The sequence below is a fragment of the Kitasatospora sp. NPDC056076 genome (genome assembly GCF_042266305.1).
Taxonomy (GTDB): Bacteria; Actinomycetota; Actinomycetes; order Streptomycetales; family Streptomycetaceae; genus Kitasatospora.
On the sequence record NZ_JBHJWG010000015.1, the window covers coordinates 84,289 to 141,006 of the forward strand.

A 56,718-nucleotide genomic window follows, 5' to 3' on the forward strand; every position below is an offset into this window, starting at 1 on the left:
CCGCCGGGCGGGGGGGGGGGGGCCCCCGGTGACATGGGCCCGCGGGCCCCCCGACGGTTCGCGGAGCGGTTTCGGCCCCGGCCGGCTCAGTGGATGATGCCGGTGCGCAGCGCGACCGCGACCATCCCGGCGCGGTCGCCGGTGCCGAGCTTGCGGGCGATCCGGGCCAGGTGGCTCTTCACGGTGAGCGCGGACAGGCCCATCGCGACGCCGATCGCCTTGTTCGACTGGCCCTCGGCGACCAGCCGCAGCACCTCGACCTCGCGGCCGGACAGCTCGCGGTAGGCGGTCTGCTGCGGGCCCGGCGCCCCGGGGGCGCCCGGTGCGCCCGGGGCACCGGCGGCACCCGGCATGCCCGGCATCCCGGGGCGGCGCATCCGGCCGGCCAGCCCGGCGGCGCCGAGCGGCAGGCCCGGGCGGCCGGGCATCGCGACGTTGGTGCGGGTGCCGGTGACCACGTAACCCTTGACGCCGCCCGCGAGCGCGCTGCGGACCGCGCCGATGTCGTCGGCGGCGGACAGGGCCAGGCCGTTGGGCCAGCCCGCGGCGCGGGTCTCGGCGAGGATGGTGAGTCCGGAGCCGTCCGGCAGGTGGACATCGGCGACGCAGATGTCGCGCGGGGTGGAGACCCGGGGGCGGGCCTCGGCGATCGAGGACACCTCGATCACGTCGCGGACGCCGAGCGCCCAGAGGTGGCGGGTGACGGTGTTTCGGACGCGGGGATCGGCGATGACCACCATGGCGGTGGGCTTGGTCGGGCGGTAGGCGACCACGTTTGCGGGGTGCTCAAGAAGGACCGACACCAGGCCTCCTGCGGGGAGTGGCGGACGGAACCCCGAGGGGGCGGTCGGAGTGTTCCGCGTTCGGAAAGGGTCACAGTCTGCTTCGGCAGCTACCGTGCCCGGCTTTAGCGAAAGATCACGATCTAGTGAGTAACAATACGGACAAATCGCGCATATGACTGATGCGACATGCCTGGAATTCGTACAAAATCGATCAGATCCATGACAGATCGATCGACTTTGAGCAGGTAATTGACGCAGAGCAGGGTCGAAGCCACACTCCGTCAGTCCTGGGGGTGGCATCGGGGCGGACGGTGCCGTCCGGCCCGGACGCCACCCTTCAGTGCGACCGGGGGCGTCGCCGGGCGGGCATCGGGACCACTCCACCGAGTGACGTGACCTCGGCCGGCGGCGGGGACGGGTTGGCCGGCGGCAGCCCGGCGCTGATGCAGAGCAGGTCGCCCCAGGCCGCCAGGTGCCGCTCGAACCGGCCGTCGGCCGGCGTCCAGGAGGCCCGGATCTCGATCTCGGTCGCCGCGGGGCGGTCCGCCAGGCCGCCGAAGTACTGCGAGGCGCAGCGGGTCACCGTGCCGGACGGCTCCGCGTACCCGGCGCCGTGCGCCTGCAGCGCGTCCAGCAGCCAGGCCCAGCCGACCTCGGAGAGCAGCGGGTCGCCGGCCATCTCCGGCTCCAGCTCCGCCCGGGTCATCGTGACCACCCGGAACTCCCCGTTCCAGGCCTCCTGCCCGGCCGGGTCGTACAGCAGGACCAGCCGGCCGTCGGCCAGCTCCTCGTCGTCCACCTCCACGGTGGCGGTCAGCGCGAAGGCGTACGGGGCCAGCCGGCGCGGGGCCGGCGCGGGGGAGAGCTGGAGCTCCGGCCGCAGCCGGGCCCCGTCGAGGGCCTCCACGGCGGCCCGGAACTCGCTCGGCGCCCCCTCCCGACCCGTTCCGCCACCTGTTCCGCCACCTTGCGCGGGGTGCCCGCCGACCGCTGCCATGACCCGAAGACTAGGTCGAAGACCGGGGTTATCGCCGCAACTTCCGTCCGAGCGGCGTGCCGGAACGGCAAACCCGGCCAGATCTTGGAGGAACCGACGAGACCACCCGGGAAGGGCGCCCCCGGGCGCGTGCGAAGATTTGACCCGTGAGCGAGACTACGGCAGACCCGACGGCGGCCACCCCCGACGGCCGAAGCACCCCCGCGCGCCGCGGCGCCGCGCACGACTCCGCGTTCCTGCGCGCCTGCCGGCACGAGCCGGTGCCGCACACGCCGGTGTGGTTCATGCGCCAGGCGGGCCGCTCGCTGCCCGAGTACCTGAAGGTCCGCGAGGGCATCCCCATGCTGGAGTCCTGCATGCGGCCCGAGCTGGTCAAGGAGATCACCCTCCAGCCGGTGCGCCGGCACAAGGTGGACGCGGCGATCTTCTTCAGCGACATCGTGGTGCCGCTCAAGGCCGTCGGCATCGACGTGGACATCAAGCCCGGCATCGGCCCGGTCATCGCCGACCCGATCCGCACCTTCGAGGACCTCAACCGGCTGCGCCCGCTGGAGCCCGACGACGTCCCCTACGTCACCGAGGCCGTCGGCCTGCTGGTCGACGAGCTCGGCGGGACCCCGCTGATCGGCTTCGCGGGCGCGCCGTACACGCTCGCCAGCTACCTGATCGAGGGCGGGCCCTCCAAGAACCACGAGAACACCAAGGCCATGATGTACGGGCAGCCCGAGCTCTGGGCCGCCCTGCTGGACCGCCTCGCCGACATCACCTCCGCCTTCCTCAAGGTGCAGATCGAGGCCGGCGCCTCCGCGGTCCAGCTGTTCGACTCCTGGGTCGGCGCGCTCGCCCCGGACGACTACCGCCGCTCGGTGATGCCCGCCAGCACCAAGGTCTTCGACGCCGTCGCCCACTACGGGGTGCCGCGGATCCACTTCGGCGTCGGCACCGGCGAGCTGCTCGGGCTGATGGGCCAGGCCGGCGCGGACATCGTCGGCGTCGACTGGCGGGTGCCGCTGAACGTCGCCGCCGAGCGGGTCGGCGCGGGCAAGGCCCTCCAGGGCAACCTCGACCCGGCGGTGCTGTACGCGCCCACCAAGGTCGTCGAGACCAAGGCCCGCGAGGTGCTGCACGCCGCCCAGGCGCTCGGCACCAGCGGCCACATCTTCAACCTCGGCCACGGCGTGATGCCGTCCATGGACCCGGACGCGCTCAGCCGCCTGGTCGCCTTCGTGCACGAGGCCAGCGCGCGCTGACGCCCCGCGGCGGCGGGCCCCCGGGAGTTCGGGGGGCCCGCCGCCGTGCGTCATTCCCCGGAAGCCTCGGGGTGCTCGGGCTCCTCGGGGTGCTCGGGCTCCTCGGGCCGGACGACCGGCCGTGCGCGGGTCCGGCGCCAGTACCGGTAGAGCAGCGCCCCCGGGACCCCGAGCACCAGCAGGAACGGCGCCACTGCGGCCAGCGCCACCACCAGCGCGGTCCCGATCGCGACCAGCACGTGCCAGCCGCCGCCCAGCGCCGAACCCACCGATTCGCCGAAGCCCTTCCCCCCGGCCGCCGTCGGCGTCGGGGTCGGCGCCGGGGCCACCGCCTCCCGGCGGACGTCCAGGGTGACGGTCGAGTACGAGGTCCGGGCGGCCAGCTCCTTCTGCTGCTTCTGCAAGGACTCCAGGTCCGCCTCCCGGCGGCTCAACTCGCCCTCCAGCGAGGTGATGTCGCTCAGCGTCTTGGCCTGGGCCATCAGCGCCCGGACCCGGTCCACGCTCGCCTGCTGGGTCTGCACCCGGCTCGCCACGTCCGCGACCTGCTGGGTCAGGTCGTCCGCCTGGCTCTTGCGCGAGACCACCCGGCCCAGGGCGGCCAGCTGGTCCAGGGTCTGCTGGTAGGCGGCGGACGGGATCCGCAGCGTCAACTGGCCGTACTCGTCCGCACCGCCGCCGTTGACCGACTCGCCGCCCACGTAACCGCCCGACGCGGTCGTCAACTCCCGCGCCCTGCCCAGGACCTGCCCGACGTCCTTGGTGGTCAGCGAGAGCTGCGCGGTGTACGAGATCAGCCGGGTGTCCGCGGCCGGAGTGACCCCGGCGGCCGCCGGCGCCCCGGAGGGTTGCCCGCCCGCCGGGGCGGGAGCGGCCGGCGCGGCCGCCCCACCGGCCGCCTTCGCCGGCGCTCCCGCCGAGTCGTTCCGCCCCGATTCCCCGCCGCCGCTCGCACTGCAACCCCCGGCCAGCAGCACCGCGGCGGCCACCGCCACCACCGGCACCCCGGCCCTCGTCCGTCGTCCCATTCCCCGGCCCCTCCCCAAGTCCGCTGGCATTTCCTGCCATTGGACGCAAGAGCCTGCCCGACGGACCCGCCCGGCAGATCGCAGGTCCATCACAGCTCGGCCCCGGGACGGACACGACCCACCGGAGCGCTCCACCCCACGGGTGCAACGTGGTCGGTTCCTTAGCACACGGCCAGCGCGGCCCGCCGGCAGCGCCGCCGGACTCGCTATCTTGGAGTTATGAGCGAGCTGCCGGACTGGATGTACGCGCCCAGGGACGAGGGCTGGTTTGCCGACGACCTCGACCACCTGCCGCAGGCGCCGCGGCACACCGAACTGATCGACGGAGCCCTGGTCTTCATGATGTCTCCCCAGCGTTGGTGGCACGGCGATGTCGTCACGGACCTCGTGTATTCGCTGCGTCGCCAGGTGCCGGAGGGACGCCGGGTGGGTCGGGAGATGTCGATCAAGCTCGACAAGCGGAACCGCCCCGAACCGGACGTGCTTGTTGTCAGGGCCGAGTTCGATGCCGATCGCACCCAGTTCGCTCCCGACGAGGTGGACCTCGTCGTTGAGGTGGTGTCCCCGGAGTCTGCGCACCGCGACCGCACGGTCAAGGTCCGCAAGTACGCGGAGGCGGGCATCCCGCACTACTGGATCGTGGAGGACGAGGGCGGCCTTCCGGTCGTGCACGCCTTCGAGCTGGAACCCGCGACCTCCACCTACAGTCCGGCCGGAATCTTCCGAGGGAAGCTCGTGCGGTCGGTGCCCTTTCCGATCGAGATCGACCTCGACGGGCTGGTGCCCGACAGCAGGCGTGCAGCGGATTGAGGCATCCGTGTAAAGACCTGCGAGACTGCGAGGCATGTCGGATGCACAGGTCGTCGTCGTCGGTGGTGGGATCGCGGGGCTGGCTGCGGCCGCCTTCCTGAGCGGGGCGGCCGGGGGGCCGGCGCGGGCGCGGGTGACACTGCTGGAGGCGTCGGGGCGGGTCGGCGGGAAGCTGTGGGGCGGCGAGGTCGGCGGGGTCCGGGTGGACCTCGGGGCCGAGTCGGTGCTGGCGCGGCGGCCGGAGGCCGTGGAACTGGCCCGGGCCGTCGGGCTGGGGGCGGAGCTGGAGCCGCCGACCGGCGCCAAGGCGGCGATCTGGACCAGGGGCGCGCTGCGGCCGCTGCCGGGCGGGCAGGTGATGGGCGTCCCGGGCGACCTGGAGGCGCTGGCCGCCTCCGGGGTGCTGAGCGCCGAGGGGCTGGAGCGGGCCCGGCACGAGCGGGCCGGCGAGGTCGGGGCGGACGTCGCGATCGGCCGCTACGTCGCCGACCGGCTCGGCCAGGAGGTGGTGGACCGGCTGGTGGAGCCGCTGCTGGGCGGCGTCTACGCCGGTCGCGCCGAGGAGATCTCGCTGCGCGCCGCCGTGCCGCAGCTGCTGCCGATCGCCCGGAGCGGCGGCTCGCTGGTCGAGGGGGTGCACGCGCTGGCGTCCCGGCCGCAGGTGGTCGGCACCCCGGTGTTCCAGGGGCTGCGCGGCGGCCTCGGCACCCTGCCGGGGGCGGTGGCCGCGGCCTGTGTGAAGGCGGGCGTGGACCTGCGCACCGACACCCCGGTGGAGGAGCTGCGCCGCACCCCCGAGGGCTGGCGGGTGGTGGCCGGCGGCGAGGTGCTGACCGCCGACGCCGTGGTGCTGGCCGTCCCGGCGCCGGCCGCGGCCCGGCTGCTGCGGGCGGACGCCCCGGCGGCGGCCGCCGAGCTGGACGCCGTCGAGTACGCGGGCATGGCCCTGGTGACCCTGGCGTTCCGCCGCGCCGACCTGCCCCAGCCGCCGGCCGGCAGCGGCTTCCTGGTACCGCCGGTGGACGGCCGCCGGATCAAGGCCTCGACCTTCTCCTCCAACAAGTGGGGCTGGCTGCAGCGTTCCGCCCCCGACGCCTTCCTGCTGCGCACCTCGCTGGGCCGCCACCGCGAGGACGAGGTGCTGGAGCTGCCGGACGAGGAGCTGGTGGCCCGCTCGCTGGCGGACCTGGCCGAGGCGGTCGGCCTGACCGCCCGGCCGTACGACACCTTCGTGTCGCGTTTCACGGCGGGCCTGCCGCAGTACCCGGTGGGCCACCCGGACCGGGTGGCCCGGGTGCGGGCGTCGGTGCGGGCGGTGGGCGGCCTGGCGCTGTGCGGCGCCGCGTACGACGGGGTGGGGATCCCGGCCTGCATCGGTTCGGCGGCCGCCGCCGCGGCGGCCGTCGGTGAGCACATCGACGAACGGTTGACCCCGACGACCGGGGACGGTTCCACGGAGAGGACAATGGGCGCATGACTGAGAGCGTTGAGCGGGAGCCCGAGCAGCGGCCCGAGAAGAAGAAGGCGCGCGACCTGAACCAGGTCATCCGCTACACCATGTGGTCGGTGTTCAAGCTCAAGGGCGCCCTGCCCGAGGACCGCACCGCCCTCGCCGCCGAGGTGGACGAGCTGTTCGCGCAGCTGGACGCCAAGGACGTGACGATCCGCGGCACCTACGACGTCTCCGGGCTGCGCGCGGACGCCGACCTGATGGTCTGGTGGCACGCCGAGGACTCGGACGACCTCCAGGAGGCGTACAACCGCTTCCGCCGCACCGGCCTGGGCCGCCAGCTGGAGCCGGTCTGGTCGAACATGGCCCTGCACCGCCCGGCCGAGTTCAACAAGTCGCACATCCCGGCCTTCCTGGCCGACGAGCGCCCGCGCGACTACGTCTGCGTGTACCCGTTCGTCCGCTCCTACGAGTGGTACCTGCTGCCGGACGCCGAGCGGCGCGCGATGCTCGCCGAGCACGGCCAGATGGCCCGCGGCTACCCGGACGTGCGGGCCAACACGGTGGCCTCGTTCGCGCTCGGCGACTACGAGTGGCTGCTCGCCTTCGAGGCGGACGAGCTGCACCGGATCGTCGACCTGATGCGCGACCTGCGCCCCTCCCGGGCCCGGCTGCACGTCCGCGAGGAGGTGCCGTTCTTCACCGGCCGCCGCAAGCCGGTGAGCGAGCTGCTGAACGGCCTGGCCTGACCCGCGTCGCACCGGAGGCCGGCTCCCCCCGCTGGGGTGGGAGCCGGCCTCCGGCCGTTCGTCAGGGGCGCGGCCCCGCGAACTCCCGCAGGACGGCGTTGTAGCGGGTGCCGAGGTTGACCCGGGTGACGTCGGAGAAGCGGAACTTCGTCGGCTCCGGGCGCCAGCGCGCCTCCGGGTCGACCTCGTGCAGCCGCAGCGAGGCGGGGCGCACGGCGGTGACGGCGCCGACCCAGCAGGAGTCCGGGGCGTTCCGCTCGGTGTGCAGCGCGATCAGGCCGTACTCCGCGCAGGCGGCGGCGAGCAGCCCCGGCAGGTCGTCCAGCGGCAGTTCGGCGCCCGGCGGCCGGACGGGCCACCGGCCCCGGCGGCGCAGCACCCGCACGGTCAGGGTGTCGGGGCCGCCGAGGTCGCGGACCTTGCGCAGGTCGGTGGTGCGCACGGCCGTCCAGCCGTCGAGGTGGTGGTCGGTGCACGCGGCGAGCAGCGTCCAGACCGGGCCGGTGCCGAGGACGAAGCCCTCCAGCTCGTCCGCGCCGGGGATCGAGCGGCGCAGCCGGACCGGCCGGCCTTCGCGGTGGGCGCGGTCGAGTGCGGCGCGGTGGTGGTCGTCCATGGGGCGGAGTCTGCCCTGGTCAGGGCCGTCGGCGCAGCCGGTTTTCAGCCGCGGTGCGGGCGCAGGGCGGCGCGCAGCCGGGCGTCGGGGAGCACGGCGGGGCCGTTCATGGCGACGGCGGTGAGCAGTTCGCGCTCCTCGTCGTCGGCGAGGCCGTGCTGGCGGGCCGGGCGGACCTCGCGCAGCACCTCCTGGCCGATCGGGGAGGCCCAGCGGGTGTACGGGTAGACGTCGACCCGGGCCATCAGCAGGGTGCCCGCGGTGAGCACCAGCGGCAGCGAGAACCAGGCGAGCGGGGCGAGGGTGTCACCGCCGGTGAAGCCGCTGAGCGAGACCGCGGCGGCGAGCAGCACCACCGTCAGCAGCATCGCGTGCCGGACCTGGCGCACCACCACCACGGTGTTGCGCTGGACCAGGGCCGGGGTGGCCAGGCCGGCCAGCGCCAGCCGGGCGCCGATCTCCAGCACGGTGGGGTGCTCGCCCATCGCCCGGCGCAGCTCGTCGGTGCGGCACTGGCCCTCGGGGCCGACGGTGGCGATGACCGCCCGTTCCAGCCGGCTGCGGCCCCTGGGGTCGACCACGGTGGTCCAGCCGGTGTGGGCGAGGTGCAGGCGGCCGCGGCCGGCCATCAGCACGAGGGCGAGCTCCACCACCCGGTCCGGGCCGCCGGCCAGGTAGGCCGTCTCGTACAGTCCGATGCCGACGGCTTCCGGCGGGCGCCGCCCGTCCTGGTCGGCGAGGGCATCGGCGGTGGCGGTCATCCGCACCAGCCGGAGGCAGGACAGCACCGCCGCGACACAGGCCGGTATCAGGAACAGCAACCACATGGGCTTGTTCTATGCCTGGGGCCCCGGCGCGGGGAACGGCTTCCCGGGGCGCGATACCGAACTGTGACGTCAGGAGCCGCCGCAGCTGCTCCCGCAACTGGACGAGGAGCCGCAGCTGGAGGACGAACCGCAGCTCGACGAGGAGCCGCAGCTGGAGTGCGAGGAGCCGCCGCACGAGGAGTGGTGCGAGGAGCTGCCGCACGAGGAGTGGTGGTGGGTGGAGCCGGAGTCGGAGGAGCCGCAGGAGGCGGTGGAGGAGGCGCCGCAGGAGGACCCGCCGCAGGAGGACCCGCCGGACGAGGAGGTACCGGACGAGGATCCGCCCGAGGAGAAGAAGGAGGAGGACGAGGCCGCCTGGGCCTGTCGTACCGCCTCGTCCTCGGCCGCCGCGGCCAGCATCGCGGCCTCCAGCTCCTGGTCGTCCAGCGCGGCCGCGGCCAGTCCGCCGAGGGCGACCGCGCCCAGCATCGCGCCGCCCGTCAGCCGGGGGGAGACGCCGGAGCCGGGCGTCCACGGGGTGCTGCCCTGCATCAGCGCGAGCTGGCGGTGCCCGGCCGGGGTGACCCGGCCGTCGGCGGGGAGGGTGGCGAGCAGGGCGACGGCGCCGAGGAGCAGCAGAAGGCCCGGGTACCAGAGGTTGGGGCGGTCGTAGAGGGCGTCGTTGTCGTCCAGCAGCAGGGCGAGCCCGGCGAAGACCACGACGTCGAGCATCGCCAGCCAGAGCAGCCGCCGTGCGACGCGGGCCCGGTGCAGCCGTTCCGGGCGGCGCATCAGGCCGCGGTCGGCGAGCCGGTCGCCGATCTCCTGGACGGCGGCGGAGCGCATCACCGTGCGGCGCACCGTGCCGAGTTGCCGGCTGCCGGTCGCGCCGACGGCGTCGTGCACGGCCTGGTCGACCGCGTCGTACGGGCGGGCGCCGGTGAGGGTGACCAGTCCGGCGCGGTTGATCACGACCTGTTCGCCGAGGTGCATCCGGACCAGCGCGGTGTCGAAGACCCGGCCCGGGCCGCCGGCCAGGAAGGCGGTGTCCAGCAGCGGCAGGCCGCGGCCGGGCAGGCCCTGCGGGTGGGGCACGTGGCGGACCCGCTGCCTGGCCTGGGAGGCGTACAGCGCGGCCGCGACCAGCAGGAGGGCCGGGATCAGGAAGTAGCTGTTGTGCCACATGGGCGGTTCCCCCGATTGAGACGTCGGATCAGTGGCCGCGCAGGGCCCGGCGCAGCCTGGCGAGCGGGCCGGGCGGTGGTTCGGGCGCCGGGTGGAGCCACTGCTCCAGGGCGCGGCGGTGGTCGGCGGCGGACGGGCCGCCGTCGGTGAGCACCCACGCGGCGAAGGCCCGGGAGTCGGCGTGGTAGCCGCCGGTCTGCGGGTGGGTGCGGGCGTAGGCGAGGAAGAGCGGCCCGTACCGTGCCCCGAGCAGGCGGGGTAGGTCGGGGGCGACCTTCGCGGTGGTGTCGCGCCGCTTGGCGGCGAGGCCGGTGGACTGGGCGCGGACCTGGTCCGGGTCGAAGCCGGGCGGGACGGGCCCGCCGGCCACCAGGGCGGCCAGCAGTCCCGTCTGGCGCCGGGCCAGGCGCTCCCGGGGGGTGCCGGTCGCGTCCTCGGCGCCCCCCTTCGGCTCGACGGGGTTCAGGTCGGGCGTCATCGGGTGCTCCCCTCCAGCACCCGACGGATGGCGTCCAGTTCACCGGCCAGTTCGGAGGGCGGCGGGAAGTCGGCGTCCCGTTCCAGCAGGACGCCGGGCGGTTCGACCCGCGCGCAGAGTTCGGCCAGGACCTCCAGCACCGGTTCGGTGACGGGGTGGGCGTGGGTGTCGTGCCACACGCCGTCGACCAGGGTGCCGCCGGCGACGTGCACGTAGGCGAGCGCCTCCAGCGGCAGGCGGTCGAGCTCGGCGGCCGGGTCGGTGCCGAGGTTGACCCGGTTGGTGTGCAGGTTGGCCACGTCGATCAGCAGTCGGACGCCGGTCCGCGCGACGAGTTCGGCGAGGAACTCGCCCTCGGTGAACTCGTCGTCGGGCCAGGCGAGTTGGGCGGCGATGTTCTCCAGGGCGAGCGGCACCGGCAGCTGGTCCTGGGCGATCCGGACGTTCTCGGCGATCACCCGCAGGGAGTCCCGGGTGCGCGGGACGGGCAGCAGGTGGCCGGCCTCCAGGCCGCCGGCCCGGACGAAGGCCAGGTGCTCGGTGACCAGGGGGGAGCCGAGCGCGAGGGCCGTTCCGGCGAGCCTGCCGAGCCGGCCGGGGTCGGGCCGGTCGGCGCCGCCGAGGCCGAGGCCGACGCCGTGCGGGACGACGGTGACGCCGCGTTCGCGCAGGACGGTGAGCGAGGTGGGCAGGTGGTCGGCGCAGACGTTCTCGGCGACCACCTCGACCCAGTCCAGGCCGGGCTGGCGCTCGACCACGGTGTCGATCTCGCTGCGCCAGCCGAGGCCGACGCCGAGCCTGGGCGCGGTGGTGGCCGTCGCGGTGGTGCCCGCCGCGGTGGTCTCCGTCGTGGCGGTGTCCGCCGTGGAGGCGGTGGAGCCGGGCAGGTCCAGGGCAGGGGAGGTCATCGGTTCGCCCCCTTCGGAGGGCTGGGTGGGGAGGCCGTCGGGCGGTGCGGGCGTCGTCGCCAGGACCGCGCGGCCGTGTTGCTGAGGATGTCCCCGGGCGGGGTGGCTGCCAAGCCTCACCCGGTCTTCTCAGAGCATTATTTGAGCCTTGCCGTTCAGGTGCGCGAGGATTCCGGCCCGGCGTCCGGGGCGAATCCGCGGACGGACGGCCCGGTGGCGGGGAAATTCGGAGGCGGCGGCCGGCGGGCGCGGATAGCGTGCGCATCGATGACTGAGACCGAACTGACGATCCGAGACTTCCGCCCCGCCGACGCCGAGGCGGTGACCGCCGCCCACCGGGCCGGCCGCGAACACCTGGTGATGAGCGCCGAGGCGCTGCTCTGGATGAACTCCCGGACGAATCCCGAGGAGCGCTTCCGCACCTTCGTCGCCGAACTGGACGGCCGGGTGGTCGGCGCGGTGCGCTGCGGACTGGTGCTCGGGACGACGACCACCGGCGTCGGCTACGCCAACGGCAGCGTGCTGCCCGGGTTCCGGCGGCGCGGCGCGGCCACCGCGCTGCTGGCCGCGGCCGAACGGCACCTGAGCGCCCACGGGGTGGCCGAACTGCACACCTGGCTGGACGACGAGCCCGCCGCCCTGGCCTTCGGTGCCGCCCGGGGCTACGAGCCGGGGCGCGAAGCCCACTTCGGCGGGCGGGACCTGGCCCTCCCGCTGCCGCAGGCACCGGTGCGGCCGGCCGGCGTCGAGCTGCGCCCGGCCACCGACTGGGCGGACGATCCGCGCCCGCTGTTCCTGGTGGAGGCGGACGCGATCCGGGACGAGCCCGGCGAGGTGGTGATGGACGCCCTGGACTACGAGGAGTGGCTGCGGGGCGACTGGGCCCGGCCGGACCTCGACCTCGGGCTGACGGTGGTCGCCGTGGTGGACGGCGAGCCGGCGGCCTTCACCATGGCGCAGACCGACGGGGTGGGTCGCTACTGGTCCGCGTTCACCGCCTGCCGCCGGGAGTTCCGCGGCCGCGGGCTGGCCAAGCTGGCCAAGCTGGAGTCGCTGCGGCTCGCCGCGGCGGCCGGTCACCGCCGCGCGTACACCAGCAACGACGCCACCAACGCGCCGATGCTGGCGGTCAACGCCTGGCTGGGGTACGAGCGCTGCGCGGGGGAGCGGAAGGGGATCAAGCGCCTGGGGTGACCGGGGCGCGGAGATCCGGCCACCCCGATTTGCCGCGAAGGGGGTATTTCCGGCCACGGACGGGGACATGACCAGGGCGCACAGTTCGTGGTCGAGTCTTCCTCCGGGGGATCATATGGAGATCCTGCTCCAGGTGCTGATCGCATCGGTGCCGGCCGTGATCGGCTTCCTCGCGGCCCGTTCCCTCGCCCGCACCAGGCTGTTCCTGCGCTACGGCTTCCTGCGGGCGCTGCTGGCGCCGTACGGGCGGGTGCAGATCGTCATCCCGAGCCTGGAGGTGGCGGAGTTCGCCTTCACCTCGGACGGCTGCCAGCTGACCAGCCGCGGGCCGAAGAACGTGCTGTTCGTGCCGATGGCCGAGGCCAGGGCGATAGCGGAACTGACCGACCTGCTGCGGAAGGTCAACCGCAAGGCGACGATCGAGCTGGTGGTGGCGGGGGCGCAGGACCCGCGGATGCCGACCTTCTCGATCGGCGGGCCGGGCGTCAACTCGTACTCCGGTGGCGTGCTGGACACGGTGTTCCCGGACTTCGCGGTCGAGTACCCGGACGAGGCCCGCGCCCGCTGGGGCGGGATGACCTTCGAGGCGCTGTACAACCCGGCCGGGGAGCTGATCCGCGACCACGGCTTCATCTTCGTCACCCGCACGCCCCGGCAGGCGCCCTGCGTCGTGCTCTGCGGGGTGTTCGCCTTCGGTTCGGCGATGGCGGTGGAGGCCCTGACCTCGGCGAACCGGGGGTCCCCGCTGGCGGCGCTGTTCCGCTCGGGGGAGAAAGGATTCGTCGCGGTGGAGGGGCGGGTGATCGGGCTGGACACGGTGGACGTCACGGTCGAGGTCTGCCGGGTGCTGCCCACCCAGCGGTCCGACGTCCCGTCGGGTTTCCGGGGCGAGGTGTCCACCAGTCGTCCCGAGCCGTGAGACGATTGGTCTCGACCACGTGGTGCGAATCCGGACAGGGCGGGAGGGAACGGGGCACTAACTCCAGCTGTTCGTACAGCTTTTGCCCCATCCCTGACACAACATGGGCATAATCGCGCGCATGACGATCAACCGTGCGAACGTGAGCGCGATTGCCGAGGACCTGTACGTGTGGCTCCCCCCGAAGCGGGGCTGGGGCCTGGCCAACTGCGGCCTGCTGGCCTCGGAGACCACCGCGCTCTGGATCGACACCCCCTACGACCCCTCACTGGCCGGGGAGTTCCTGGCCGCCAGCCGGCGCCTGCTGCCGACCGGGGTCGACATCGACCGGGTGGTCGTCACCCACGCCAACGGCGACCACCTGTGGGGCGCCGGAGTGCTCCCCGACGCCGAGGTGATCGCCACCCGCGAGGCGCTGGAGCACATCCACTGGGAGCCCACCCCCCAGCAGCAGCACGCCCTGCTCACCAACAGCGACCCGGACTCCCCGCTCGGCGGCTACCTCCGCGAGCACTTCGGGGGCTTCGACTGGTCCACCACCGAGCCGGTGCACCCGGACACCGTCTTCACCGGCGAGCTGGAACTCACGGTCGGCCGCTACCCGGTGCAGATCACCAGCCTGCCCGCCGCCCACACCGGCGGCGACCTGATGGTCCACCTGCCGCACCAGCGCGCCGTGTTCACCGGCGACGTGATCTTCTCCTCGACCCCCGAGCAACCGGGCGACCACCCCTCGCACTGGGCCGGCCCGCTGGAGAACGTCATCGGCGCCTGCGAACAGGCCCTGGAGACCGGCGCGGAGATCTTCGTCCCCGGCCACGGCCCGGTGCTCGACCGCGAGGGCGTCCAGGAGCACATCGGCTACCTGGCGTACGTCCGCGAGCGCGCCCACACCCTGCACGCCGCCGGGATACCCGCGCTGGACGCCGCCCGGCGGGTGATCGCCGAGCAGCGCCACCCCGAACTCGGCCTGCCCGAGCGGCTGGTGCTCACCGTCGCGGCCGAGTACCGGCACCTGGAGGGCTCCGAACTGCCCGGCATCCTGGACGCCATGGCCCAGGTCGCCGTGGTGGCCCGCGAACTGGCCGAGGACTCGGCCCGGATCCCGCGCCCGCGCCCCGCCCGGAACTGACCGCCCGGAACCGACTGCCGGGGCACCGACTGCCGGGGCACCGACCGCCGGGGCCCCGACTCCGGCCGGACCCCGCGCGCACCCGGCACCCGCACCCCGGCACCCGCACCACCGCACCCGCGCGCACCCCGCTCCCGAGCTCCGCCCGGAACCGCACCCCGGGCGCCGGCCCGGGCCGAGCAGCAAGGACACCCGAGGACCCCGATGACGCAGATCGCGCTGATCGCGCTGATCGTCCTGGCGCTGGCCACCACCGCGGCCGCGGTCGTGCTCGCCCGCGGCCGGGCCGCGGCCGTCCGCCGGGCGGTGGCCGCCGAGGCCGCGCTCGGCCAGGGCGCGCAGCAGGCCCGCGCCGCCGAGGCCAAACTCGCCCGCGCGGAACGCCAGCGGGACGAGGCCCAGGAGGCCGTACGGAACGCCGCCGAGCAGACCCGGCGGGCCGAGGAGCACACCCGGGCCGCCGACCAGCGGGGCGCCGCCGCCAACGCCCGGGCCAAGGAGGCGAACGCCGGCATCGGGGAGGCGAACGCCCGCGCCGCGGCCGCCGAGGCCCGGCTGGCCGCCGCGGACCGCGGCGGCGCCGCGCTGCTGGCGGAGATCGGCCACCTCGCCCAGGAGCGGGTCGCCGCCACGGCCGTCCGGCTGACCCACACCAACGCCCCGACGGTCGGCCCGCTGGACCCGCAGGCCGTCGGCCCCGAGGGCGTCCGGGCCCTGCAGTCCGTCCTGGACGCCACCACCGCGGCCCTCGCCGACGAGCGCGAGCGGGTCGACGCCGCCGCCCGGGCCGCCATGCGCGGCGCCACCTCCCGGATCCAGACCCTGCTCTACCAGATCCAGAGCCTGGTCCAGCAGCTCCAGCACGACAACGACGACCCCCGGCTGCTGGAGGTCGACTTCCGCAACGAGGTCGCGCTGCGCCGGATCCAGACCGTCGCCGTGCTCTGCGAGGCCTGGCCGGGCCTGGCCCGGACCGACTCCCCGCTCGCCGAGGTCGTCGTCGGCGCGCTCTCCCGGGTGCCCGGCTACGCCCGGATCAAGGTCGCCAACCACCTGCGCGAGCAGCGGCTGGCCGTGGTCGCCCGGGCCGCCGAGCCGATCGCCATCGCCATCGCGGAACTGCTCGCCAACGCCACCGCCTACTCCCACCCGGAGACCGACGTCCCGGTCACCGTCCAGCAGGGCGGTCGTGGCGCACTGGTGATCGTCGACGACAGCGGCATCGGCATGGACGAGGACCAGCTGCGCCGGGCCCGCCGACTGCTGGCCGGCCCGTCGGACGTGCTGCTCACCGAGCTGGGCAACCCGCCCAAGACCGGCTTCGCGGTGGTCGGCAAGCTGGCCCGCCAGTACGGCTTCACCTGCCACATCGAGCCCTCGCCGTACGGCGGCATGCGGACCCTCCTGCGCATCCCGGCCGCGCTGGTGACCACGGTGGACGACGAGCAGCCGCTCTCCGTGCTCACCCCGCTGCCGCTGCGGGCCGGCAGCGGCCCGGCACCGGCGCCCACCGTCGCGGCCGTCCCGCCGATGCGCGACGCCGACGAGCAGGCCCCGCCGGTGCTCGCCGACCGCCACAACCAGCCCGGCCCGCACCCGGCGCCGGCCATCCACGTGGTGCCCGACCCGGACACCGCCGCCACCCCCGACGGGGACGGCAGCGGCCTGCCCAGCCGGCGGCGGCGGCGTCCGCGCACCGGCGAGGAACCGGGGGCGGCGCCCGGCGCACCGACCGCCGGGGCACCGACCGCCGGGACGGCGGGAGGGCCGGGGGAGCAGCCCGCACCGTACGTCCGCACCCCCGAGCGGGCCGCCGCCCACTGGCAGGCCCTGCAGCGCGGCACCGACTCCGGCCGGGCCGCGGCGGCACAGGCCGCCCCGGGCAGCCCCGGGAACACGGCGACCGGCAGCGCCGGTGAGACCCGTAGCACCGGCGAGCCCCGCAGTGCCAGCGACACCCACAGCACCGGCGAGACCCGCAGCACCGGCGACACCACCGCCGACCGCGACACCGGCGACACCACCGCCGGACCGACCGGTGGCCGCACCACCGGACCGACCTTAGAAGGAGCCGAGCAGTGAGCAGCTCGCCCAGCCCGACCGCCACCGAAGAGATCTCCTGGGTGCTGAACCCGCTGCTGGAGCTCCCGGGGGTGCTGCACGCGGTGGTCGCCACCGGTGACGGCCTCGTCGAGGCCGCCTCCGACGGCCTCGGCCGGGCCTCCGCCGAGCGGGTCGCCGCGATGACCGCCACCGTGCACGCCGCGGCCCGCGCCTTCACCACCGCCTTCACCGACGTCGAGCGGCCGCGGCTGGCCCAGACCGTGGTGGAGTCCGACCTCGGCTACGCCATCGTGGTCCCCGCCGGGGAGAACACCTCGCTCGCCGTGTTCACCGCCCCGGACGCCCAACTCGGCAACGTGGCTTACCAGATGCAGCTCCAGGTCGCCGCCCTCGGCCGGGCCCTGGCCAGCCCGCCCCGGCAGCAGGAGGCCGGCGCGCAGGGCACCCCGACCGGGTCATGAGCGCCGTCCCCCGCAGGCGGATGGTGCCCGCCTACCTGGCCACCGGCGGCCGCAGCCGCCCCGGCACCGACGGCTTCGAGCGGCTGACCGTCCTGTTCGCGGACCGCGCCGAACCGCCCGGCGACCTCGACCCCGAGCACCGCCGGCTCTGGGAGCTGCTGCGCCCCGGCGCGCTGACCGTGGTGGAGGCCGCCGCGCACCTGCGCCTGCCGGTCAGCGCCACCGTCTTCCTGGCGGCCGACCTGGTCGAGGCGGGCTGCCTGCGCGCCCGCGCGCCGATCCCGCGCGCCCAGCAGACCGACCGCTCCATCGTCGAGAGGCTCCTCGTTGGACTCCGTGCGCTCCGGTGACCCCGGCAGCGGCCCCGGCCCCGGCCAGGACCTCCCGGCCGCAGGGCCGAGCCGGGTGGGCTACCTGCCCGACCGGGACCAGCTGCTGATGAAACTGGTGGTCGCCGGCCCGTTCGGGGTCGGCAAGACCACGCTCATCCGCACCCTCTCCGAGATCGCCACCCTGCACACCGAGGAGGCGATGACCGAGACCGGGCGGCCGGTGGACGACCTGGCGGGCCTGCCGGAGAAGACCACCACCACCGTCGCGGTGGACTTCGGCCGGCTCACCCTGCCCGGCAACACGGTGCTCTACATGTTCGGGACCCCCGGCCAGCGCCGCTTCTTCCCGCTCTGGCAGGACATCGCCCGCGGCGCCCTGGGCGCGCTGGTGCTCGCCGACACCCGCCGACTGGCCGACTCCTTCGAGATCATGGACATGGTCGAGGAGCAGGGCCTGCCGTACGCCGTCGCCGTCAACACCTTCCCGGACTCCCCGGAGCACCCGCCCGAGGTGCTGCGCGCCCACCTGGACCTGCACGCCGCGACCCCGCTGCTGCTGTGCGACGCGCGCGAGCGCGGCAGCAGCCTCGACGCGCTGATCGCCCTGGCCGAGCACGTCCTGGAGACCCTGCCCGCCACCGCCACCGCCACCGATCCCCAGGAACGCCCGTGACCGTCGAGACCCGACCGACCCCGATCTACGGCCCGGTCTTCGCCGCCGACCCCCAGCTGGTGTACGAGCGGCTGCGCCGCCACGGCGCCGTCGCCCCGGTCGAGATCGCCCCCGGCGTCGAGGCCCTGCTGGTCACCGACTACCAGGCCGCCCTGGACCTGCTGCGCGACACCGACACCTTCTCCAAGGACTCCCGCGCCTGGCAGGCGACCGTCCCGCCGGACTCCCCGCTGCTGCCGGTGCTCGGCTACCGCCCCACCGCGCTGTTCAGCGACGGCGCGACGCACGCCCGCTACCGCGCGGTGATCACCGACGGCCTGGCCCTGCTCGAACCGCACCGGCTGCAGCGCCAGGTCGCCGAGGTGGCCCACCAGCTGATCGACCGCTTCGCCGCCGTCGGCAGCGCCGACCTGATCGCCGAGTACGCCCGCCAGCTGCCCGCCTTCGTGCTGACCACCGGGTTCGGCGTGCCGGAGGAGGAGCACGCCGAGGTGGTGGCGGCGATCACCGGGCTGATCGAGTCGGGCGCCCGGGCCGGTGCCGCGTACGGCAAGCTCGTCGCGGTGGTCACCGCGATGGTCGCCGAGCGCCGCGAACGCCCCCGGCACGACCTGGCCTCCTGGTTCGTCACCCACCCGGTCGGGCTGGACGACGACGAGGTGATCCGGCAGATCACCCTGACCATGATCGCCGGGCACGAGCCGACCACCAACCTGATCGGCAACGCCCTGCTGCGGCTGCTCACCGACGCCCGCTACGCCGGCTCGCTGTTCGGCGGCGCGATGACCGCCCACCAGGCGATCGACGAAGTGCTGTGGCACGAGCCGCCGATGGCCAACCTCTCGGCCCACTACCCGCGGTACGACATCACCTTCCACGGGCGCGAGATCGCGGCCGGCTCGCTGGTGCTGGTCTCCTACGCGGCCGCCAACTCCCAGGCGGCGCCGGCCACCGACGGCACCGAGCTGCGCAGCGGGGAGAGCGCCCACCTGGCCTGGGCAGCCGGCCCGCACGCCTGCCCGGCCCGGGACCCGGCCCTGCTGATCGCGATCACCGCCATCGAGCAGCTGACCAGTCGGCTCAGCGACCTCGAACTGGCCACCCCGGCAGGTGAGTTGCTCTGGCGCCCGGGCCCGTTCCACCGCGCCCTGGTCCACCTGCCGGTCCGCTTCGCCCCGGTCGCGGGATAGTCGCTCGGACAGCGCCGAGGGCCCGGCCGCCGGGGCGGTCCGGGCCCTCGGCGCCGGCGGTCAGCTCTCCTCGACCGGCCGCAGGGTCAGCGAGATGCTGTTGATGCAGTACCGCTGGTCCGTCGGCGTGCCGTAGCCCTCGCCCTCGAAGACGTGGCCCAGGTGCCCGCCGCACTTGGCGCAGCGCACCTCGACCCGGCGCATGCCGAGCGAGGTGTCCTCGATGTACTCGACCCGGTCCCCGGCCAGCGGCGCGTAGTACGAGGGCCAGCCGCAGTGGCTGTCGAACTTGGTCTCGGAGCTGAACAGCTCCGTCCCGCAGGCCCGGCAGGCGTACACGCCGACCGTCCTGGTGTCGGTGTACTCGCCGACGAAGGGCCGCTCGGTGCCCGCCTCGCGGAGCACGTGGTACTCCTCGGGGCTGAGCTGGGCGCGCCACTCGGCCTCGGACTTCTGGATCTCGTAGCTCATCACGACTCCCGCTCGGCGTACGTCAGACGTTGGAAGCAACGTTCGCGAGGTGCTTGAGAATTTCGGGCCCCAGGTTGGTGACGTCGCCGGCGCCCATGGTGAGCAGCAGGTCGCCCGGGCGGGCCAGGCCGGCCAGCAGGGCGGGGGCGGCGGCGAAGTCGTGCTCGGGGGTGACGTCGGCGCCGGCCCGGCGGGCGGCGTCGAGGATCAGCTCGCTGGTGACCCCGGGGATCGGGTCCTCGCGGGCCGGGTAGATGTCCAGCACCACCGAGGCGTCGGCCAGCGCCAGCGCCCGGCCCATCTCCTCGGCGAGCTGCTGGGTACGGCTGAACAGGTGCGGCTGGAAGACCACCAGGACACGGCCGTCGCCCTCCAGGCCCTCCCGGATCGCCTCCAGGTCGGCGGTCATCTCGGTCGGGTGGTGGGCGTAGGAGTCGATCACCTGGACGCCGGCCGCCTCGCCCTTGAGCTGGAGCCGGCGGCGCACGCCGGTGTAGGCGCCGAGCGCCTTGGCGAGGTCAGCGGCCGGGACGCCCAGCGCGACGCCGGCGGCCAGCGCGGCCACCGCGTTGTGAGCGTAGTGCCGGCCGGGCACCGAGACGGTGAAGGTCAGCTCCTCGCCGTCCAGCAGGACGGTGACCTCGCTGGTCATGCCGTGGGCGACCACCGACAGGACGCGCAGGTCGGCGTCCTCGGCGGCGCCGACGGTGACCACGTGGAGGCGCTCGCGGGCGGCCACCCGGGAGGTCAGTTCGCGGGCGCCGTCGTGGTCGGCGGAGACGACCAGGGTGCCGCCGGGGGTGATCCGGCCGACGAAGGTCTCGAAGGACTCGTAGATCTCGTCGATCGAGGCGTAGTTGGCGTGGTGGTCCAGCTCCACGTTGAGCACGATCGCCACCTCGGGCGCGTACTTGTGGAAGCTGCGGTCGCTCTCGTCGGCCTCGGCGACGAAGATCTCGCCGACGCCGTGCCGGGCGTTGGAGCCGGGCGCGTCCAGGTCGCCGCCGATCGCGTAGGACGGCTCCAGGCCCAGCTCGCCGAGGGCGACGGCGAGCATGCTGGTGGTGGTGGTCTTGCCGTGGGTGCCGGCCACCGCCAGCGCCCGGCGGCCGCCCATCAGCGCGGCCAGCGCGTCGGAGCGGTGCACCACCGGGATGCCGCGCTCGCGGGCGGCGACCAGCTCGGGGTTGTCGGCGCGGATCGCGCTGGAGACCACGATGCTGCTGGCGCCGTCCGGCACGTGCTCGGCGGCGTGGCCGACGTGCACGGTGGCGCCGAGGGCGCGCAGCGCGAGGACGGTCTCGGACTCCTTGGAGTCACTGCCGGAGACGCTGGCACCGCGCACCGCGAGGATCTTCGCCAGGCCGGACATCCCGGCGCCGCCGATGCCGATGAAGTGCGGGGCGTGCAGGTCGTGCGCGGCGTCGTTCAAGGCGTGGCTCCGTACGGGCGGGATCTGGTGGGCAGGCGGCCGGGGTGCGAATCGTCCTCGCGGGCGGACCGCAAGGACGATTCTGCACCACCGGCGGGCGGAGTCAGGAGTCGCTGGCGAAGAGCCTGAGCACCGGCACCCCCACCTTGTGGCGGGCCTGGGAGGCCCAGTCGCGGTGGAAGAACTCCTCCACGAAGTGCGGCGAGGTGAGCACCACCACCTCGTCCGCCTCCTGTTCGCGGACCACGGCGCGCAGCCGGTCCAGCGGTTTCTCCTCGACCAGCTCGCCGACCGCCTCGGCCCCGGCCCGGCGCAGGTGGCGCAGGCTGTGCTCCAGCGATTCGCCGGCCACGGTCGGGCCGCCCTCGGACTCGTCGTGCTCGTGCACCACCTTGTCGAGGTGGCCGAGGGCGACGTCGTCGAGCGCCCGCAGCAACTCGTCCTGCTTGCCGCGCGGCTGCATCAGGACGACGAAGGACACCTTCTCGTCGCTGTGGAGCGTGGTGACGAGCTCCACGTCCGCGTCCGAGAGCGCCTTTTCGATCATCAGTACCGTCTTGAACACGTGAGTCCCTTCCAGTGGCCGGCCCCCGGGCCCCGGCATCGCATAACGGGATCACGATCGGGGGGTCACGGGGTCATCCGAACCCAGGTGACGCAGGTAGCGGGTGAAGAGGAATCCTTTCTGCTCGATCAATGAGACCAGCCGCATCCGCTGCACGTCCGGCATTTCCGCATCGCGGACGATGCGCGGCGCGTCGCCGCCGGTGACCAGCGGGGCCAGCGACAGGCACAGCTCGTCCAGCAGTCCCGCCGCCGCCAGCTGCCCCAGCAGGCGGGGGCCGCCCTCGGTCAGCAGCCGCGTCCAGCCCCGCTCCACCAGGGCCGCCACGCCCGCCCGCAGGTCCACCGAGCCCTGCCCGGCGAGCACCAGGTCGGCCACCCCGGCGACCGCCCGGCGGCGCTCCTGCGGGGCGTCCTCGACGGTGATCACCACCGTCCTGACCAGCGGTTCCGTGAACAGCGGCGCGGTGAGGTCGAGGTCCAGCGAGCGGCTCACGATCGCGATCGCCGGGGCCGGGGACTGCCCCGCCGCGGCCCGCGCGGCCGCGAAGTCGGCCCGGGCCCGGGCCGGCCGGTAGCCCTCCGCCCGGACCGTCTCGGCGCCCACCAGCACCACGTCCGACAGCGCCCGCAGCACACCGAAGATCCGCTTGTCGGCGTCCCCGGAGAGGCCCTCGGAGAGGCCGTCGAGCCGCGCACCGCCGTCCAGCCCCGCCACCATGTTGGCCCGCAGCCACGGGCGCCCGCGATTCACCTGGTCGGGGTACGCGTAGACGGCGGCGAGCGATTCCAGGTCGGACGGATCGGCGACCGGAGCGCCCAGCGGGCTGATCAACTGTTGCATGTCCCCAGTCTTCCACCGCGGGCCCCGCAGGGGCCTTGCGCGGGCCCTGCGCGGGGCTCTGTGCGGCCCGACCGGAGCGGGTTCGGAGGGCGCGGGCACCAGGCGTACCCTCTACTAACGTGCCCGCAGCCTCCCGCCCCGCCCCCGCGACCGAGTCGATAGCCGCCGAGAGCCCGGCCGGCGCCCCGATCGCACTCACCGAACGCCGCCCCGTCGTGCCCGCCGAGCGGCTGGTCGCCGAGATGGTCCCGCCGCCCCGGTTCGCCGAGGTGAGCTTCGGGACGTACATCCCGGACCCGAACCAGCCCAGCCAGTACGAGGCCGTCCAGGTCCTGGAGCAGTTCGCGGCCACCCTCGGAGGGGGAAACGGTTCCGCGCCCAAGCGCAGCTGGTTCCGCCGCTCCGCCCCTGCGCCCACCGGCCCGGCCGGGGTCTACCTCGACGGCGGCTACGGCGTCGGCAAGACCCACCTGCTCGCCTCGCTCTGGCACGCCGCCCCCGGCCCCAAGGCCTTCGGCACCTTCGTCGAACTGACCAACCTGGTCGGCGCGCTCGGCTTCCAGCAGGCCGTCCGGACCCTCTCCGGGCACACCCTGCTCTGCATCGACGAGTTCGAACTGGACGACCCGGGCGACACCGTGCTGGTCTCCACGCTGCTCGGCCGGCTGGTCGAGAACGGCGTCAAGCTGTGCGCCACCTCGAACACCCTGCCGGAGAAGCTCGGCGAGGGCCGCTTCGCCGCCGCCGACTTCCTGCGCGAGATCCAGGGCCTGTCCGCCCACTTCCGCCCGATGCGGATCGACGGCCAGGACTACCGCCACCGCGGCCTGCCCGACGCCCCGCCGCCGTACCCCGACGACACCGTCGAGGCCGTCGCCGCCCGCACCCCCGGGGCCTCGCTGGACGACTTCGACGCCCTGCTCGCCCACCTCTCCGCCGTCCACCCCAGCCGCTACGGCGCGCTGCTGGACGACGTCAGCGCGGTCTGCCTGCGCGGCGTGCACCAGGTCGACGACCAGTCCACCGCGCTGCGCCTGGTCGTCCTCGCCGACCGGATGTACGACCGCGAGCTGCCCGTCACCGCCTCCGGCCTGCCCTTCGACCAGGTCTTCCCGGAGGACATGCTGCGCGGCGGCTACCGCAAGAAGTACCTCCGCGCCGTCTCCCGCCTGGTCGCCCTGGCCCGCGACAGCGCCAAGAGCTGAGTCCGTAACCTCCCCGCTGTTCGGTCGTTGGGCCAACGGCCGAACAGGGGAGCACGTGGCTGACGACGAATCCCGGCCGGGTTACGAGATCGAGATCGAGCCCGAGGTCCGGACCTGGCTCCGGAACTGCTCCGTCACCGAGTACCGGGCGGCCGAGCGTGCCGCCGACCGGCTCGCCGAGGACGGCGAGACCCTGCCGTTCCCGTTGGCGAGCCATCTGGGCGGGCCGCTGCGGGAGCTCCGGGTCGGGCCGCTGCGCATCACGTACTGGCTCGCACCGGGGCGGAGGGCTGTGCTCCTGACGGTCTTCCGCAAGACTAGGAACCGCGAGACCGATCAGGTCGAACGGGCACGCCGTGCTCAGAAGGTCTGCGAGGCGGAGCATCTGCCCGCCGCCGATCACCAGGTCTACGACCGGGAGGAGCAACGATGAGCAGCGGCTACCACACCCGTTGGGTCGTGCCGCCGGAGCACCGCGAGAGCGAGGAGTACCGGGCGGCCGGGCGGCGGATGGCCTTGGCCGAGGCCGTGTACGCCCGCCGCTCCGCGCTCGGCTGGAGCCCGGCCCAGCTCGCCGAGCGGGCCGGGCTGGACGAGGAGACGGTCGAGAGCATCGAGGAGAGCGGTGTCGACCCGACGCTGCCGCTGATCGAGCGGCTGGCCTCCGCCTTCGACTCCGTCGTGCGGATCGACCCGGCCCGGGAGCCGGCCATGACGTTCGAGGCGCACGCGGCCTGATCGGAACGGCGTCGGTTGTCGGTGGGGCGCCGTACGGTGGAGGCGTGCGTCCCATCACGAGTATTGAGCGGTCCGTGGCGCCCTTCGAGGTCGTCAGTCCCTTCCAGCCCAACGGTGACCAGCCGGCGGCGATCGCCGACCTGGAACGGCGGATCAGGGCGGGGGAGAAGGACGTCGTCCTGCTCGGCGCCACCGGCACCGGCAAGTCGGCCACCACGGCCTGGATGATCGAGAAGCTGCAGCGCCCCACCCTGGTGATGGCGCCGAACAAGACGCTGGCCGCGCAGCTGGCGAACGAGTTCCGCGAGCTGCTGCCGAACAACGCGGTCGAGTACTTCGTCTCGTACTACGACTACTACCAGCCGGAGGCGTACGTCCCGCAGACGGACACCTACATCGAGAAGGACTCCTCGATCAACGAGGAGGTCGAGCGGCTGCGGCACTCGGCGACCAACTCGCTGCTCACCCGCCGCGACGTGATCGTGGTCGCCTCGGTGTCCTGCATCTACGGCCTCGGCACCCCGCAGGAGTACGTGGACCGGATGGTCCCGCTCAAGGTCGGCCAGGAGATCGACCGCGACGTGCTGCTGCGCCGCTTCGTCGACATCCAGTACGCCCGCAACGACGTGGCCTTCACCCGCGGCACCTTCCGGGTCCGCGGCGACACCATCGAGATCTTCCCGGTCTACGAGGAGCTCGCCGTCCGGATCGAGATGTTCGGCGACGAGATCGAGTCGCTGTACACCCTGCACCCGCTCACCGGCGAGATCATCAGCCAGGACGAGCAGATCTACGTCTTCCCCGCCTCGCACTACGTGGCCGGCCCCGAGCGGATGGAGCGGGCGGTCACCGGCATCGAGCAGGAGCTGGAGCAGACGCTCGGCAAGCTGGAGAAGCAGGGCAAGCTGCTGGAGGCCCAGCGGCTGCGCATGCGCACCACTTACGACATTGAGATGCTGCGTCAGATCGGCACCTGCTCGGGCGTCGAGAACTACTCGATGCACTTCGACGGCCGCGAGCCCGGTTCCCCGCCGAACACCCTGCTGGACTACTTCCCGGAGGACTTCCTCCTGGTCATCGACGAGTCGCACGTCACCGTCCCGCAGATCGGCGCGATGTACGAGGGCGACGCCTCGCGCAAGCGCACGCTGGTCGAGCACGGCTTCCGGCTGCCCTCGGCGATGGACAACCGCCCGCTCAAGTGGGAGGAGTTCCTGGGGCGGATCGGCCAGACGGTGTACCTGTCGGCGACGCCCGGCGCGTACGAGCTGTCGCGCGGCGACGGCCAGGTCGAGCAGATCATCCGCCCGACCGGCCTGATCGACCCCGAGGTGATCGTCAAGCCGACCGAGGGCCAGATCGACGACCTGGTGCACGAGGTCCGCAAGCGGGTCGAGAGGAACGAGCGCGTCCTGGTCACCACGCTGACCAAGAAGATGGCCGAGGACCTCACCGACTACATGCTGGGCCTGGACATCCGGGTCCGGTACCTGCACAGCGACGTGGACACCCTGCGCCGGGTGGAGCTGCTGCGCGAGCTGCGGGCGGGCCGGTACGACGTGCTGGTCGGCATCAACCTGCTGCGCGAGGGCCTGGACCTGCCCGAGGTGTCGCTGGTGGCGATCCTGGACGCGGACAAGGAGGGCTTCCTGCGCTCGGGCACCTCGCTCATCCAGACGATCGGCCGCGCGGCCCGCAACGTCTCCGGCCAGGTGCACATGTACGCGGACCGGATCACCCCGTCGATGGAGAAGGCGATCGACGAGACCAACCGGCGCCGGGCCGTGCAGCAGGCCTACAACAAGGAGCACGGGATCGACCCGCAGCCGCTGCGGAAGAAGATCGGCGACATCCTGGACACCCTCGCCCGCGAGGACGTGGACACCGACGAGCTGCTCTCCAGCGGCTACCGGGGCCAGGGCAAGGGCAAGGCCCCGGTGCCGGCGCTGGGCGCGGAGCGCAAGCCGGCCAAGTCGCTGCCGGCCGCCGAGCTGGCGGAGCTGATCCAGGAGATGACGGACCGGATGCACACGGCCGCCGCGGACCTCCAGTTCGAGGTCGCGGCGCGGCTGCGGGACGAGGTCAAGGAGTTGAAGAAGGAGCTGCGGCAGATGCGCGAGGCCGGTGTGGCCTGAGGCCCGCCGTGCGGGGCTTGGCCGGTTCGGCACCGGTCAAGCCCCGCGGTGTCTCATCCTTGCCACAAACCGGGTAACCCGGAGGAGTCGCGGGTGCCGCAGGCCCTAGGCTGGCCTGCGGCATCGCGCCTCCGGGACGGGGTCGCGGGCCGGTAGCAGAGGGGGCCTCAGCCGGGGGACGGCGACGGGGTGTTCCACCGGGGAGCCGTGCGGCAGCGACCGCGCGGCCGGCAGAGAGGACAACGTCGTGTCGGTGAACCTTGCCAAGGGGCAGCGGGTCAGCCTCCAGAAGGGGGCGGGCGCCGCCCTGACCGTGGTGCGGATGGGGCTGGGCTGGCAGGCCGCGCCCAAGCGGGGCCTGTTCGGCAGCCGGACCAGGAAGATCGACCTGGACGCCTCGGCCCTGCTGTACGCCGAGCGGACCCCGTCCGACGTGGTGTTCTTCCAGCATCTGGAGTCCACCGACGGCTCGGTGCGGCACACCGGGGACAACCTGGAGGGCGGCTCCGGGGACGAGGACGACGAGGCGATCCTGGTCGACCTGCTGCACGTGCCGCCGCACATCACCCAGGTGGTGTTCACGGTCAGCTCGTACACCGGGCAGACCTTCGCCGAGGTGAGCCAGGCGCACTGCCGGCTGGTGGACGAGGCGACCGGGGTGGAGCTGGCCCGGTACGAGCTGGCGGGCGGCGGGCCGCACACCGGGCAGATCATGGCGAAGGTGGTCCGGGACGGCAACGGCGGCTGGGAGATGCAGGCGATCGGCGCCCCGGCGAAGGGGCGGACCTTCCAGGACCTGCTGCCGGCGATCGAGCCGTTCCTCTGACGGTTCTTTACCTTCTTTACCTTTCCTTGCCCGTTCTGTTACTCTCGATGGCAGCGGAGGGGAGTATTCCTCGACAGCCGACCCCGTCATCACGGATGCCCGTCGTGGCATCCCGGGGCGCTGGCCCGACGGGCGGAAGAGACCTCCGGCAGTGACGATGACTGTCTCGCCTACCTGCCGGAGGAGCAGTAGTGGACGTTTCCGTAACCATGTGGGTCACCACGATCGGTGTGCTGATCGCACTGATCGTGGCGGACTTCTTCATCGGGGGGCGCAAGCCGCACGAGGTCTCGATCAAGGAGGCCGGGATCTGGACGGCCGTCTGGGTCGTGCTGGCGCTGCTCTTCGGCGGTTTCCTCTGGTGGCACTCCGGGGCGCAGCCGGCCGGTGAGTTCTTCGCCGGGTACATCACCGAGAAGTCGCTCAGTGTCGACAACCTCTTCGTGTTCATCCTGATCATGGGCAAGTTCGCGGTGCCCAGGATCTACCAGCAGCGCGTGCTGATGTTCGGCGTGATCATCGCGCTGGTGCTGCGGGCGGTGTTCATCGCCGGCGGTGCGGCGCTGGTGACGCAGTTCTCCTGGGTGTTCTTCATCTTCGGCGCCTTCCTGATCTGGACGGCCTGGAAGCTGATCAAGGAGGCCCGGGCCGACGAGGAGGACGAGGAGTTCGAGGAGAACCGGCTGCTCAAGTCGATCACCCGGCGCTTCCCGTCCACCGACGACTACCGCGGCACCAAGCTGTTCGTCCGGGAGAACGGCCGCCGGCTGATCACCCCGATGCTGATCGTGATGCTGGCGATCGGCACCACGGACGTGCTGTTCGCGCTGGACTCGATCCCGGCCATCTTCGGCCTCACCCAGGACCCGTACGTGGTCTTCACCGCCAACGCCTTCGCCCTGATGGGGCTGCGCCAGCTGTACTTCCTGATCGGCGGGCTGCTCAAGAAGCTGGTCCACCTGAGCTACGGCCTGTCGGTGATCCTCGGCTTCATCGGCGTGAAGCTGGTGCTGCACGCCGCCCACGAGGCCGGTGCGAACGTCCCGGAGATCGGCATCCCGTTCTCGCTGGGCTTCATCGTCGTGGTGCTGGCCGTGACCACCGTGACCAGCCTGATGGCCTCGAAGAAGGCCGAGCAGGCCGAGCGGGAGTCCGAGAAGCTGGACGCCTGACCCCGCCCGGGCGGCAAAGCGGAGGGGCGCCCCCGCCCCGCCGGCGGGGCGGGGGCCCCCCCCGGGCCGGGGGGGGGGAACAACCCCCCGCCCCCCCCAACGGGGGGGGGGGGGGGGCGCCGCCGCGCGCCGCGGGCCGCCCTCGCGCCCGCCCCCCCCCCCCTGCCCCGCCGCGCGGGGGGCCCGCCCCCCCCCCCCGCCGGCCCCCCCCCCCCCCCCCCCGCGTCCGGGGGCGGGCTACCAGCCGCGCTCGCGCCACTCGGCGAGGTGCGGGCGCTCCGCGCCGAGGGTGGTGTCGTTGCCGTGGCCGGGGTAGACCCAGGCCTCGTCGGGCAGGACGTCGAAGACCTTCTCGTTGACGTCCCGGAAGAGGCTGTCGAAGGCCGCCGGGTCGCCCCAGGTGTTGCCGACGCCGCCCGGGAAGAGGCAGTCGCCGGTGAACACGTGCGGGTGGCCCTGGGGGTCGTCGTAGACCAGCACGATCGCGCCTGGGGTGTGCCCGACCAGGTGCCGGACGGTCAGCCCGACCTCGCCGACCCGCAGGGTGTCGCCGTCCGCGAGCCGCAGCCCGGTCGGCACGTCGATGCCCTCGGCGTCGTGCTCCCCGGCGGCGGTGCGGGCGCCGGTGGCGGCGACCACCTCGGCCAGCGCCCCCCAGTGGTCCTGGTGCCGGTGGGTGGTGACGACGGTCGCCAGGTCGGCCCCGACCGTCTCCAGCAGCACCGGGGCGTCGGCGGCCGCGTCGATCAGCAGCTGCTCGTCGGTGGCCCGGCAGCGCAGCAGGTACGCGTTGTTGTCGTACGGGCCCACGGCCACCTTGCTGATGATCAGGTGGGCCAGCTCGCGCACGTCCGGCGGCCCGCCGACCTTGACCGCTCCGTGGTACGTCATCCGTCCGCTCCCTCTCCCGTTGTCCTTGGGGTCATCCTTGCGCACGGTAGGCATCGCCGCAGGCGTCCCTCCAAGTCGGTGTCGGGCGCCGGCGGCAGATCGATGTTTTGTTTACCCGGGGGCGTGATCGTGCTGAGTGCTAGCAGATTCGGGGGCGATGGGTCAGGGGTTTGCCAAAACCTAGGGGGCCTGGGATCGTGAGGGAGATCACATCGGGGAGGGGTAATGAGTACACCGGGTCTTGGTACGCAGCCGAGTGCGGCTACGTACGACCTTGAGGATCTGATCGCCGAAGCGTGGTCCGGCCGGATTCGTGTTCCGCACTTCCAGAGGGATTACAAATGGACGTCCAAGGACGTCATCAGGCTCTTTGACAGCATCGTCCGCGGATATCCCATCGGGAGCCTCCTGCTCTGGGTGCGTCACTCTCCGTCGGACCTCGTTCGCCTGGGGGCCCTGACCGTTGAGGCCCCGGAGACGGACAAGGCGCTGTGGGTGGTCGACGGGCAGCAGCGGGTCACGAGCCTGGCCAATGCGCTGCATTCGGTCGGCAATCGCAAGGAGCCCTTCAACGTCTATTACGACTTGGAGAAGCGGGAATTCATTCCCACGCCCAAGATCGCGGAGTCAAATCACATTCCGCTGCCGACGTTGTTCGATCTGGAAGAGCTGCTGAGCTGGTTCGCCGGGCCGGGGAAGGGGGCCTCCGAATACTTCAACGAGGCCCGGAGTGTCGCGAAGAGGCTGCGCCAGTACAAGGTGCCCGCCTATCTCGTCAAGCAGCACGACGAGGCGGTCCTGACCGACATCTTCGATCGGATGAACAACTTCGGTAAGCGGCTCAGTCGGGCGGAGATCTTCTCGGCTCTGTTTGCGGGGCCGGAAAAGGGCGCCAGCAACCGGCTGTCCATCAGCAAGATCGCTGATCGGGTGGCGGCTCGTACGGGGTTCGGCGCCATCGACAACGACACGGTGCTGCATTCCATCCTGGCCAGACGCGGGCCGGACATCACCCGCGAACCGCGGACGGAGTTCGACGACAGTCGTCGGCGCACCGATCCGGAGTTTCCGGGGGAGGACCAGGAGACGGCCTACGCGGAAGGGGAGCTGGCGCTCATTCGGGCCATCACCTTCCTCCAGGACGAGGTCGGGGTCCCGCATGTCTCGCTTCTCGCGTACAGGGCGCCCCTGGTGGTCTTCGCGCGGTTCTTCGCGCACTTTCCCAATCCCAAGAAGCGCAACCGCAAGCTCCTGCGCCGCCTGTACTGGCGGGTCGTCGTTGCAGGGCCCGCGGTCTTCAAGGGGAGTTTCACGCAGATGGCCCGGTCGTTGGCCACGCGGATCCACCCGAAGGACGAGGACGGGTCCGTGGCGAGGCTCCTGGCGTCGATGGAGGCGGCCACGTCTTCGGTCCCCGATGCCAAGCGGTTCCGGACCAACGAGGCCACCGGAAGGATCGTCCTCTGTGCCTGGTGGGCGTTGCGTCCGCGGTCGCCGATCACCGGTCTCGAGTATTCCGTCGAGGAGCTCAGCGACATCCTGTCCGAGCAGCCTGCGGCCGTAGCGGTGCGCAGGTTCTTCGCGAAGGTCCCGTCGCCGAGGCAGCAGTTCTGGGCGGCGAACCGGCTGATCCTGCCCAGCCGGGACGAACCCGTCAGTGAAGCGCCCGGCCTGCTCGGCATCAGGCCGCTGGACATCGACGAGGACACCTGGGACACAGTGCTGGACTCACACTGCATCTCCCGCGAGGCGAGTCAACGGCTGTCCGCCGACGACCGGGACGGCTTCCTCAACCTTCGCCAGGAAGCGGTAGAGGACCAACTCCGGAGGTTCATCTCGAGTATGGCCGAGTGGACCTACGAGGACATCGTGCCCGTGAGTTTGAGTCATTCGGACGATGAGCTCTCCGAGATGGAGCCGGACAAGGACTGGTGACGCGACGGCGCCGTGGCCTCCGATGCACCTTGTCGGAGGCCACGGCGCTTGGTGTGTGCGAACCCGTCGGGTGTGGGGCCTGCTAGCCCAGCGGGGGAAGCGGGGGGAGGGCGGTGTCGGGGGTGCGGGTCAGGTCGGTGCCGGCGGAGCGGCCGGAGAGCCAGGCGAGCAGGGCGCGGACGGGGCCGCGGACGGTGAGGGCGGTGCCGCCGGTGCCGATCAGGCCCTTGTCCCCGGTGTCCTCGGCGACCAGCTCGACGGCGGGCAGGTCGGCGCCGGCCAGCCTGGTGGCGAGCTTGCGGAACTCGGTGACGGCGAAGACCTCCGGCCAGTGGGCGGGGGTGTAGCCGCCGTCCAGGTCGACCAGGTGGTACTCCAGCTCGCCGAGGCGCTTCCAGACGAGGTCGCAGGCCGGGAAGACCGCGCCCGAGCGGTGGCGCACCTCGGCGGCCCAGTCCTCGGGGGTCATCAGCGCGACGGCCGCCAGGAAGTGCTCGTGGGACTCGCACAGGTCGGCGAGCTGGGCCTCCAGCGGGCGGGCGGCGCCCTCCTGGATGCCGTCCTCGCGGGCCTGCTCGCTCGCGTACTGGGGGATGTCGGTGCCGGTGCGGGCGCCGGTCAGCAGGTTGACCAGGGAGTCGGCGTTGCGGGAGACGTGGGCGAGTACGTGGCCGCGGGTCCAGCCGGGGAGCGCGGAGGGCTCGGCGAGGGCCTCGGGCGCCAGCCCGGCGACGGTCTCCAGCAGGGCCCGGGTGCCGTCCTCCACCAGGGCCAGGTGCTCGGCGGCGATCGCGGCTGCGGACTGCGGGTCGGTCATCGGATCTGCCTTCTGTACGGGGCGGTGCGTTGCCCGGAGGGGGCTTCGCTCGTTGACCAGCCGACGCTACCGCCCGGTTCCCGGTCCTGAGCAGGGGTTTTTCGGTCCGGGTACGGACGGTCCGGCGGGCGCTGTCACTCGTTCGGGTGGACTCCACTGGACGAAGTCGAGATTCGAACGTCTGAGCTATAGGCTGGCTGCCGCATCCTGGAAGAAGAACACCCCACACACCGCAAGCCCTCTCGTCCGGAGAAAGGCGCCAGAAGCAGTGGCCGACCGCCTCATCGTCCGCGGTGCTCGCGAGCACAACCTCAAGAACGTCTCGCTCGACCTGCCCCGCGACTCCCTCATCGTCTTCACGGGCCTCTCCGGCTCCGGCAAGTCCTCGCTCGCCTTCGACACGATCTTCGCCGAGGGCCAGCGCCGCTACGTCGAGTCGCTGTCCTCCTACGCCCGGCAGTTCCTCGGGCAGATGGACAAGCCCGACGTCGACTTCATCGAAGGCCTCTCCCCGGCCGTCTCGATCGACCAGAAGTCCACCAACCGCAACCCCCGTTCGACCGTCGGCACCATCACCGAGGTCTACGACTACCTGCGCCTGCTGTTCGCCCGGATCGGCAAGCCGCACTGCCCGCACTGCGGCCGCCCGATCGCCAAGCAGTCGCCGCAGGCGATCGTCGACAAGGTGCTGGAGCTCGCCGAGGGCACCCGGTTCCAGGTGCTCAGCCCGGTGGTGCGCGAGCGCAAGGGCGAGTTCGTCGACCTCTTCGCCGACCTCCAGTCCAAGGGCTACTCGCGCGCCCGGGTCGACGGCGAGACGGTCCAGCTCGCCGAGCCGCCGAAGCTCAAGAAGCAGGAGAAGCACACCGTCGAGGTGGTCGTCGACCGCCTGACCGTCAAGGAGAGCGCCAAGCGGCGGCTCACCGACTCGGTGGAGACGGCCCTGCGGCTGTCCGGCGGCATGGTCGTGCTCGACTTCGTCGACCTCCCCGAGGGCGACCCGGAGCGCGAGCGGATGTACTCCGAGCACCTCTACTGCCCGTACGACGACGTGTCGTTCGAGGAGCTGGAGCCGCGCTCGTTCTCCTTCAACTCGCCGTTCGGCGCCTGCCCGGACTGCTCGGGCCTGGGCAACCGGATGGAGGTCGACCCGGAGCTGGTCGTGCCGGACGTCGAGCGCTCGCTCGACGAGGGCGCGATCCACCCGTGGTCGGCCGGGCACGCCAAGGAGTACTTCCAGCGCCTGATCGACGCGCTGGCCGGGGAGCTCGGCTTCCGCACCGACATCCCCTGGGCCGGGCTGCCCGCCCGCGCCAAGAAGGCGCTGATGTACGGGCACAAGCACCAGGTGGAGGTGCGCTACCGCAACCGCTTCGGCCGCGAGCGCTCGTACAGCACCGGCTTCGAGGGCGCCGTCCCGTTCATCCAGCGCCGGCACACCGAGGCGGAGAGCGACAGCAGCCGCGAGCGCTTCGAGGGCTACATGCGCGAGGTGCCCTGCCCGACCTGCCAGGGCACCCGGCTCAAGCCGGTGGTGCTCGCGGTCACCGTCGAGGACAGGTCGATCGCCGACGTCTCCTCGATGTCGATCAGCGACTGCGCCGAGTTCCTGGGCGCGATGAGGCTCAACGACCGGGACAAGCAGATCGCCGAGCGGGTCCTCAAGGAGGTCAACGAGCGGCTGCGCTTCCTGGTCGACGTCGGCCTGGACTACCTCTCGCTGGACCGCGCGGCCGGCACCCTGTCCGGCGGCGAGGCCCAGCGCATCCGGCTGGCCACCCAGATCGGCTCCGGCCTGGTCGGCGTGCTGTACGTGCTGGACGAGCCGTCCATCGGCCTGCACCAGCGCGACAACCACCGGCTGATCGAGACGCTGGTGCGGCTGCGCGACATCGGCAACACCCTGATCGTGGTCGAGCACGACGAGGACACCATCAAGACCGCGGACTGGGTGGTGGACATCGGCCCGGGCGCCGGTGAGCACGGCGGCAAGGTGGTGCACTCCGGCGCGTTGAAGGGGCTGCTGGCCAACGAGGAGTCGCTGACCGGGCAGTACCTCTCCGGCAAGAGGTCCATCCCGATCCCGGCGGCCCGCCGCGAGCGGGACAAGAAGCGCCAGCTGACGGTGCACGGCGCCCGCGAGCACAACCTCAAGGACGTCACGGTCGGCTTCCCGCTCGGCACCTTCACGGCGATCACCGGGGTCTCCGGCTCCGGCAAGTCGACGCTGGTCAACGACATCCTCTACACCCACCTCGCCCGGGAGCTGAACGGCGCCCGCAGCGTGCCCGGCCGGCACACCCGGATCACCGGCACCGACCTGGTGGACAAGGTGGTGCACGTCGACCAGTCGCCGATCGGCCGCACCCCGCGCTCCAACCCGGCCACCTACACCGGGGTGTTCGACCACGTCCGCCGGCTCTTCGCGGAGACCCAGGAGGCCAAGGTCCGCGGCTACCTGCCCGGCCGGTTCTCCTTCAACGTCAAGGGCGGCCGCTGCGAGAACTGCACCGGCGACGGCACCATCAAGATCGAGATGAACTTCCTGCCGGACGTCTACGTCCCGTGCGAGGTGTGCCACGGCGCCCGGTACAACCGGGAGACGCTGGAGGTGCACTACAAGGGCAAGTCCATCGCCGAGGTGCTGGACATGCCGATCGAGGAGGGGCTGGCCTTCTTCGAGGCCGTCCCGGCGATCGCCCGCCACCTGCGGACGCTCAACGACGTCGGCCTCGGCTACGTCCGGCTCGGCCAGTCCGCGCCGACGCTCTCCGGTGGCGAGGCGCAGCGCGTCAAGCTCGCCTCCGAGCTGCAGAAGCGCTCCACCGGGCGGACGGTCTACGTGCTGGACGAGCCCACCACCGGCCTGCACTTCGAGGACATCAGCAAGCTGATCAAGGTGCTCAGCGGGCTGGTGGACAAGGGCAACACGGTGATCGTGATCGAGCACAACCTCGATGTGATCAAGACCGCCGACTGGGTCGTGGACATGGGCCCCGAGGGCGGTTCCGGCGGCGGCACGGTGGTCGCCGAGGGCACCCCGGAGCAGATCGCGGCCTTCCCGGAGAGCCACACCGGCAAGTTCCTGCGGGACATCCTGCCGGGCGACTTCGCCGACGCCCCGGTCCCGGCGCCCGCCAGGAAGGCGCCCGCGAAGAAGGCAGCCGCCAAGAAGGTGACCGCCGCGACGGCCGCCAAGGCCCCGGCGGCCAAGGCGGCCAAGGCGGCCGTCAAGAAGGCCCCGGGCAAGCGGGCCGCCGCGGCGAAGAAGTAGCTCCTGCCCGCCCTGCCGCTCCCGGACGTCCCGCCGCCCCCGGACATCCCGGGAGCGGCGGGGCGGGTGCGGCATAGACTTCCGTGGTCCCTCGCAGCAGCAGCACACCGTAGGAGCACACCGATGTCCGAGGCCCCCGAGACCAGCCCCGCCACCTCCCGGCGCACCCTGCTCTGCGGAGCCGCGGCCGTGCTGGCGGCCGGCGGCACCGTGGCGGTCACCGGCTGCGGCTCCTCCGCCGGCTCCTCGGACACCGGCGGCGCCGCCAAGGGCCCGGTGGACCTCGGCCCCGCCTCGGCCGTCCCGGAGGGCGGCGGCAAGGTCTTCCGCGAGCAGAAGATCGTCGTCACCCAGCCGACCGCCGGCCAGTACAAGGCGTTCAGCGCCAAGTGCACCCACGCCGGCTGCGTCGTGGACCAGGTCAAGAACCAGCAGATCCAGTGCCCCTGCCACGGCAGCCGGTTCGCCATCGCCGACGGCGCGGTGCAGGACGGCCCGGCCCCCAGCCCGCTGCCCTCCTACGCCGTCACGGTCGAGGGCGGGAACCTCAAGGTCACTCCGAGCTGAAGCAGTTGATCGACGTGCAGCCGAACTCGGTACGGTGGACCCATGGCTGACCCGAGCACCTACCGCCCGGCGCCGGGCGCGATCCCGACCTCCCCGGGCGTCTACAAGTTCCGTGACGCCCACGGCCGGGTCATCTACGTCGGCAAGGCCAAGAGCCTGCGGCCGCGGCTGTCGTCCTACTTCCAGGACCTCGCCGGCCTGCACCCGCGCACCGCGACCATGGTCACCACCGCCGCCTCGGTGGAGTGGACCGTGGTCGCCACCGAGGTCGAGGCGCTCCAGCTGGAGTACTCCTGGATCAAGGAGTTCGACCCCCGGTTCAACGTCAAGTACCGCGACGACAAGAGCTATCCGGAGCTCGCCGTCACCCTCAACGAGGAGTACCCGCGGGTCCAGGTGATGCGCGGGGCGCACAAGAAGGGCGTGCGCTACTTCGGCCCCTACGGGCACGCCTGGGCCATCCGCGAGACCGTCGACCTGCTGCTGCGCGTCTTCCCCGTCCGCACCTGCTCCAACGGCGTGTTCAAGCGCGCCCGGCAGGTCGGCCGCCCCTGCCTGCTCGGCTACATCGGCAAGTGCGCCGCGCCCTGCGTCGGCAAGGTCTCCGCGGACGAACACCGGGCGCTGGCCGAGGACTTCTGCGACTTCATGGCCGGGCGCACCGGCAACTACCTGCGCCGGCTGGAAGAGCAGATGCAGGAGGCCGCGGTCGAGATGGAGTACGAGAAGGCGGCCCGGCTGCGGGACGACATCGGCGCCCTCAAGCGCGCGATGGAGAAGAACGCCATCGTGCTCGCCGACGCCACCGACGCCGACCTGCTGGCCGTGGCCGAGGACGAACTGGAGGCCGCCGTCCAGATCTTCCACGTCCGCGGCGGCCGGGTGCGCGGCCAGCGCGGCTGGGTCACCGACAAGGTCGAGGACGTGGACACCGCCGGCCTGGTGGAGCACGCCCTCCAGCAGCTCTACGGCGGCGCCGGCCCGGACGAGCGCAACGAGTCCGTCCCGCGCGAGGTGCTCGTCCCCGCCCTGCCCGAACCGGCCGCCCCCGTCCGGGAATGGCTCAGCGGACTGCGCGGCAGCCAGGTCGACCTGCGGATCCCGCAGCGCGGCGACAAGAAGGACCTGATGGCCACCGTGCAGCGCAACGCCCAGCACGCGCTGGCCCTGCACAAGACCAAGCGCGCCTCCGACCTCACCACCCGCAGCCGCGCCCTCCAGGAGATCGCCGACGCACTGGAACTGGACTCCGTCCCGCTGCGGATCGAGTGCTACGACATCTCCCACCTCCAGGGCGAGGACGTGGTCGCCTCCATGGTCGTCTTCGAGGACGGCCTGGCCCGCAAGAGCGAGTACCGGCGCTTCCAGATCAAGGGCTTCGAGGGCCAGGACGACGTCCGCTCGATGCACGAGGTGATCAGCCGCCGCTTCCGCCGCTACCTCCAGGAGCGCGAGCAGACCGGCGAGTGGGCCGTCCCGGAGGAGCCCGACGAGGACCAGCCGGGCGACGGCCCGCGCACCGAGGACGGCCGCCCCAAGCGCTTCGCCTACCCGCCGCAGCTGCTGGTGGTCGACGGCGGGCAGCCCCAGGTCGCCGCCGCCCAGCGGGCGCTGGAGGAACTCGGCATCGACGACGTCGCGCTGTGCGGCCTCGCCAAGCGCCTGGAGGAGGTCTGGCTGCCCGGCGAGGACGACCCGGTCGTGCTGCCCCGCTCCAGCGAGGGCCTCTACCTGCTCCAGCGGGTCCGCGACGAGGCCCACCGCTTCGCGATCGGCTACCAGCGCGCCAAGCGTTCCAAGCGACTCACCGCCGGGGAACTGGACTCCGTCCCGGGCCTCGGCGAGACTCGCCGCCAGGCGCTGCTCAAGCACTTCGGCTCGCTGAAGAGGCTCCGGGCCGCCACCGTCGACGAACTCTGCGCGGTACCCGGCATCGGGCGCCGCACCGCGGAAACTGTTGCGGCGGCGTTGTCGTCCCGTACACCCGCCGCACCCGCGGTCAACACCGCGACCGGCGAGATCATCGAGGACGGGGCTGACGAGGCCGCCGAGCCGGTGGCCGCAGCACCCCAGACCGCACCATCCCAGGAGACGCCATGACGGCCGACGCCGCCCGTCTGTCGGCGCGCCCCGACCCCGCCGGACTGTCCGGGACGGGGAAGGGCGGCCGTGCCGTGCGCGTTCTCCCCAGCAGAAAGACCGAGAGCGGGGAACCGAAGTGACCGTGTCAGACGTGGCCGAGAACGCACCGGAGCTGGTGATCATCTCCGGCATGTCCGGAGCCGGCCGCTCCACCGCCGCGAAGTGCCTGGAGGACCTGGGCTGGTTCGTGGTGGACAACCTGCCGCCGGCCCTGATCCCGACCATGGTCGACCTGGGCGCCCGTTCCCAGGGCAACGTCGCCCGGATCGGCGTCGTCGTGGACGTCCGCGGCCGCCAGTTCTTCGACGACCTGCTGACCTCGCTGGACGAGCTGGAGAAGCGCGGCGTCCGGCTCCGGGTGGTCTTCCTGGACTCCTCCGACGACGCACTGGTCCGCCGCTTCGAGAGCGTGCGCCGCCCGCACCCGCTGCAGGCCGACGGCCGGATCGTGGACGGCATCGCCCAGGAGCGCGACCTGCTGCGCGACCTGCGCGGCGAGGCCGACCTGGTGATCGACACCTCCAACCTCAACGTGCACCAGCTGCGCGCCAAGCTGGACGCCCAGTTCGCCGACCACGACGAGCCCGAGCTGCGCGCCACCGTGATGTCCTTCGGCTTCAAGTACGGCCTGCCGGTCGACGCCGACCTGGTGGTGGACTGCCGCTTCCTGCCGAACCCGCACTGGGTGCCCGAGCTGCGGGCCCGTACCGGCACCGACTCGGACGTCGCCGACTACGTGTTCCAGCAGCCCGGTGCCAACGAGTTCCTGAACGGCTACGCCGAGCTGCTGCGTATCGTCACCGAGGGTTACCGCAGGGAGGGGAAGCGCTACATGACGCTTGCCGTAGGCTGCACCGGTGGCAAGCACCGTAGCGTCGCCATGTCCGAGCGTCTGACCAAGCGTCTCATCGCCGACGGAGTCGAGACGGTGCTCGTCCACCGTGACATGGGTCGGGAGTAACCGCCGCCTTCCCTGCCGGGCCGCCGGCGGAGCCGGTGGCGGGGCCGAGGAACGCGAGGTGATTGTGGCGGGATACGTGCCCGGGCGACAGCTGCAGAGCAGGACCGCGGAGCGGGCGGCCGGCCCGTCGCCGGGTCGGCCGCGGAGCAGTCCCGCCCGGGCCAATCCGGCCCCCCGGATCACGGCGCTCGGCGGCGGGCAGGGCCTGTCCGCGTCGCTGTCCGCGCTGCGCCGGCTCACCAGCGACCTCACGGCGGTGGTCACCGTCGCCGACGACGGCGGCTCCAGCGGGCGGCTGCGCGAGGAGCTGGGGGTGCTGCCGCCCGGCGACCTGCGCAAGGCGCTGGCCGCGCTGTGCGGGGACGACGACTGGGGCCGCACCTGGTCCGAGGTGATCCAGCAGCGCTTCACCGGCAACGGCGAGCTGGGCGGCCACGCCGTCGGCAACCTGCTGATCGTGGCGCTGTGGGAGAAGCTCGGCGACCCGGTCGCGGCGCTGGACTGGGTCGGCCGGCTGCTGAACGTCCAGGGCCGGGTGCTGCCGATGTCGGCGGTGCCGCTGGACATCGAGGCCACCGTGCGCGGCCATGACCCGGACCGCCCGGCCGAGCTCACCGCCGTCCGCGGCCAGGCCGACGTGGCCGTCACCCCCGGCACCGTGCAGTCGATCCGGCTGCTGCCGGACGGGCCGCCGGCCGTCCCGGAGGCCGTCACGGCGGTCCGGGAGGCGGACTGGGTGGTGCTCGGCCCCGGCTCCTGGTTCACCAGCGTGCTGCCGCACCTGCTGGTGCCCGAGCTGGCCAAGGCACTGGTGGAGACCCGCGCCCGCCGCCTGCTCACCCTGAACCTGGCCCCGCAGCCCGGGGAGACCGAGGGCTTCACCCCGCAGCGCCACCTGGAGGTCATCGCCGACCACGCTCCCGACCTCGCGGTGGATGCGATCCTGGTGGACGAGCGCGCCGTCACGGGCGGCGCCTTCGGCCAGGCGGACCTGGCCGGACTGGAAAAGGCCGCCGAGCGGATGGGTGCCGCACTGGTGCTCGGCACGGTGGCCCGCACCGACGGCACCCCGCGACACGACCCGGAGCTGTTGGCAGCCGCGTACGACCGGATTTTCCGGACACATGGAAGGATCGGGCCATGGCGATGACTCCAGCGGTGAAGGACGAGATCAGCCGGCTCCCGGTCACCCGGGCCTGCTGTCGCAAGGCTGAGGTGTCGGCGATCCTGCGGTTCGCGGGCGGGCTGCACATCGTGAGCGGCCGCATCGTGATCGAGGCGGAGCTGGACACCGGCGCGGCGGCGCGGCGGCTGCGCAAGGACCTGCTGGAGATCTTCGGGCACTCCTCCGACCTCGTGGTGATGGCGCCCGGCGGCCTGCGGCGCGGCAGCCGCTTCGTCGTCCGGGTGGTCAAGGACGGCGAGCTGCTCGCGCGCCAGACCGGGCTGGTGGACGGCCGCGGCCGGCCGATCCGGGGCCTGCCCCCGGCAGTCGTCTCCGGGGCCACCTGCGACGCCGAGGCCGCCTGGCGCGGGGCCTTCCTGGCGCACGGCTCGCTCACCGAGCCGGGCCGCTCCTCCTCGCTGGAGATCACCTGCCCCGGCTCCGAGGCGGCGCTGGCCCTGGTCGGCGCGGCCCGCCGGCTCGGCATCCCGGCCAAGGCCCGCGAGGTGCGCGGGGTGGACCGGGTGGTCATCCGCGACGGTGACGCGATCGGCGCGCTGCTGACCCGGCTGGGGGCGCACGAGTCGGTGCTCGCCTGGGAGGAGCGCCGGATGCGGCGCGAGGTCCGGGCCACCGCGAACCGGCTCGCCAACTTCGACGACGCCAACCTGCGCCGCTCGGCCCGCGCCGCGGTGGCGGCCGGCGCCCGGGTGCAGCGCGCGCTGGAGATCCTCGGCGAGGAGGTGCCCGAGCACCTGGCGGCGGCCGGCCAGCTGCGGATGCAGCACAAGCAGGCCTCGCTGGAGGAGCTGGGCGCGCTCGCCGACCCGCCGCTGACCAAGGACGCGGTGGCCGGCCGGATCCGCCGCCTGCTGGCGATGGCCGACAAGCGGGCGGCCGAGCTGGGCCTGCCGAGCACCGAGGCCAACCTGACCGACGAGATGGCGCTCAACTGATCGTTCGCGGGCGAGTAGCAGCGGCCGGTGTCCGGATTCCGGGCACCGGCCGTCGTCGTGTCCGGGGTCGGACGGGGGTCGGACGGGGATCCGAAATTGGTCAAGACCACTTGACCAGGACCAACGGCCCGGAGGGGCAAGGACGGAGGGCCCGGGAACGCGCCACGCCACGTCTTGCCAGGTGGCGCGATGTGCCCTCCCAGGGTCGGGAGAGGTAGGGTCGTAGGCGGTCGGGGACTTCCCAAATCTCATCCCCGTCGGCTCAGCGCCGGCGTACCTAACGAGGAGATCGGTTCGTGACGATCCGGGTAGGCATCAACGGCTTCGGCCGCATCGGCCGCAACTTCTTCCGCGCCGTCAAGGCCCAGGGCGCGGACATCGAGATCGTCGGTGTCAACGACCTCACCGACACGAAGACCCTGGCTCACCTGCTCAAGTACGACACCACCCTGGGCACCCTCCAGGCCGAGGTCTCGCACACCGAGGACAGCATCACCGTCGACGGCCACACCTTCAAGGTGACCGCCGAGCGTGACCCCGCCAACCTGCCGTGGGCCGCCCTGGGCGTCGACATCGTCGTCGAGTCCACCGGCATCTTCACCAAGGCCGAGGCTGCGAAGAAGCACCTCGCCGCCGGTGCGAAGAAGGTCATCATCTCGGCGCCCGCCACCGACGAGGACGTCACCATCGTCCTGGGTGTCAACGACGAGAAGTACGACGCCGCCAACCACCACATCATCTCCAACGCCTCCTGCACCACGAACTGCGTGGCGCCGATGGCGAAGGTGCTGAACGAGAGCTTCGGCATCGTCAAGGGTCTGATGACCACCGTCCACGCGTTCACCAACGACCAGGTGACCCTGGACTTCCCGCACAAGGACCTGCGCCGTGCTCGTGCGGCCTCGCAGAACATCATCCCGACCTCGACCGGTGCCGCCAAGGCGACCGCCCTGGTCCTGCCGGAGCTGAAGGGCAAGCTGGACGGCACCTCGCTGCGCGTCCCGGTCCCGACCGGTTCGATCACCGACCTGGTCGTCACCCTGGAGCGCGAGGTCACCAAGGAGGAGGTCAACGCGGCCTTCCAGAAGGCGGCGGAGGGTTCCCTCAAGGGCATCCTGGCCTACACCGAGGACCCGATCGTGTCGTCGGACATCGTCAACGACCCGGCCTCCTGCATCTTCGACTCGCAGCTCACCATGGTCCAGGGCAACCAGGTCAAGGTGCTCGGCTGGTACGACAACGAGTGGGGCTACTCGAACCGCGTCGTGGACCTGGTCACCCTCGTCGGTGGCCAGCTCTGACGCAGTGGGAGCTGACGTGATGTAGGGGCGAGGGCCCGGACGGCGACAACGTGCCGACCGGGCCCTCGTTCTGCGTACAAGGACTTCTCAGGCGGCCCCTGCGCCGTGCCGCCTCTGCGCATCAACCATCTCCCCAGGAGACAGAAGAACCCGTGAAGACCATCGAAGACCTGGACGTCGCCGGCAAGCGCGTCTTCGTGCGCGCCGACCTGAACGTCCCGCTGTCGGACGGCCGGATCACCGACGACGGCCGGATCCGCGCCGTGGCGCCGACCATCGCCAAGCTCGTCGAGCGCGGCGCCAGGGTCGTCGTCGCCTCCCACCTCGGCCGCCCCAAGGGTGAGCCGGACCCGCAGTTCTCGCTCGCCCCGGTCGCCGAGCGGCTCGGCGAGATCCTCGGCAAGCCGGTCGCCTTCGCCACCGACACCGTGGGCGAGTCCGCCACGGCCACCGTCGCCGCGCTGTCCGGCGGCGAGGTCGCGCTGCTGGAGAACCTGCGCTTCAACGCCGGTGAGACCAGCAAGGACGACGCCGAGCGCAAGGCCTTCGCCGAGCGGCTGGCCGCCCTGGCCGACCTGTACGTCGGCGACGGCTTCGGCGCCGTGCACCGCAAGCACGCCTCGGTGTACGACCTGCCGGCCCTGCTGCCGCACGCCGCCGGCGACCTGATCGCCACCGAGGTCGGCGTGCTCAAGAAGCTGACCGAGGACGTCAAGCGCCCGTACGTGGTGGTGCTCGGCGGCGCCAAGGTGTCCGACAAGCTCGGCGTGATCGACAACCTGCTGGAGAAGGCCGACCGGATCCTGATCGGCGGCGGCATGGCGTACACCTTCCTCAAGGCCCAGGGCCACGAGGTCGGCATCTCGCTGCTGCAGGCGGACCAGATCCCGGTCTGCCTGGAGTACCTGGCCCGGGCCGAGGCGCGCGGCGTCGAGTTCGTGCTGCCGGTGGACGTCCTGGTCTCGGCCGAGTTCCCGGACCTCAAGGGCAAGACCCCGGCGACCTACGACATCGTCTCCTCGGACGCCATCCCGGCCGACCAGGAGGGCCTGGACATCGGCCCGAAGACCCGCGAGCTGTACGCGGCGAAGCTGGCCGACGCGGGCACCGTGTTCTGGAACGGTCCGATGGGCGTCTTCGAGCACCCCGACTACGCGAACGGCACCAAGGCCGTCGCGCAGGGCCTGCTGGACAGCGACGCGTTCACCGTGGTCGGTGGCGGCGACTCCGCCGCGGCCGTCCGCATCCTGGGCTTCGACGAGAACGCCTTCGGACACATCTCGACCGGCGGTGGCGCGAGCCTCGAGTACCTGGAGGGCAAGACCCTTCCCGGTCTCGCCGCCCTGGAGGACTGAGAAACACATGACTGAGCGTCTCCCGCTGATGGCGGGCAACTGGAAGATGAACCTCAACCACCTCGAGGCCATCCAGCACACCCAGAAGCTGGCCTTCGCGCTGGCCGACAAGGACTACGAGGCCGTCGAGGTCGCCGTCCTGGTGCCGTTCACCGACCTGCGGTCGGTGCAGACCCTGGTCTTCGGCGACAAGCTGAAGATCAAGTACGGCTCGCAGGACATCTCGCGGCACGACGGCGGCGCCTACACCGGCGAGGTCTCCGGACCGATGCTGGCCAAGCTCCAGTGCACCTACGCGGTGATCGGCCACTCGGAGCGCCGCCAGTACCACGGCGAGAACGAGGAGATCGTCAACGCCAAGGTCAAGGCCGCCTACCGGGCCGGGGTCACCCCGATCCTGTGCATCGGCGAGCCGCTGGAGATCCGCAAGGCCGGCACCCACGTCGAGCACACCCTGGCCCAGCTGGACGGCGCCCTGGAGGGCGTCCCGGCGGACCAGGCCGAGTCGATCGTGGTCGCCTACGAGCCGGTCTGGGCGATCGGCACCGGCGAGGTGGCCACCCCGGAGGACGCGCAGGAGGTCTGCGCCGCGATCCGGGTCCGCCTGGCCGAGCTGTACAGCGCCGAGCTGGCCGACAAGGTCCGTGTGCTGTACGGCGGTTCGGTCAAGTCGTCGAGCGCGGCCGGCCTGATGGCCAAGCCCGACATCGACGGCGGCCTGATCGGCGGTGCCTCGCTGGACGCCGACGAGTTCGTCAAGATCGTGCGCTACCGTGAGCAGGCAGTAGGCTAACGCCGCCGCAGCAACGTAGGCTTTGGGGCCGGACCGCCGACAGCGGTCCGGCCCCGTCGCCGAAGATACGAGAGAGTTGGTCCGGTCGTGGTTCTCGGGTTCTCGATTGCCCTGATCATCTTCAGCCTGCTGATGATCCTGCTGGTGCTCCTGCACAAGGGGAAGGGCGGCGGCCTGTCGGACATGTTCGGTGGCGGTGCCATGTCCACCGGTGGCGGTTCGGCGGTGGCCGAGCGCAACCTGGACCGCATCACCATCGTGGTCGGCGTCGGCTGGTTCGCCTCCATCATGGCGCTGGGCCTGGTCCTGAAGTACAAGAGCTGACACAGCCCTGACGCCCCGTCGCCCGAGCGCCTATCCTGGGACGGTCGGGGGCGGAGGCGATGGTGGCGGAGGCTTAAGTCCTGCTTACACTAGGACGACTTTCGCCACCGACGCGCACCGCGGCGGGTCGGCGCACCAGCACGCAGGGAGTCAGACCGTGGCAAGTGGCAACGCCATCCGTGGGAGCAGGGTCGGGGCAGGCCCGATGGGGGAGGCGGAGCGCGGCGAGTCCGCTCCGCGCAACAGGATCTCCTTCTGGTGCGCCAACAAGCACGAGACGCGCCCCAGCTTCGCCGCCGAGGCCGTCATCCCGGACACCTGGGACTGCCCGCGCTGCGGCTTCCCGGCCGGGCAGGACGAGCACAACCCGCCGGCGCCCTCGCGCAACGAGCCGTACAAGACCCACCTCGCCTACGTCCGGGAGCGGCGCACCGACGCCGACGGCGAGGCGATCCTCGCCGAGGCGCTGGCCAAGCTGCGCGGCGAGATCTGAGGAGCTGACGACAAAGGGCGCCACCCGTCGAGTGACGGGGGCGCCCTTCGGCGTTCCTGCTGTTCCTGCTGTTTCCGGCGTTCCCCGCCGTCCCGGCCGCGGCGGCCGGGACGGCTGTTACGCGGAGGCCGGCGGGTACAGCTGCGGCGGGATCCGCTCGGCGGCGGCGCGGTCCAGCAGCCACAGGGTGCGGCTGCGGCCGTACGCGCCGGAGGCGGGCGCCTGGAGCTCGCCGGGGCCGGACAGGGCCAGCGCGACCGCGCCCGCCTTGTCCTCGCCGGCGGCCAGCAGCCAGACCTCGCGGGCCGCCCGGATCGCCGGGAGGGTGAGCGAGACCCGGGTCGGCGGGGGCTTGGGGGCCCCGCGCACGCCGATCACGGTCAGCTCGGTCTCCCGCACGCCCGGGTGCTCCGGGAAGAGCGAGGCGACGTGGGTGTCCGGGCCGACGCCGAGCAGCAGCACGTCGAAGGCCGGGACGCCGAGCCGGTCGCCCGGTCCGGCGGCCTTGGCCAGCTCCTCCGCGTAGCGGGCGGCGGCCGCCTCCACGTCCGAGCCGTCCACCCCGTCCGAGGCGGGCATCTCGTGCACCCGCGCCGGGTCGAGCGGGACGGCGTCCAGCAGCTCGGCGCGGGCCTGGACGGCGTTGCGGTCCGGGTCGGCGGCGGGGACGAAGCGCTCGTCGCCCCACCACAGGTCCAGCCGGCCCCAGTCGACCGCGTCGCGCGCCGGGGAGGCGGCGATCGCGGCCAGCAGGGCGTTGCCGTTGCGGCCGCCGGTGAGCACCACCGAGGCGGTGCCGCGGGCGGCCTGGGCGTCCACGATCCGGGTGATCAGTCGGGCCGCGGCCGCCTGGGCCATCAGCTCCTTGTCCCGGTGGACGACCAGCTGCGGGGTCGCGGCCGTCATGCGCTGCCCTTGGCGGCGCGCTTGCCCGCGGCCTTCTTCGCGGCGGGCTTGTCCGCGTCGGCGGTCACCCGGGCCGGGTCGGCCACCGCGGCGTCGGCGGCCGCGGCCGCCGCGTCGGCGACGGGCTCGGCCGCGGCCACCGGGGCGGTCTGCTCCGAGGGCTCGCGCAGCCGCTCGACGGACGTGCGCACGGCCGACGAGTAGATGTCGTCCGGGTCCAGCCGGCGCAGCTCCTCGGCGATCAGCTCCGAGGTCTCGCGCCGCTTGAGCGCCACCTGGCGGTCCGGCGAACCGGGCATGGAGAGCGTGCCCATCAGGCCGTCCGGACGGTCCAGGGTGATGTCCCCGTCCTTGGTGCGCAGGTGCACCGCGGTGATGCCGGGGCCGCCGGTGACGACCCGCTCGACCGGCACGTTCAGCCGGTTGAGCAGCCACAGGCCGAGCAGCTCGACGCTGGGGTTGTAGGACTCGCCCTCGACCACCACCGAGCTGACGGCGGCCGGCCGCTGGTCCAGCGCGGCGGCCAGCATCGAGCGCCAGCCGGTGATCCGGGTCCAGGCCAGGTCGGTGTCGCCCGGGGTGTAGCTCTGGGCCCGCTGGGCGAGCTGGCCGACCGGGGACTCGGCGGTGACGGCGTCGGTGATCCGGCGCTGGGCGAGCGCGCCCAGCGGGTCCTGCGCCGGGTGCTGCGGCGCGTTGTCCGGCCACCAGACCACGGTCGGGGCGTCCGGCAGCAGCAGCGGCAGGACCACCGACTGGGCGTGCGAGGCGAGTTCGCCGTGCATGCGCAGGATGACCGTTTCTCCGGAGCCGGCGTCCGAGCCGACCAGGATCTCGGCGTCCAGCCGGGTCTCGGCGCGGGCCCGGGGCGAGCGGCCGGCGCGCTTGATCACCGCGAGGGTGCGCATCGGGTGCTCGCGGGAGGCCTCGTTGGCGGCCTTGAGGGCGTCGTAGGCGCTGCCCTCGTCGGTCACGATGACCAGGGTGAGCACCATGCCGGCGGCGGTGGAGCCGCTGGTCCGGCGCGCCTCCATCAGCGCGGCGTTGATCTTGCTGGACGTCGTGTTGGTGAGGTCGATCTTCATGGCCGCCGCCAGCTCCTGCCGTCTCGTGCGAGCATCTCGTCCGCCTCGGTGGGGCCCCAGGTGCCCGCCGCGTACTGGGCGGGCTTGCCGTGGGCGTCCCAGTACTTCTCGATCGGGTCGAGGATCTGCCAGGAGAGCTCGACCTCCTGGTGGCGCGGGAACAGGTTGGCGTCGCCGAGCAGCACGTCGAGGATGAGCCGCTCGTACGCCTCCGGGCTGGACTCGGTGAAGGACTCGCCGTAGGCGAAGTCCATCGTGACGTCCCGGACCTCGAAGGAGGTGCCCGGCACCTTGGAGCCGAACCGCACCGTCACGCCCTCGTCCGGCTGGACCCGGATGACCAGGGCGTTCTGCCCCAGCTCCTCGGTCGCGTAGGAGTCGAACGGCAGGTACGGGGCGCGCTGGAAGACCACCGCGATCTCGGTGACCCGGCGGCCCAGCCGCTTGCCGGTGCGCAGGTAGAACGGGACGCCCGCCCAGCGGCGGTTGTTGATCTCCAGCTTGATGGCCGCGTAGGTGTCGGTCTTGGAGTCCGGGTTGATGCCGTCCTCGTCCAGGTAGCCGACCACCTCCTCGCCGCCCTGCCAGCCGGCCGCGTACTGGCCGCGCACGGTGTGCCGGCCGAGGTCGGCCGGGAGCTTGACGGCGCTGAGCACCTTGAGCTTCTCGGCCACCAGCGCCTTCGGGTGGAAGGACGCCGGCTCCTCGATGGCGGTGAGCGCCATCAGCTGGAGCAGGTGGTTCTGGATGACGTCACGGGCGGAGCCGATGCCGTCGTAGTAGCCGGCCCGGCCGCCGATGCCGATGTCCTCGGCCATGGTGATCTGCACGTGGTCGACGTACGACCGGTTCCAGATCGGCTCGAACATCTGGTTGGCGAAGCGCAGCGCCAGGATGTTCTGGACCGTCTCCTTGCCCAGGTAGTGGTCGATCCGGAAGACCTCGTCGCGCGGGAAGACCTCGTGGACGACCTTGTTGAGCTCCTGGGCGCTCTCCAGGTCGTGGCCGAAGGGCTTCTCGATGACGGCGCGGCGCCAGGAGCCCTGCGGCGGGTCGGCCAGGCCGTGCTTCTTGAGCTGCTGGACGACCGTGGGGAAGAACTTCGGCGGGACGGACAGGTAGAAGGCGAAGTTGCCGCCGGTGCCCTGGGCCTTGTCCAGCTCCTCGATGGTCTCGCGGAGCTTGTCGAAGGCCTCGTCGTCGTCGAAGGTGCCCTGGACGAAGCGCATGCCCTTGGCGAGCTGCTGCCAGACCTCCTCCCGGAACTGGGTCCGGGCGTGCTCCTTGACCGCGTCGTGGACCTCCTTGGCGAAGTCCTCGTCCTCCCACTCGCGGCGGGCGAAGCCCACCAGGGAGAAGCCCGGCGGCAGCAGACCCCGGTTGGCCAGGTCGTAGATGGCCGGCATCAGCTTCTTGCGGGACAGGTCGCCGGTGACCCCGAAGATGACCAGGCCGGACGGCCCCGCGATGCGCGGGAGCCGCCGGTCGGAGGGGTCACGAAGCGGGTTGACGGGGGCGGCCGGGAGGTCGTCCGCGTCCGATTCCGACGTCAACTCGGGGAAATCAGTGCTCACTTGGTGTGCTCCGCTTTCGTGCGCTGGCTGTGTGAGCGGGGGTTCACTTCTCGTTGGCGAACGCGGCCAGCGAGGCGGTGACGGTGTCGAGCAGCTCCTGCCAGGACTGCTCGAACTTCTGCACGCCCTCGTCCTCCAGCACCTGGACGACGTCGTCGTAGTCCACGCCGGCGGCCGCGATGGCGTCCAGGACGGCCTTGGCGTCGGCGTAGTTGGGGACGATGGTGTTGCCGGTGACCACGCCGTGGTCGCCGGTGGCGTCCAGGGTGGCCTCGGGCATGGTGTTGACGGTGCCCGGGGCGACCAGCTCGGTGACGTACAGGGTGTCCGGCAGGGCCGGGTCCTTGACGCCGGTCGAGGCCCACAGCGGGCGCTGCGGCTTGGCGCCGGCGTCCTCCAGGGACTTCCAGCGGGCGCTGCCGGCGGTCCTGCCGTCGACCGAGCCGAAGACCTCCTCGTACGCCTGGTAGGCGAGGCGGGCGTTGGCCAGCGCGGCCTTGGAGCGCAGGTCCTTGGCGTCGCCGCCGATCTTGTCCAGGCGCTTGTCGATCTCGGTGTCCACGCGGGAGACGAAGAAGGAGGCCACCGACTCGATCTGGGAGAGGTCCAGGCCCTTGGCCTTGGCGGCCTCCAGGCCGGTCAGGTAGGCGTCGATGACGGCCTTGTAGCGCTCCAGCGAGAAGATCAGCGTGACGTTGACGCTGATGCCCAGGCCGATGACCGCGGCGATGGCCGGCAGGCCGGCCTGGGTGGCGGGGATCTTGATCAGGACGTTCGGGCGGTCGACCAGCCACCACAGCTGCTTGGCCTCGGCCACGGTCGGGGCGGTCTCGTGCGCCAGCCGCGGGTCGACCTCGATGGAGACCCGGCCGTCACGGCCGTTGGAGGCGTCGTAGACCGGGCGCAGCACGTCCGCGGCGTCGCGCACGTCCGAGGTGGTGATCATGCGGATCGCCTCGTCGGTGGTGACCCCGCGGACGGCGAGGTCGCGCAGCTGGCCGTCGTAGGAGCTGTCGCCGCTGCCGGCGATGGCCTTCTGGAAGATGGTCGGGTTGGTGGTGACACCCACCACGTGCTTGTTCTGCACCAGCTCGGCCAGGTTGCCGGAGTTCAGCCGCGCGCGGCTGAGGTCGTCCAGCCAGATCGCAACGCCTTCGTCGCTGAGGCGCTTCAGTGCGTCAGTCATGGTGCTTCAGTCCTTCGTCTTCTTCTGCTTCGTGGGGTAGTCAGAGGGGCCGGGCCGTCGACGTGCGGGTCTCGGGCCCGGCCGCGGGAACTGCTAGCGGTTGACGGCTTCGAGGGAGCGCAGGGCGTTGTGCGCCTCGGCGACGACGCGCTCGGAGGTCAGGCCGAACTCCTCGAACAGCACCTGGTAGTCGGCGGAGGCACCGAAGTGCTCCAGCGAGACGATCCGGCCGTGGTCGCCGACCAGCTCGCGCCAGCCCTGGGCGATGCCGGCCTCGACCGAGACGCGGGCCTTGACCGACGGCGGCAGCACGCTGTCGCGGTAGGCCTGGTCCTGCTCCTGGAACCACTCGAAGGACGGGACCGAGACCACGCGGGTCGCGATGCCCTCGGCCTCCAGGACCTCGCGGGCCTTGACGGCCAGCTGGACCTCGGAGCCGGTGCCCAGCAGGATCACCTGCGGGTCGCCGTTGCCGGCCTCGGCCAGCACGTAGGCGCCCTTGGCGGTGCCCTCGGCGGAGGCGAAGACCTCGCGGTCGAAGGTCGGGACGTTCTGGCGGGTGAGCGCGAGGCCGACCGGGCCGGGGTGGCTGGTCTGGCGCTCGATCACGGTGCGCCAGGCGACGGCCGTCTCGTTGGCGTCGGCCGGGCGGACCATGGCCAGGCCCGGGATGGCGCGCAGCGAGGCCATGTGCTCCACCGGCTGGTGGGTCGGGCCGTCCTCGCCGAGGCCGATCGAGTCGTGCGTCCAGACGTAGGTGACCGGCAGCTTCATCAGCGCGGCCAGGCGCACGGCCGGGCGCATGTAGTCGGCGAAGACCAGGAAGGTGCCGCCGTACACGCGGGTCTTGCCGTGCAGGGCGATGCCGTTCATGGTCGAGCCCATGGCGTGCTCGCGGATGCCGAAGTGGATCGTCCGGCCGTACGGGCTCGCCGACTTCAGCGGGTTGCCCTCGGGGAGGAAGGAGCTGTCCTCGTCGATGGTGGTGAGGTTGGACTCCGCGAGGTCGGCCGAGCCGCCCCACAGCTCCGGGATCACCGCGCCGAGCGCCTTGAGGGTCTCGCCGGAGGCCTTGCGGGTGGCGACGTCCTTGCCGGCCGGGAAGGAGGGGACGGCCTTCTTCCAGCCCTCGGGCAGCTCGCCGGCCTGGATGCGGTCGAACTCGGCGGCCCGGTGGGCGTTCGCGGCGCGCCAGGCGTCGAAGCCCTGCTGCCACTGGTCGCGGGCGGCCTTGCCCCGCTTGATGACCTGACGGGCGTGCTCGATGACCTGGTCGCTGACCTCGAAGGTCTTCTCCGGGTCGAAGCCCAGGACCTTCTTGGTGGCGGCGATCTCGGCGGCACCGAGCGCGGAGCCGTGCGCCTTGGCGGTGTTCTGGGCGTCCGGGGCCGGCCAGGCGATGATCGTGCGCATCGCGATCAGCGACGGGCGGGAGGTCTCGGCCTTGGCGGCGGCCAGCGCACCGGCGAGGGCCTCGACGTCGATGTCGCCGTTGGCCTTCGGGGTGACCCGCTGGACGTCCCAGCCGTACGCCTCGTAACGCTTGAGGACGTCCTCGGAGAAGGCGGTCTCGGTGTCGCCCTCGATCGAGATGTGGTTGTCGTCGTACAGGGCGACCAGGTTGCCCAGCTTCTGGTGGCCGGCCAGCGAGGAGGCCTCGGCCGAGATGCCCTCCTCCAGGTCGCCGTCGGAGACGATGGCCCAGACGGTGTGGTCGAAGGGGGACTCGCCGGCCGCCGCCTCCGGGTCGAACAGGCCGCGCTCGTAACGGGCGGCCATCGCCATGCCGACCGCGTTGGCGATGCCCTGGCCGAGCGGTCCGGTGGTGGTCTCCACGCCCGCGGTGTGGCCGTGCTCCGGGTGGCCCGGGGTGCGGCTGCCGGCCACGCGGAAGGCCTTGAGGTCGTCCAGCTCCAGGCCGTAGCCCGAGAAGTACAGCTGGGTGTAGAGCGTCAGGCTGGTGTGCCCGGGGGAGAGGACGAAGCGGTCGCGGCCGACCCAGGCCGGGTCGGTCGGGTCGTGGCGCAGGAAGCGCTGGAAGATCAGGTAGGCCGCGGGGGCCAGCGACATGGCCGTCCCGGGGTGCCCGTTACCGACCTTCTGGACAGCGTCCATCGCCAGGACCCGCGCCGTGTCAACCGTGCGCTCGTCCAGGTCGCTCCACTCGAATGCGTTCTTCGGCGCAGTGCTCACCCTGTCTCAGGGCTCCTTCCATTGTGAAGAGTGACCCCGTGAATGGGGACCGGGTCGGCCACGGCGCTGTGGTCCCGACTGTGGATGGTGCCGGTCACGGAGGGTAGATCCCGCTTCTGCGTGCGAGCCTACCGTCCGGGCCGGGGCTCACCCTCCGTGCCGGGACAACCGGGATTTCCGCATGGTGATTCCCACTAGGGCGTTCTGATCCCTTTCGTCCCAGGCTCTCCCGATTCGGCTGGGCGCGCCGCCCGGGTGGTCAAGGCGGGTTGCGGGGACGCGGCGGAGGCGCTTCGTGGCTTCACCCAGTCGGTTGACCCGGGGGAGGGCCGTCCGCCCCGCCGGGGGACCCCGGAGCCGGTTGGGATGTATGGAGCGTCTATGGTGTCGTGGTACGCGCAGAGCGGACGATTCGGGACCCTTCGTTCCTGTGGACGCCTGCGAAGTTTCATCTTCAGTTGGGGTGTTAGTGACCGCCGTCGAAACCCGTCCCGCCGGGGTCACCGGGGCGACTCCTGCGCACCGGCCCATCGGGGCCCGTGTCGGCGCCTTCGTCGCACTGACCAAGCCGCGGATCATCGAGCTGCTGCTGATGAGCACCGTGCCGGTGATGTTCCTCGCCCAACAGGGCGTGCCGAACATGCTGCTGGTGCTCAAGGTCGTGGTCGGCGGCTACCTGTCGGCGGGCGGTGCCAACGCCCTCAACATGTACATCGACCGCGACATCGACGCGCTGATGACCCGCACCGAGCGGCGGCCGATCGTCACCGGGATGGTGTCCCCGCGCGAGGCGCTGGTCTTCGGCATCGCGCTCGGCGTCCTCTCCACCCTGCTGCTCGGCTTCGGGGTCAACTGGCTCTCCGCCGGACTCGCGCTCGGCGCGCTGCTGTTCTACGTGTTCGTCTACACGCTGGGCCTCAAGCGGCGCACCTCGCAGAACATCGTCTGGGGCGGCATCGCCGGCTGCATGCCGGTGCTGATCGGCTGGTCCTCGGTGACCGACTCGGTGTCCTGGGCGGCGGTCGCGCTGTTCCTGGTGGTCTTCTTCTGGACCCCGCCGCACACCTGGGTGCTGTCGATGAAGGTGCGCGACGACTACGAGCGGGCCGGCGTGCCGATGCTCCCGGTCGTCAAGGGCAACGTGGCGGTCGGCAAGCAGGTCGTCGCCTACTCCTGGGTGATGGTCGCGGTCTCGCTGGCGGTCTGGCCGCTCGGGCACATGAGCTGGCTGTACCCCGTCGCCGCGGTGCTGCTCGGCGGGTTCTGGCTGCGCGAGGCGCACGCGCTGTACGGGCGGGCCAAGGCCGGGATCGTGGGCGCGAAGCTCAAGGAGATGCGGCTGTTCCACTGGTCGATCACCTACCTGTCGCTGCTGTTCGTGGTGTGCGCGATCGACCCGTTCGTGAAGTAGAGCTGGTCTGACGTCGAGGAGCCCCGGTCCTGGTGGACCGGGGCTCCTCGCGTTGTCTTCGTGTCGTCACCGGGCCGGTAGCTCGGAGGGGCCGACGTGGTCGTCCAGCCAGTCCTTGAGGGGCTGGGAGGCGCGCAGGAAGGCGGCGATCCGGGTACGGGCCGTGCCGGTGCCCAGCCACGTCGCGGGCTCCCACTCCTGCCAGGCCACCAGGCCCTTGTGGCGCAGCAGCCCGATCCGCGGGTGGTCCTTCGGGTAGCCGCGCGGGGCGGACTTGAGGGAGTCCCGGCCGTGGACCTGCGGGCCGTCTTTCTCCACCCGGGCGATCACCCGCTCCAGCTCGGCGCCGCTGACGTCCTCCGCGACGGCGGCGCGGTAGCGGTCCAGCTGGTCCGGGGCGAGCTGGTACATCCCGTTGCCGCAGGCCAGGCCGTCCGCGGAGAGCTGGACGTAGCCGCCGGCCTCCAGGTGCGCGCCGATGTGCGTCTTGTACGGGGACTTGTCGGCGCTGAAGCGGACGTCCCGGTTGGGGCGGAAGATCTTCCCCGGCCCGAACTCCGGCTCCAGCTCGGCGAGCAGCAGCTCCATTGGGGCCCGTACGGCTTCGTCGTACTGCGCCTTGTGGGCCTGCCAGAAGGTCTTGGAGTTGTCGGCCTCGAGGTGCTCGTAGAAGTCCAGCGCCTCGGCCGGCCAGCCTGTGAACGTCATGTTCCGAGTATGTGGCCCGGTGCACAGGGCGCTCCCGTCGCCAGCGCCTCTACCGGTGGGTAGCATGCGGGCATGAGCAGCGCAGAGACCGCCACCGCCGCCACGCCGGACGCCCGCACCGAGCGCCGCGCCAAGCGCATCGCCAAGCACCTCACCAGCTTCGCCCAGCAGCACGGCGGCAGCGCCGACGCGGTCGTCGAGTACGTCGGCGCCGTGGCCACCCGCATCGTCGTGGTCGGCGCGGACGGCGCCTGGGGCGACCAGGTCGCCCCCACCTACGCCGTCGGCCGCCGCGCCGCGGAGCTGGCCGGGCTCACCCTGCACGAGAACTTCGAGGGCGAGCTGGGCCTCAAGGTGAAGACCAGCGCCTACGAGTGGAAGCGCATGGCGGGGCTCCAGCTCGGCGGCTGAGTCTTCGAGTGTGGTGACGGCCCGGCTCCCCACCTGGGGAGCCGGGCCGTCGTGTTCAGCGTGTTCAGATGGGGAGGTTCCAGCCCGGGCCGTCCTCCTGGCCGATCCAGACGCGCTGGCCTGAGCCCGAGACGGTGATCCCGAAGCCCTCCTGGTGTGGCTCGCCGGCCCGCTGCCAGGCTTCGACCGCGCTTTCCACCTGGTCCCAGAGGCGGAGCGGGCCGCGTTGGATCACGGTCCAGCCGCCGGCCGGGTCGGGCGCGGTCCGGGCCTGGGAGCCGGTGGCCACGTCGGAGAGGATCTGGTGTCCGCCGGCTCCCATTCGCTCGGCCGAGGGCGCTGCGAGCTGTGCGACCCAACTGCCGGTCCAGGTGCCGATGGTCTCGGGGTCGATCCGGGTCGGGCGTTCGTCTCCGGGGAGCAGGGACAGGCTCTGGCGGGGCGGCCGGTCGTGGGGGCGGGCCATCATGAAACTGGTGTAGCCGGGCAGGAAGCGGCCGGCGGCCTCGCCGGGGGCGGTCACGGTGAGGAGGGCGAGGCCGAAGCCGAAGGACCAGCCCGACAGCGTGACCAGGATCCGGCCGCCGGGCTTCACCTGGTGCAGCCACGGGGGTGGGACGTAGCGGACCGCGCAGGTGGCGATCAGTCGGTCGTAGTCACCGTCTTCCGGGTCGCCGAGCAGTCCGTCGCCGATGACCAGCCGGGGCGCGTAGCCCGCTGCGGCGATGGCCGCAGCCGCGGCCGCGCCCACCGTCGGGTCGTACTCGACGCTGGTGATGGCGGCGTCCCCGAGGCGGTGCGCGCCGAGGGCGGTCGAGTAGCCGGTACCGGTGCCGATCTCCAGCACCCGGTGGCCGGGCTCGACGCCGAGTTGGTGCCACATGCGGAGGACGAGGGACGGCAGGGTGGACGAGGAGGACGGGGTGCCGGTCGCGGTCCCGTCGGGCACGTCCTCGGGACGGGTCCGCCCGTCGAGCTGGGTGACCAGCGTTTCGTTGGTGTAGACGTGCTCCAGCCACCCGGGCTCGTGCTGGTGGGCGGGGCGGTAGGCGGTCGGGTTGCTTCCAGGCACCGGCACGAAGAACGACCCGACGAACAGCTCCCGGGGGACCGTTCGGGCGGCCTCCTCCCAGGCGGGTTCGGTGATCCTGTCCTCCCCGGTCAGGCTGTCCACCAGGGCTGCGCGGAGCTGCGCCGATGTGCTCATGAGTCGGGACCTCTCTCCAACTGGTCGGCAATGGCGTGGGCGATCGCGGCAGTGGTCCCGGCGGGCTGCCACGCCCACTGGCCGTTGGGGTTGCACTCAAGGAAGTACCAGTCACCGCGGGTGGTGACGGCGAAGTCGAACGCGCCGAAGATCAAACGGAGTTCGGCGAGGTAGGCGGTGATTGCGTGTGCGACCGACTCGGGTACGTCGATGGGTGCACACGTCATCCGGTCCTGTCGGTGGCGCCAGTCGAGATCCGGGCTGTCGATCCGGACCGTGAACAGTCTGTCGCCAACGGCCGTGACTCGTGCGTCGAAGGCCTTGTCCACCTTGGCCTGGAACAGGTGCGGGCAGACGGACACGGCATCGGTGATGTCGGTGGGGTCGACTTCCCGTACCCACACGGTCCGTGCGGTTCCGTCCTCGGCGCGGAAGCGGCTGTCCCACAGGGGTTTGTAGACGGCTCCACCGGGATGGTCAGTGCAGAACCGGCGTGCTTCGGCGGGATCGGTGGTGATGACTGTGTCCGGGACCAGGAACCCCGCCCGGCTCGCCACGGCGAGCTGGGCGGGCTTGTACTCCGCATTGCGGATGCGCCATGGATGATTGACGTAATGGGCTCCGGGGAGCGATGCGAGGATGCCGCCGA

The 56,718-nt window shown here is 72.4% G+C and carries 52 protein-coding genes and 1 pseudogene (1 of these 53 only partly in view); 32 read left to right on the forward strand and 21 right to left on the reverse strand.

The features are described 5' to 3' along the window. Positions 1-86 precede the first annotated feature (86 nt). Both ACFC1T_RS15035 and ACFC1T_RS15040 read right to left on the reverse strand, forming a co-directional pair. Positions 87-803, reverse strand: coding sequence for a response regulator transcription factor (locus ACFC1T_RS15035; protein ID WP_350511717.1), 717 nt, complete (start codon positions 801-803; stop codon positions 87-89). Positions 804-1,122: 319 nt separating this feature from the next. Further along, the gene (locus ACFC1T_RS15040) at positions 1,123-1,782 is read right to left on the reverse strand and encodes a DUF3000 domain-containing protein (protein ID WP_375888289.1); all 660 of its coding nucleotides are present in this window, start codon (positions 1,780-1,782) and stop codon (positions 1,123-1,125) included. Between the two features lie 236 nt (positions 1,783-2,018). Here ACFC1T_RS15040 and hemE point away from each other — a divergent pair, with 236 nt between their 5' ends. Further along, entirely contained in the window at positions 2,019-3,032 is a 1,014-nt protein-coding gene (gene hemE, locus ACFC1T_RS15045) for a uroporphyrinogen decarboxylase (RefSeq protein WP_375888482.1), read from the forward strand. 50 nt (positions 3,033-3,082) lie between these two features. Here hemE and ACFC1T_RS15050 read toward each other — a convergent pair whose 3' ends face one another. Next, positions 3,083-4,060 carry a DUF4349 domain-containing protein gene (locus ACFC1T_RS15050; RefSeq protein ID WP_375888291.1) on the reverse strand — a complete coding sequence of 326 codons (978 nt, stop codon included), beginning with the start codon at positions 4,058-4,060 and terminating at the stop codon, positions 3,083-3,085. Between the two features lie 219 nt (positions 4,061-4,279). On the opposite strand from ACFC1T_RS15050, the gene ACFC1T_RS15055 reads away from it, so the two are divergent. From ACFC1T_RS15055 to hemQ, 3 genes are read left to right on the forward strand one after another with little or no spacing between them, the layout of a single operon-like run. Further along, positions 4,280-4,870 carry a Uma2 family endonuclease gene (locus ACFC1T_RS15055; protein WP_375888294.1) on the forward strand — a complete coding sequence of 197 codons (591 nt, stop codon included), beginning with the start codon at positions 4,280-4,282 and terminating at the stop codon, positions 4,868-4,870. Between the two features lie 34 nt (positions 4,871-4,904). Continuing rightward, on the forward strand, positions 4,905-6,347 hold the full coding sequence (gene hemG / locus ACFC1T_RS15060; protein ID WP_375888296.1) for a protoporphyrinogen oxidase: 1,443 nt from the start codon (positions 4,905-4,907) through the stop codon (positions 6,345-6,347). Then, on the forward strand, positions 6,344-7,069 hold the full coding sequence (gene hemQ, locus ACFC1T_RS15065; protein WP_375888299.1) for a hydrogen peroxide-dependent heme synthase: 726 nt from the start codon (positions 6,344-6,346) through the stop codon (positions 7,067-7,069). Before hemG ends, hemQ begins: the two co-directional genes overlap by 4 nt. 61 nt (positions 7,070-7,130) lie before the next feature. Here the strand turns inward: hemQ and ACFC1T_RS15070 are convergent, their stop codons facing one another. From ACFC1T_RS15070 to ACFC1T_RS15085, 4 genes and pseudogenes are all read right to left on the reverse strand, one after another. Further along, complete coding sequence (locus tag ACFC1T_RS15070; protein ID WP_375888301.1) at positions 7,131-7,685, reverse strand: hypothetical protein; 555 nt, start codon at positions 7,683-7,685, stop codon at positions 7,131-7,133. A gap of 44 nt (positions 7,686-7,729) precedes the next feature. After that, positions 7,730-8,512, reverse strand: a complete 783-nt coding sequence (locus ACFC1T_RS15075) for a TIGR04222 domain-containing membrane protein (protein WP_375888303.1) — start codon at positions 8,510-8,512, stop codon at positions 7,730-7,732. A 69-nt stretch (positions 8,513-8,581) separates the two neighbouring features. Next, positions 8,582-9,676, reverse strand: a complete 1,095-nt coding sequence (locus tag ACFC1T_RS15080; protein ID WP_375888306.1) for a TIGR04222 domain-containing membrane protein — start codon at positions 9,674-9,676, stop codon at positions 8,582-8,584. 28 nt (positions 9,677-9,704) lie between these two features. Continuing rightward, positions 9,705-11,062, reverse strand: a pseudogene (locus tag ACFC1T_RS15085) (DUF692 domain-containing protein). A 267-nt stretch (positions 11,063-11,329) separates the two neighbouring features. On the opposite strand from ACFC1T_RS15085, the gene ACFC1T_RS15090 reads away from it, so the two are divergent. The 8 genes from ACFC1T_RS15090 to ACFC1T_RS15125 all read left to right on the forward strand — a co-directional run bounded on the left by ACFC1T_RS15090 (position 11,330) and on the right by ACFC1T_RS15125 (position 19,027). Next, a complete protein-coding gene (locus tag ACFC1T_RS15090; protein ID WP_375888309.1) occupies positions 11,330-12,256 on the forward strand; it encodes a GNAT family N-acetyltransferase in 927 nt (308 codons plus the stop codon). A 115-nt stretch (positions 12,257-12,371) separates the two neighbouring features. Continuing rightward, positions 12,372-13,175 (forward strand): hypothetical protein, encoded by an 804-nt coding sequence (locus ACFC1T_RS15095; protein ID WP_375888311.1) that lies wholly within the window; start codon positions 12,372-12,374, stop codon positions 13,173-13,175. Positions 13,176-13,296: 121 nt separating this feature from the next. Then, complete coding sequence (locus ACFC1T_RS15100) at positions 13,297-14,307, forward strand: MBL fold metallo-hydrolase (protein ID WP_375888312.1); 1,011 nt, start codon at positions 13,297-13,299, stop codon at positions 14,305-14,307. A gap of 204 nt (positions 14,308-14,511) precedes the next feature. Then, a complete protein-coding gene (locus ACFC1T_RS15105) occupies positions 14,512-16,389 on the forward strand; it encodes an ATP-binding protein (protein WP_375888314.1) in 1,878 nt (625 codons plus the stop codon). Next, entirely contained in the window at positions 16,386-16,832 is a 447-nt protein-coding gene (locus tag ACFC1T_RS15110) for a roadblock/LC7 domain-containing protein (RefSeq protein WP_375888317.1), read from the forward strand. Before ACFC1T_RS15105 ends, ACFC1T_RS15110 begins: the two co-directional genes overlap by 4 nt. Continuing rightward, complete coding sequence (locus tag ACFC1T_RS15115; protein WP_375888319.1) at positions 16,829-17,182, forward strand: DUF742 domain-containing protein; 354 nt, start codon at positions 16,829-16,831, stop codon at positions 17,180-17,182. The genes ACFC1T_RS15110 and ACFC1T_RS15115 overlap by 4 nt, the downstream gene beginning before the upstream one ends. 88 nt (positions 17,183-17,270) lie before the next feature. Next, on the forward strand, positions 17,271-17,837 hold the full coding sequence (locus ACFC1T_RS15120) for an ATP/GTP-binding protein (RefSeq protein ID WP_375888485.1): 567 nt from the start codon (positions 17,271-17,273) through the stop codon (positions 17,835-17,837). Next, entirely contained in the window at positions 17,834-19,027 is a 1,194-nt protein-coding gene (locus ACFC1T_RS15125; protein WP_375888322.1) for a cytochrome P450, read from the forward strand. Before ACFC1T_RS15120 ends, ACFC1T_RS15125 begins: the two co-directional genes overlap by 4 nt. A 60-nt stretch (positions 19,028-19,087) precedes the next feature. Here ACFC1T_RS15125 and msrB read toward each other — a convergent pair whose 3' ends face one another. From msrB to ACFC1T_RS15145, 4 genes are all read right to left on the reverse strand, one after another. Then, a complete protein-coding gene (msrB, locus tag ACFC1T_RS15130) occupies positions 19,088-19,498 on the reverse strand; it encodes a peptide-methionine (R)-S-oxide reductase MsrB (RefSeq protein WP_375888324.1) in 411 nt (136 codons plus the stop codon). Positions 19,499-19,520: 22 nt separating this feature from the next. After that, the gene (gene murC, locus ACFC1T_RS15135; RefSeq protein ID WP_375888326.1) at positions 19,521-20,930 is read right to left on the reverse strand and encodes a UDP-N-acetylmuramate--L-alanine ligase; all 1,410 of its coding nucleotides are present in this window, start codon (positions 20,928-20,930) and stop codon (positions 19,521-19,523) included. A gap of 103 nt (positions 20,931-21,033) precedes the next feature. Then, positions 21,034-21,495, reverse strand: a complete 462-nt coding sequence (locus ACFC1T_RS15140) for an indole-3-glycerol phosphate synthase (RefSeq protein WP_375888329.1) — start codon at positions 21,493-21,495, stop codon at positions 21,034-21,036. A gap of 51 nt (positions 21,496-21,546) precedes the next feature. Beyond that, positions 21,547-22,338 carry a pyrimidine reductase family protein gene (locus tag ACFC1T_RS15145; protein WP_375888332.1) on the reverse strand — a complete coding sequence of 264 codons (792 nt, stop codon included), beginning with the start codon at positions 22,336-22,338 and terminating at the stop codon, positions 21,547-21,549. A 158-nt stretch (positions 22,339-22,496) separates the two neighbouring features. On the opposite strand from ACFC1T_RS15145, the gene zapE reads away from it, so the two are divergent. From zapE to ACFC1T_RS15175, 6 genes are all read left to right on the forward strand, one after another. Next, complete coding sequence (zapE, locus tag ACFC1T_RS15150) at positions 22,497-23,543, forward strand: cell division protein ZapE (RefSeq protein WP_375888487.1); 1,047 nt, start codon at positions 22,497-22,499, stop codon at positions 23,541-23,543. A 55-nt stretch (positions 23,544-23,598) separates the two neighbouring features. Further along, positions 23,599-23,976 (forward strand): type II toxin-antitoxin system RelE/ParE family toxin, encoded by a 378-nt coding sequence (locus tag ACFC1T_RS15155; RefSeq protein ID WP_375888335.1) that lies wholly within the window; start codon positions 23,599-23,601, stop codon positions 23,974-23,976. Then, a complete protein-coding gene (locus ACFC1T_RS15160; RefSeq protein WP_375888337.1) occupies positions 23,973-24,281 on the forward strand; it encodes a helix-turn-helix domain-containing protein in 309 nt (102 codons plus the stop codon). The genes ACFC1T_RS15155 and ACFC1T_RS15160 overlap by 4 nt, the downstream gene beginning before the upstream one ends. Before the next feature lie 44 nt (positions 24,282-24,325). Beyond that, a complete protein-coding gene (gene uvrB / locus ACFC1T_RS15165) occupies positions 24,326-26,416 on the forward strand; it encodes an excinuclease ABC subunit UvrB (protein ID WP_375888340.1) in 2,091 nt (696 codons plus the stop codon). Positions 26,417-26,663: 247 nt separating this feature from the next. Beyond that, positions 26,664-27,242: a TerD family protein gene (locus ACFC1T_RS15170; protein WP_360236073.1), complete on the forward strand. Its 579-nt coding sequence runs from the start codon at positions 26,664-26,666 to the stop codon at positions 27,240-27,242. 191 nt (positions 27,243-27,433) lie between these two features. Beyond that, entirely contained in the window at positions 27,434-28,414 is a 981-nt protein-coding gene (locus tag ACFC1T_RS15175; RefSeq protein WP_375888342.1) for a TerC family protein, read from the forward strand. Between the two features lie 237 nt (positions 28,415-28,651). On the opposite strand, the gene ACFC1T_RS15180 is transcribed toward ACFC1T_RS15175, so the two are convergent. Further along, the gene (locus ACFC1T_RS15180; protein ID WP_375888344.1) at positions 28,652-29,305 is read right to left on the reverse strand and encodes an MBL fold metallo-hydrolase; all 654 of its coding nucleotides are present in this window, start codon (positions 29,303-29,305) and stop codon (positions 28,652-28,654) included. Positions 29,306-29,530: 225 nt separating this feature from the next. On the opposite strand from ACFC1T_RS15180, the gene ACFC1T_RS15185 reads away from it, so the two are divergent. Beyond that, positions 29,531-31,240 carry a DUF262 domain-containing protein gene (locus ACFC1T_RS15185; RefSeq protein ID WP_375888347.1) on the forward strand — a complete coding sequence of 570 codons (1,710 nt, stop codon included), beginning with the start codon at positions 29,531-29,533 and terminating at the stop codon, positions 31,238-31,240. Positions 31,241-31,322: 82 nt separating this feature from the next. Here ACFC1T_RS15185 and ACFC1T_RS15190 read toward each other — a convergent pair whose 3' ends face one another. Beyond that, positions 31,323-32,057, reverse strand: coding sequence for a maleylpyruvate isomerase family mycothiol-dependent enzyme (locus tag ACFC1T_RS15190; RefSeq protein WP_375888350.1), 735 nt, complete (start codon positions 32,055-32,057; stop codon positions 31,323-31,325). A 268-nt stretch (positions 32,058-32,325) separates the two neighbouring features. Between ACFC1T_RS15190 and uvrA the strand changes: the two genes are divergently transcribed. The 11 genes from uvrA to ACFC1T_RS15245 all read left to right on the forward strand — a co-directional run bounded on the left by uvrA (position 32,326) and on the right by ACFC1T_RS15245 (position 45,388). Next, positions 32,326-35,331: an excinuclease ABC subunit UvrA gene (gene uvrA, locus ACFC1T_RS15195; RefSeq protein ID WP_375888353.1), complete on the forward strand. Its 3,006-nt coding sequence runs from the start codon at positions 32,326-32,328 to the stop codon at positions 35,329-35,331. A gap of 123 nt (positions 35,332-35,454) precedes the next feature. Next, the gene (locus tag ACFC1T_RS15200) at positions 35,455-35,898 is read left to right on the forward strand and encodes a Rieske (2Fe-2S) protein (protein ID WP_375888356.1); all 444 of its coding nucleotides are present in this window, start codon (positions 35,455-35,457) and stop codon (positions 35,896-35,898) included. Between the two features lie 42 nt (positions 35,899-35,940). After that, on the forward strand, positions 35,941-37,998 hold the full coding sequence (gene uvrC, locus ACFC1T_RS15205; protein WP_375888359.1) for an excinuclease ABC subunit UvrC: 2,058 nt from the start codon (positions 35,941-35,943) through the stop codon (positions 37,996-37,998). A gap of 118 nt (positions 37,999-38,116) precedes the next feature. Continuing rightward, on the forward strand, positions 38,117-39,001 hold the full coding sequence (gene rapZ / locus ACFC1T_RS15210; protein ID WP_375888361.1) for an RNase adapter RapZ: 885 nt from the start codon (positions 38,117-38,119) through the stop codon (positions 38,999-39,001). Between the two features lie 64 nt (positions 39,002-39,065). Then, positions 39,066-40,151, forward strand: coding sequence for a uridine diphosphate-N-acetylglucosamine-binding protein YvcK (gene yvcK, locus ACFC1T_RS15215; protein ID WP_375888490.1), 1,086 nt, complete (start codon positions 39,066-39,068; stop codon positions 40,149-40,151). Further along, on the forward strand, positions 40,142-41,122 hold the full coding sequence (whiA, locus tag ACFC1T_RS15220) for a DNA-binding protein WhiA (protein ID WP_188308910.1): 981 nt from the start codon (positions 40,142-40,144) through the stop codon (positions 41,120-41,122). The genes yvcK and whiA overlap by 10 nt, the downstream gene beginning before the upstream one ends. A 296-nt stretch (positions 41,123-41,418) precedes the next feature. Further along, positions 41,419-42,423: a type I glyceraldehyde-3-phosphate dehydrogenase gene (gap, locus tag ACFC1T_RS15225; RefSeq protein WP_375888364.1), complete on the forward strand. Its 1,005-nt coding sequence runs from the start codon at positions 41,419-41,421 to the stop codon at positions 42,421-42,423. Positions 42,424-42,575: 152 nt separating this feature from the next. After that, positions 42,576-43,778: a phosphoglycerate kinase gene (locus ACFC1T_RS15230; protein WP_375888367.1), complete on the forward strand. Its 1,203-nt coding sequence runs from the start codon at positions 42,576-42,578 to the stop codon at positions 43,776-43,778. Positions 43,779-43,785: 7 nt separating this feature from the next. Then, on the forward strand, positions 43,786-44,571 hold the full coding sequence (gene tpiA, locus ACFC1T_RS15235; RefSeq protein ID WP_375888370.1) for a triose-phosphate isomerase: 786 nt from the start codon (positions 43,786-43,788) through the stop codon (positions 44,569-44,571). An 87-nt stretch (positions 44,572-44,658) separates the two neighbouring features. Further along, positions 44,659-44,895 (forward strand): preprotein translocase subunit SecG, encoded by a 237-nt coding sequence (gene secG / locus ACFC1T_RS15240; RefSeq protein WP_375888373.1) that lies wholly within the window; start codon positions 44,659-44,661, stop codon positions 44,893-44,895. Between the two features lie 205 nt (positions 44,896-45,100). Beyond that, positions 45,101-45,388, forward strand: coding sequence for an RNA polymerase-binding protein RbpA (locus ACFC1T_RS15245; RefSeq protein ID WP_030308030.1), 288 nt, complete (start codon positions 45,101-45,103; stop codon positions 45,386-45,388). 117 nt (positions 45,389-45,505) lie between these two features. On the opposite strand, the gene pgl is transcribed toward ACFC1T_RS15245, so the two are convergent. From pgl to tkt, 5 genes are all read right to left on the reverse strand, one after another. Then, positions 45,506-46,294, reverse strand: a complete 789-nt coding sequence (gene pgl, locus ACFC1T_RS15250) for a 6-phosphogluconolactonase (protein ID WP_375888375.1) — start codon at positions 46,292-46,294, stop codon at positions 45,506-45,508. Further along, positions 46,291-47,379: a glucose-6-phosphate dehydrogenase assembly protein OpcA gene (opcA, locus tag ACFC1T_RS15255; RefSeq protein ID WP_375888378.1), complete on the reverse strand. Its 1,089-nt coding sequence runs from the start codon at positions 47,377-47,379 to the stop codon at positions 46,291-46,293. Before opcA ends, pgl begins: the two co-directional genes overlap by 4 nt. Next, positions 47,376-48,932 carry a glucose-6-phosphate dehydrogenase gene (gene zwf, locus ACFC1T_RS15260; protein ID WP_375888493.1) on the reverse strand — a complete coding sequence of 519 codons (1,557 nt, stop codon included), beginning with the start codon at positions 48,930-48,932 and terminating at the stop codon, positions 47,376-47,378. Before zwf ends, opcA begins: the two co-directional genes overlap by 4 nt. Positions 48,933-48,996: 64 nt before the next feature. Next, complete coding sequence (gene tal, locus ACFC1T_RS15265) at positions 48,997-50,139, reverse strand: transaldolase (protein ID WP_375888380.1); 1,143 nt, start codon at positions 50,137-50,139, stop codon at positions 48,997-48,999. 93 nt (positions 50,140-50,232) lie between these two features. Continuing rightward, complete coding sequence (tkt, locus tag ACFC1T_RS15270; RefSeq protein WP_375888383.1) at positions 50,233-52,332, reverse strand: transketolase; 2,100 nt, start codon at positions 52,330-52,332, stop codon at positions 50,233-50,235. Positions 52,333-52,795: 463 nt separating this feature from the next. On the opposite strand from tkt, the gene ACFC1T_RS15275 reads away from it, so the two are divergent. Further along, a complete protein-coding gene (locus ACFC1T_RS15275; RefSeq protein WP_375888386.1) occupies positions 52,796-53,743 on the forward strand; it encodes a heme o synthase in 948 nt (315 codons plus the stop codon). A gap of 66 nt (positions 53,744-53,809) precedes the next feature. Here ACFC1T_RS15275 and ACFC1T_RS15280 read toward each other — a convergent pair whose 3' ends face one another. Further along, on the reverse strand, positions 53,810-54,451 hold the full coding sequence (locus ACFC1T_RS15280; RefSeq protein ID WP_375888388.1) for a DUF2461 domain-containing protein: 642 nt from the start codon (positions 54,449-54,451) through the stop codon (positions 53,810-53,812). A 72-nt stretch (positions 54,452-54,523) separates the two neighbouring features. Here ACFC1T_RS15280 and ACFC1T_RS15285 point away from each other — a divergent pair, with 72 nt between their 5' ends. Further along, positions 54,524-54,862 (forward strand): hypothetical protein, encoded by a 339-nt coding sequence (locus ACFC1T_RS15285; RefSeq protein ID WP_375888390.1) that lies wholly within the window; start codon positions 54,524-54,526, stop codon positions 54,860-54,862. 64 nt (positions 54,863-54,926) lie between these two features. Here ACFC1T_RS15285 and tgmC read toward each other — a convergent pair whose 3' ends face one another. Together tgmC and tgmB are read right to left on the reverse strand one after the other, a co-directional pair. Next, positions 54,927-56,069, reverse strand: coding sequence for an ATP-grasp peptide maturase system methyltransferase (tgmC, locus tag ACFC1T_RS15290; RefSeq protein WP_375888393.1), 1,143 nt, complete (start codon positions 56,067-56,069; stop codon positions 54,927-54,929). Beyond that, positions 56,066-56,718, reverse strand: the 3' portion of a protein-coding gene (tgmB, locus tag ACFC1T_RS15295; protein WP_375888395.1) for an ATP-grasp ribosomal peptide maturase. The gene runs 322 nt beyond the window's last position; 653 of the gene's 975 nt are visible here — the last part of the coding sequence; its start codon lies off the right edge, out of view — the gene reads right to left on this strand; its stop codon occupies positions 56,066-56,068. Before tgmB ends, tgmC begins: the two co-directional genes overlap by 4 nt.

Coding starts and splice junctions, on each gene's coding strand:
- ACFC1T_RS15040 (WP_375888289.1), bottom strand. CDS start 1,782: ATGGCAGCGGTCGGCGGGCACCCCGCGCAAGGTGGCGGAACAGGTGGC.
- ACFC1T_RS15050 (WP_375888291.1), bottom strand. CDS start 4,060: ATGGGACGACGGACGAGGGCCGGGGTGCCGGTGGTGGCGGTGGCCGCC.
- ACFC1T_RS15055 (WP_375888294.1), top strand. CDS start 4,280: ATGAGCGAGCTGCCGGACTGGATGTACGCGCCCAGGGACGAGGGCTGG.
- hemG (WP_375888296.1), top strand. CDS start 4,905: ATGTCGGATGCACAGGTCGTCGTCGTCGGTGGTGGGATCGCGGGGCTG.
- hemQ (WP_375888299.1), top strand. CDS start 6,344: ATGACTGAGAGCGTTGAGCGGGAGCCCGAGCAGCGGCCCGAGAAGAAG.
- ACFC1T_RS15070 (WP_375888301.1), bottom strand. CDS start 7,685: ATGGACGACCACCACCGCGCCGCACTCGACCGCGCCCACCGCGAAGGC.
- ACFC1T_RS15075 (WP_375888303.1), bottom strand. CDS start 8,512: ATGTGGTTGCTGTTCCTGATACCGGCCTGTGTCGCGGCGGTGCTGTCC.
- ACFC1T_RS15080 (WP_375888306.1), bottom strand. CDS start 9,676: ATGTGGCACAACAGCTACTTCCTGATCCCGGCCCTCCTGCTGGTCGCG.
- ACFC1T_RS15090 (WP_375888309.1), top strand. CDS start 11,330: ATGACTGAGACCGAACTGACGATCCGAGACTTCCGCCCCGCCGACGCC.
- ACFC1T_RS15095 (WP_375888311.1), top strand. CDS start 12,372: ATGGAGATCCTGCTCCAGGTGCTGATCGCATCGGTGCCGGCCGTGATC.
- ACFC1T_RS15100 (WP_375888312.1), top strand. CDS start 13,297: ATGACGATCAACCGTGCGAACGTGAGCGCGATTGCCGAGGACCTGTAC.
- ACFC1T_RS15105 (WP_375888314.1), top strand. CDS start 14,512: ATGACGCAGATCGCGCTGATCGCGCTGATCGTCCTGGCGCTGGCCACC.
- ACFC1T_RS15115 (WP_375888319.1), top strand. CDS start 16,829: ATGAGCGCCGTCCCCCGCAGGCGGATGGTGCCCGCCTACCTGGCCACC.
- ACFC1T_RS15120 (WP_375888485.1), top strand. CDS start 17,271: ATGAAACTGGTGGTCGCCGGCCCGTTCGGGGTCGGCAAGACCACGCTC.
- msrB (WP_375888324.1), bottom strand. CDS start 19,498: ATGAGCTACGAGATCCAGAAGTCCGAGGCCGAGTGGCGCGCCCAGCTC.
- ACFC1T_RS15145 (WP_375888332.1), bottom strand. CDS start 22,338: ATGCAACAGTTGATCAGCCCGCTGGGCGCTCCGGTCGCCGATCCGTCC.
- ACFC1T_RS15160 (WP_375888337.1), top strand. CDS start 23,973: ATGAGCAGCGGCTACCACACCCGTTGGGTCGTGCCGCCGGAGCACCGC.
- ACFC1T_RS15180 (WP_375888344.1), bottom strand. CDS start 29,305: ATGACGTACCACGGAGCGGTCAAGGTCGGCGGGCCGCCGGACGTGCGC.
- ACFC1T_RS15185 (WP_375888347.1), top strand. CDS start 29,531: ATGAGTACACCGGGTCTTGGTACGCAGCCGAGTGCGGCTACGTACGAC.
- ACFC1T_RS15190 (WP_375888350.1), bottom strand. CDS start 32,057: ATGACCGACCCGCAGTCCGCAGCCGCGATCGCCGCCGAGCACCTGGCC.
- ACFC1T_RS15200 (WP_375888356.1), top strand. CDS start 35,455: ATGTCCGAGGCCCCCGAGACCAGCCCCGCCACCTCCCGGCGCACCCTG.
- uvrC (WP_375888359.1), top strand. CDS start 35,941: ATGGCTGACCCGAGCACCTACCGCCCGGCGCCGGGCGCGATCCCGACC.
- whiA (WP_188308910.1), top strand. CDS start 40,142: ATGGCGATGACTCCAGCGGTGAAGGACGAGATCAGCCGGCTCCCGGTC.
- tpiA (WP_375888370.1), top strand. CDS start 43,786: ATGACTGAGCGTCTCCCGCTGATGGCGGGCAACTGGAAGATGAACCTC.
- ACFC1T_RS15245 (WP_030308030.1), top strand. CDS start 45,101: ATGGGGGAGGCGGAGCGCGGCGAGTCCGCTCCGCGCAACAGGATCTCC.
- pgl (WP_375888375.1), bottom strand. CDS start 46,294: ATGACGGCCGCGACCCCGCAGCTGGTCGTCCACCGGGACAAGGAGCTG.
- opcA (WP_375888378.1), bottom strand. CDS start 47,379: ATGAAGATCGACCTCACCAACACGACGTCCAGCAAGATCAACGCCGCG.
- tal (WP_375888380.1), bottom strand. CDS start 50,139: ATGACTGACGCACTGAAGCGCCTCAGCGACGAAGGCGTTGCGATCTGG.
- ACFC1T_RS15280 (WP_375888388.1), bottom strand. CDS start 54,451: ATGACGTTCACAGGCTGGCCGGCCGAGGCGCTGGACTTCTACGAGCAC.
- ACFC1T_RS15285 (WP_375888390.1), top strand. CDS start 54,524: ATGAGCAGCGCAGAGACCGCCACCGCCGCCACGCCGGACGCCCGCACC.
- tgmC (WP_375888393.1), bottom strand. CDS start 56,069: ATGAGCACATCGGCGCAGCTCCGCGCAGCCCTGGTGGACAGCCTGACC.